The following is a 57,671-nucleotide window of genomic DNA, read 5'->3' on the forward strand; positions in this document are numbered from 1 at the left end:
GACCTCCGGAACCACAATCCGGCGCTCTAACCAACTGAGCTACAATCACCATTTGACCAAAGAGATAAACAATCTCTCAATTGGACTGCAAATATAGCCTATTTATCGGTTCTTGCAAATAAAATTATGAAAAAAAATAAAGGTTTTTATTTACCTTTATTTTTAAATTAAAGAATCTAAATCACTTACACCTACATAATTTCTTGATACAAAACCTTCTCCAGCTTCAGTACCTATTAATCTTCCTAAATCATAAGCTCTATATTTTATAGAATCTGTGAAGTTTTTAGAAGAAATTGGTGTTTGAGGTTCTTGAGAGGTTGGATCAAAAAACTGAGTTTTATAAGCCAAACATGCTTCTAATTTTTTATCAACAAAACCTGTTATATCCACTACAAAACTTGGTTCTAATGGTAACCATTGTATATAATGAAAATGTTTTTTTGGTCGCCAAGCAACTAATCCATTTTCTATTTTTGGTAAACCAGACAAAAATATTGCAGTATTTACCAAATCAGAACCTTTTCCATGATCCGGATGGCGATCACTTGGTGCATTACTTAAAATGACATCTGGTTGATATTTACGAATAACCTCAACTATTTTTAATTGATTTTCTTTATCATTCACAAAAAAACCATCGGCAATTCCTAAGTTTTCTCTTACAGCTAAACCTAAAATATTTTTAGCATTTTCTGCTTCTACTCTTCTTGTTTCATCGGTTCCTCTAGTTCCTAATTCACCTTTTGTTAAATCAAGAATACCTACAATTTTACCATTCTGAATTTCTTTTGCAAGTGTACCACCGCATCCCAATTCAACATCATCTGGATGTGCACCAATTGCTAGAATATCTAATTTCATTTTTATTATTTATTTATCCAATCAACAATTTCTTTTGAATCTGGAGTTACTTTAGATGGATAAGAAGCTTCTAATGTTCCATCTTCATTAATTAAAAATTTTGTGAAATTCCATTTTACTTCATTGTCAGATTTCCCGTTCAATGATTTTTTCGTTAAGAACTTAAAAATTTCATTTTGATTTTTTCCTATTACATCACTTTTTGTCATTAATGGAAATGTAACACCATAATTTAACTTACAAAAACTTGCAATTTCTTCGTTATTATCAAATTCTTGTCCGCCAAAATTATCAGATGGAAATCCTATAATCACAAAATTTTGATCTTTATATTCTTGGTATAATTTTTCTAACGCATCATATTGTGGTGTATATCCACATTTAGAAGCTGTATTTAAAATCAATATTTTTTTCCCTTTTAAATCAGAGAATTTAAAATCATCATCGTTGATGTCTTTAAAAGTATAATCGTAAATAGTTTTCACTTTTTGTGGAGTTTTTGAGTTTTGATGAGTTGTATGTTTTGTTTGAACAGGTTTCTTTGTTTCTTGTGCATTACAAGATAAGAATACTCCAAAAAGTCCAATTAATAAATATTTCATTGCTCATTGTTTTCAACAAATTTAAGCAAACTGAATTATATTTTTGGTTAAAAAAATGATAAGAGAATAATTATAGGATGCCTATTGTATATTTTGAATTGAAATTTATCAATCTCATTACTAAAATCTAATGTCTAACTTTTTTTGGGCAATCACTTCGTGCCGCGCTATACCTTACAATCTTTTTTATTACAGATTTCGAAAATCTCAAACAACAATAAAAAAGGATTTTCAGTACTATCGCTATTGCAATTATCAGTAAAATTGAAAAACACCATTATATCCATTACATTGTTCCATTATTTTTAAAGAAATTTCAAATAATTTTATTTCTTAATTTTTGATACTCTTTTTAGTAGAATACTTTTTTTATGTTTTATCAAAATATAAAACATAATTATCAATATAAAAACTGTACATATAATTATGCTGATGTAATATTTTTCTTTACTTTCTAATCTTTTTATAGTATTATTTAAATTTTCAATTTCCAGTAAAGATTTAAAATCATCTTCTTCTAGTAAATACTCTAAGTCTATTTCAGATTCATTCATTTTAAGAAAATCAACTTGTAATTTTTTTAAAGAATCTAACTCAGTATTATTAATAGAATTTAATTCATTTGTTCTAGTACAAGTATTGGTAGCTGTTCCTATTCTTGTTTTATAACCGTAAACTAAATAAGTTTCATTTAATTTAAAGTAACTTCCACAACCTCCATACATAGATGATTGTGGTGTATAAATTGTGGTATAATATTTTTTATTTTCAGTAAATCGTTGTTTTTTGAATTCTTCTTTAATTTCAAATGTAAATGCAAACACAATATTTGAATTAAAATCATATTTTGTTGAATCAACAGAAACAACTTTACCTACAAAGATTGCATCAGAATTAGAAAAACTTTTTTCGATTGAAGGTATAGTACATGAACAAGCAAAACTATGTGTTGATATAACTAACAAAAAAAATAAAAGATATTTATTCATATAAGTGTTTTTACTAAAATATAACTTTATTAGTAAAAAAATCCTCAGACTCATAAAAATAAAAAACATCATTTTTACTAAAATTATTTAAAACGTTGTTTCACAACCTAAGTATTTCATAATTCTATTTCGCGTTAGGGATTGACGTAGAAATCCTTTTTTTGATTGAATCCTTTTCAACTTGATAATTGAATTTCGACTCGGTCGCTGAGCGAAGTCTAAATACAATAACCAATCAAAAAAAGATTGCAACAGAAAGCCCGCTCGAACGCCAAAAAATAAATTAGTCTTTGTTTATTGAAACTATTATTTTATTTACGAATAACTGCTTTTTTCTTCTTTTTGGGTCTTCTATTCCACCAAAAAATTGCTCCTGTAACTGGTAAAGATGCACATACGAATGAGACAATAAAGGCTAATATTTTGGTTGGATAGCCTAAAATTCCTCCAGTATGTAAATCATAATTCATTCCTGCAATTTTATTACCCAATTGCAGATTTTTACTGGATTTTATATTAGTTAATTCTCCTGAAGATTGATTAAAATAATACCATTCGAAATTACTTGTTTTACCTTTAGATAATCTTACTTGGACATCTTGTTCATCTTCGTCTTTGTCTCGTAATCTTATCGACATCATATCTGCATTTGGATGCTTTTTTAATGAAAATACTAAGGATTCATTTAAGATATTTTGTGGATTTAATTTAATTGTATTTTCTTTTTTATCCTTTCTATTGGTAGGATTATCCACAAGATTGAATAAATTGATTGAAAAATCTTTGAAACTAGGATAAGCAAATATTAATCCTGTGTATGCTATAGTTAATGCGAATAAAAATGTTTGGAATCCTAATACATTATGTAAATCGTAAACTAAGCGTTTCCATTTTACACTGTAATCTATCCAAACAGATTTTTTTATTATTTTTTTCTTTAATTTTTTAGGCCACCACAAAACCAATCCACTAATTGTAAGTAGAATAAAAATAATTGTAGAAACTGATACGATTGTTTTTCCTACAGTTTTTCCCATTAGTAAAGTTTGATGCAATTGCAAAACAACTTGAAAGAATTCGTACTTAGTATTTTCTACATATTGCACTTTACCATTATAAGGATTGATAAAAACTCTTTTATAATAAACCATATTTTCATGGTAAAACATTTTGTTTTTATCTGTTTTTGTTGCTCTAAAAACCCATGTTCTATCCTTTGCTGGATATAAATCTACACGAGAAATTTTTTGTTTTTCTGGTAAATTTTTATTTGCGATTTCTATAAGTTGTGACAAAGGTAATACCTGCATATTTGCAGGTATTACTTTATCTTGAATAATATATCTTTCGGAATATATTGTTGCTTTTAAATCATCATAGAAAACATAAATACAGCCAGTTATACTAACTATAAAAATAATTAATCCGACCGTCAGACCTAACCATTTATGTAACCAAATAATTGATTTTTTTATCATTTTTAGAACTTATAATTTACCATAAAAGTTCCTGTTGTACCGACTCCTCTAACATAATTTGCTGCATTGGCACTATATTGACTTGCAACTGTATAATATGTGGCATTAAAAAGATTGTCTATACCAATAGTAACTCCCCAATTATTGTTGATTTGATAGTTTCCTGAAAGATTGAATAAATTGACAGATGTTACTGGTGCTTCACTTGTTAAATAAACTCCTTTAGCATTTACATCAAAACGATCTCTATTTCCTGTTAAGACCCAGTTTAAAGCTAAATTTAATTTATTACTTGGTGAAAAACGAACATAAGCTGTTGTTTTTGGAGGAGAAATTCGAGCTCCGTTTAAATATTTTTTAGTCCCGTCAGAATTTTCTGATTTACCTTCTACATAGGCATAAGTTGCTCCAGCTTTTAAAGTTCTAGAGATATTAGCATCTAACGTTAATTCGAATCCATAAGTTCTCTCAGGAGCTCTTTGTGGACGAATAACACCATTTCCATTATCTACTAAGTTAACACCATCTTTTGATGTACTAACAAAATAGGCTGCTGTAAAATTGAACATTTTATAACGAGAAGAAAAACCTGCTTCGTAGTTATTTGTTAATATTGGTTTAGTATTCAGATTTGTTAGAGTACTTTCTGTAGCAGAACGCACAACTCTACCTAATTCGTTAATAGAAAAACCTTGTGTAAAACTTACGAATGGATTAAAAATATCATATTTTGAGTATCGTAGTCCTGCATTAAAAGTTGTACTTTTATATGGGAATTTTCCTCCTTGTACATCTATAACTCCTTCTCCATTTGGTCCTGTAGCAAGAGTCGTAAAATCTTTTACTTTTACTTGATCATTTTCATAACGAATACCTCCTTTAAAAACTAAATCTTGAAATAAATCTAATTTTAATTGTGCATAAGGTGCAAAACTTGTCATATTCATTTTCGGAATATAAACACGACCATCAACTAAATCTTGAAAAGTTTGATCTGTTAATAAATCTAATCCATAAGTTACTTCTCCTGGTAAATTTCCTATAGAAAATGGTGTATTAAAATTGAAACGAAGACCTTTTTTATTTGAATTAATTTTTGTTTGACCTGGTCCATACCAAGAAGGAGTATAAGTAACATACCTATTCATTGATTGGAATGATGTTAAATAGAATGAAGCATCAAATTGTGTTTTTCCAAATAATTCATTGTTATTATATCTTACAATAAAATTATGATTATGTGGTGTTCCTGTATGCTCACCTGGATCTTCTGCTCTTACACCAATTGTTGGTGAAACACCGAAAACACCATTTTGACTTATATAATTTGCGTGTTGTGTACTATTATAAAAGTTATACATTAAACTAACAGCTGATTTGTCGTTAATTTGATAATTTAACTTCGTGTAAATATTATTTTGATAAGAATTAGATGTTCCATCAGTTTGTCCCAAAACTAATCCTTTTCCGTCTCTTTCTAAACCAGTGTATTCTATTGAACCACCAACCATATATGAGAATTTCTTAATATTCCCTGAAAGAAATTGAGAGAATCTATATCCTAATGTTCCATTACCATTATAAGGATTAGCTGTTATACCAGCAGAAGTTTGTCCAGATATTGGATTTTTATTAAAGCTTTTCTTGGTAATATAGTTAATGATTCCTCCCCCAGAACCATTTCCATAAATAGATGTTGCACCTTTTATTACTTCAATTCTTTCTATAACACTAGGATCTATGGTTCTAATATCTCTTGAACCATTCATTAACGGAGTCGATTGTGGTATTCCATCTATTAATACTAATACTGTTCTTCCTCTTAATGTTTGACCTGCATTAATTGATTTATTACTGCTAACACTTAATCCTGGAACTAAATTTCCTAATATCTGAGAAAGGTCTCGAGTAAATTCCATTTGTTCTTGAATTTGCTTTTGAGATATTACAGTTACTGAAGATGGGATTTTATTAATATTTTCAGATTTCCTCCCTGCTGTTACAACAACTTCATCAACAGATATAACCTCATCATTTGTTGAAGATGGTATAGAATCTGTGACTTGAGCAAATGCAGAAGTACTAAATATAAGGCTTAAAAATAGGTATGGTTTACTTGAAATTTTAAAAAAATGTTTTTTCATTTTTATTTAGAATAAATAAAAGCAAATATATCTTATTATTCATATACGACAAATAACTAATTAAAAATATTTTAATAAAAAAGTGGAGAAAAATTTCTCCACTTTTTTTATCATTTATAAAATTCTATTTTAATTAATATCCTTCATTCTGTGTAAATACATTTGAAGCATCTATAGCTGCTTGTGGAATAGGATAAACCCTTCTAAAAGGAGAAGTAGTTTGTTTAGCAGTTCTTGCATCTTCGAATTTTCCAAAACGTATTAATTGTTTTCTTCTTACCAATTCCCAATATGTTTCGAAAGCTATTTCTTTTACTAAAGTTGAAGCATCTAGACTAGAAATTGCCAAACCTGGAGCATTATCATATAAAGCTTCCCTTGTTCTACTTGTTCTCAATATATTAATATCCGATAAAGCCGCACTAGTATTACCTTTTCTGAAATATGCTTCTGCTCTAAGTGTATAAATCCCCCCTAAACGAAATAAAGAAATGTTTACATTACTTGTAGAATTATCTCCATTTCCAGGATCAAATTCATATTTAAAAACGCGAGCTCCTCGGTTGATTTGACTTTGAGAAAGTACAGCTTGCATTGGATTATCAAAATTCAATTCTGGTGTAAAATTCACTGCTAAATTTGTATTTTTTTCCATAACCAATGGATGTACTTTTATTCTTCCATCAGTAGTCATATCAAAATTCTTATTTGCTAAAATAGTAGGTCCATATTGAACTCCTTCTTGAATTCCTCTATTAAAGTGAAACCAAGGTTTCCCTGTACCATCAACTAAACTAGTTGCTGGAACACTAACATCTGTACCGTCGTTCATAAACCAAGTTCCATCTTTATATTGATAATGTCTATGAAATCTTGGGTCATCATGATTCCCATCCCAACTATGATAAAATTCTGGTGTTGTACTCGTTGCATTTGTTCCTCTGTTATCAGGTGATGCTTTTTGCGAACGCTCTACAGGCATATAAGCAAAACTATTTGAGCTATTTCTTAATGTAGATATTTTCTGAACAACTGCAAATATTAACTCAGTTCCATCATCATTACTAATATCAAAATTGTGGAAAAAATTAGATTCTAATTTAAAATATCCTGAATTGATTAGTATCGAAGAATATTCAATAACTTTATCCATATCAGTGTTATTTCCATCTAAAGATTTTTCATTAAAATCAAAAGAACTTCCATATCTATTTTTAAATACAGCACGATTCATATACATATCGGCTAATAAAGCATAAGCAGCTTGTTTAGTAAACCTTCCTACATGTGTAGATTGAGTACCAATATCAGCCAACTGAGGAAGTATTGTTTCTACTTCTTTTATTAATTCATCTATTGCAACATCTGCTTTTCTAACAACAATTTTAGCATTAATATCCATTGGATCACGGTAAGGAGCTTGTCCATATAGATCTAATGTATGATAAGTATAAAATGCTAACAGACCTTTTGCTTCTGCTAAAAATAAATCTTTATTAGAATCTGTTCCTGTATTATTAGAAATAGCACTAATAGCAGTCAAAGATTTAGTTATCCCAAAATTAAGATTATCCCAAACTGTTTTTACTTGAGAATTTGAAGCATCCCAAGTAAATTCTGATAATGCTCTCCATTTTCCTCCATCTCCCCAATCACTTCCTCGTGTTGGCAAAATAGCCTCATCGGTAGAATATTCTTGTAATGCAAAAACATTTCCATGATCTACAAAAGTTCCATCCCCCAACTGACCATAAGCTGCAGCTATTGCACTCTGAGGATCTGCAGATTGAGTTTCTGATCCTAAAACCTCATCAACGACTTTTTCTTGTAAATCAGTACAACTTATTATACCCATAGAAAGTAAAATAAAGAAAAGTCTATTTAATTTGAATGATATCAATTTCATGTTAATTAAGTTTTTAAAATTTTACGGTTGCTCCGATCATAAATGTTTTAGCAGAAGGATAAGTTGTATAATCAATTCCTAAAGATTGATTCCCTGATGCAGCTTTTGCTGTATCAATTAATGGATCATATCCGCTATAATTTGTAATTGTAAATAAATTTTGAGCACTTACATATAAGTTTAAGTTTTTAACCCATTTTAATTGCTCTATTCCAAAATTATATCCTAAACGAACGTTGTTTAAACGTAGGAAATCTGATTTTTCAAGGTATAAAGATGATAATTGAGGAAGGTTATCTGTACTAGCTCCTGATGTATAATATTGTCTTAATACATTTCTATCTGAAGCTAAATTATTGATATTCAAATTCAAATTAGTATTATTAACTAAATACCCTCCTGCTTGACCGATAAAAGAGAATGCAAAATCAAGCTTTTTGTATCGCATATAACTATTAATACCATAAGTAAGTTTTGGTAAAGGTCCTTCAAATATTTGTCTATCTTCATTTCCTATCGTTCCATTTCCATCTTTATCTTCATAGATGTATTTTCCATTTGCATCTATTCCAAGATATTTTAACATATAAAACGATCCAGCTTGGTATCCATTTTTATAAATATTTGCATATACACCTGACATTCCTGGACCTGATATTTCTCCAGAAAATATTTCAGAAACAGGTAAACCTTTTACTTTATTAGATAAAGTAGCTGCATTTACATCTACTGTCCATGTAAAATCTGAATTTGAAATAATTTGAGAACCTAACGTTAACTCAAATCCTTTATTCTCAATTTTCCCTTTTACATTTTGCCAAACAGTACTTGTTGGACTTAATGGAGCAGATGGTATATTTAAAATAGGATCAAGTGTTGTTTTATTATAATATTCTAATGAACCATATAATTTACTATTCCATAAATTAAAATCAACACCGAAATTGGTTTGTTCAACAACCTCCCACTTCAAATTAGGATTTGCAGTTCTATTAACAGTAACTCCGTTGATCACATCATTCTGATTGAATAGATAATATCCAGAAGCAGATGAAAGAGAATAACTTGCTTGAGTAATTTTATTTGCTACTTCTTGATTACCTGTTTGTCCCCAACTCGCTCTTAATTTTAATTCGTTAACAACTGAAGAACCTTTTAAAAAGTTTTCTTCACTAATTGCCCATCCTGCTGCTACAGAAGGAAAATATCCATATTTATTATTTTCTCCAAATCTAGTGGAACCATCTGCACGTAATGATGCTGTAAACAAGTAACGTTTATTATAGTTGTAATTTACACGACCAAAATAAGATTGTAATTCATTTTCTTGTGCATATCCAGGACTTGGAATAAATGGATCTCCAGAATAACCAGGATTATGTTCAGGAGCGACTCCACTTCCTTTAGCTGCTATATTTTTCAATCCAAAATAAGTTCCAGAAAACTCAAATTTTTGATAAGAAAAACCTGCTAACAAACTAATATTATGTTTATTAAATGTACGATCGTATGTTAAATAATGCTCTAATAATGTACTTAAAGACTCTAAATTACTTTGAGTATACATCCCTGTTGGTGTTCTATCTGTAATATTCGGATACATTGTTGTATTTCTTTCCGAAGTAGATTTATCTACACCATAATTTAATTTATAATTTAAACCTGGTAAAATTCGTAATGTAGCTTCTACATTTCCTAAAACCCTAAATGTATTTGTATGATCATTATACATACTTAATAAATACATTGGATTGTAATGTGCATTCATGTTAAAGTTTGTATACTCTCCATCTTTATCAAAAACAGTTCGAGTAGGATTTGCCATTAATGCATGTATCACCAATTGACCATCTGAACCAGCATTAGAACCATTAGGTAATCCTGTTTCTTTAATATCACTTGCTGTTAAATTAAATTTAACCTTTAATCGTTGATCATCTAAAAAAGATTCTTCAGCATTAAGACGAGCAGTTGTTCTTTTGAAATTACTTGTTTCTATAATTCCATCCTGATCCATATGAGATAAAGATGCATAATAATTTCCTGTAGTTGTTTTCTTAGAAAAAGAAAATGAATGATTTTGAGAAACTGCTGTTCTATATAAAACATCTTGCCAATCTGTATTACCTCCATGATCATAAGAAGGTGCTACAACTTTTTTATATTCATTAGCTTTCATAAGATCTAACTTTTTAATCACTGTTGATACTCCAAGATATGTATCATAAGTAAAAATAGCATCTCCTTTTTTTCCTTGCTTAGTTGTAATAAGTACTACACCATTTGATCCTCTTGCTCCATAAATTGCTGCTGCCGAAGCATCTTTAAGAACTGTGATTGACTCTATATCACTTGTATTCAAAAAGTTTAAAGGATTTTTAGCACTAGAACTTCCCAAACCTACATTTGGACCTCCTGAACTTACATTTTCATTACTTAAAGGAACTCCATCTACAACAAATAAAGGTGTACTACCACTACGTATAGAACCTATTCCACGAATAGAAACATTCATTCCTGCACCTGGTTCTCCACTTGTCTGTACAACACGAACACCTGCAACTTTTCCTTGAATCAAATTGTCTACAGAAATATTCATTCCTTCTTTAAATTGATCAGATTTTAATTGACTAACTGAACCTGTTAAATCAGATTTTTTTTGAGAACCATATCCAACTAAAGTTACTTCTTGTAAATCCAAAGAATCTAGCTTTGGTTCTAATTCAATTGTAATTGAAGTATCTAAAATTTCTGTTGATTGAATTTCATATTTATCAGCTAAAATAGACAATGTTTGTCCTATTTGTGCTGAAATAGAGAAATTTCCTAACGCATCTGTAACTGCAGTTTCTCCAGTTTCTACAACTGTTACTTTAGCTCCTTCGACAGCTTTTCCTTCTTGATTTACTACATTTCCTTTAATTGTTTCATTCTCTACAGAAGAAACTGTGTAATGTGTAATCGACCTCTCTGCATGAGCTTGACTTGCTACTAAAAATATCATAGCAAGTGGAATTAGCTTTTTTAGCTTAAAAAGATTAAATTTGTGATACATATCATTAAGTAAAGTAATTGTATGACGTTTACATTGCTTAATAAAAAGACCGCTATTGTTGCCGCAATAGTGGTTTTTTATTTCACACGTCGTTAATTATTGTTTTATCGGGATACAAAGTAAACTAAAAAGTGTAACGTTTAAGCTTAAAACTATTTTAACAAAATATTACTTTAAAATTAATAAAATGTAAACGTTTATTTTATTGAAAAATAAAAAGTTATTCATTTTCAATTAATTAAATATCATACCTCTTTTAGTTTGTTTACATAAGCATAAAAAAGACTTAACATAATCTAAAAATGATTAAAAAAAAGAGATTTTATTTTTGCCATTAAAAAGATTTCAATAATGAAAAACATATTTTTCTTAGGTTTATACTTAGCTTCATTCAATTTTTCTTTTGCTCAAAAAAATAATTTAGGTCAATTAAAAATAAATGAAATTCAAGTAATTGGCTCTCACAACTCTTATAAAAAAGCTATTTTACCAGAAGTATATAGTTATTTGTCTAAAAAAGATACAATGAATCTTCTTCCTAGAATTCAGTATGAACATATTCCTATTCCAGAACAATTAAATTTAGGTTTAAGAAATTTAGAAATTGACGTTTATGCTGATAGTAAAGGAGGAAAATATGCTCATCCAAAAATTCTTGATTTAGTAAAAACTACAGAAACTTTTGACTTAGATGGAAAAATGAAAAAACCAGGTTATAAAATGATTCATATTACTGATATTGATTATCAAACTTGGTATTATACTTTAGAAGATTGCTTAAAAGATTTAAAAAAATGGTCTGATAACCATCCTGAACACGATCCAATTTTTATAACACTAGAACCAAAAGATGGTAATAAAAATGAATTTGGAACAGAACCTGAGCATTATACAACTCAACTTTTTGATGAGTTAGATAATGAGTTAAAAAAATATTTAGGAAAAAATAAAATTATTACACCTGATGAGGTTAGAGGAAAATACAAAACATTAAATGAAGCTGTAATAAATAAAAATTGGCCCAAAGTAAACGATGTTAAAGGCAAATTTATTTTTTTACTAGATAATAATGGAAAAAATAGAGATTTATATGCCCAAAATCATCCTTCACTAAAAGGAAGAATGATTTTTACCAATTCAACTCCTGGAACACCAGAATCTGCTATTCTATTTATGAACGAACCAATAGAAAATCAAACAAAAATAAAAGAACTTGTAAAACAAGGCTACATTGTAAGAACAAGAGCAGATGCAGATACAATGGAAGCTCGTTCTGAAGATTATTCAAGATTTGAAAAAGCAAAAAATAGTGGAGCTCAAATTATAACAACAGACTATTACCATCCAAGTAAACTATTTAAATCTACTTATAAAATTAGTTTTGATAATGATACTTATGAAAGAAAAAATCCTATAATAAAATAAGTAGATTTTTTATAAAAAAGCCATCATATTGATAGCTTTTTTTATATTTATAATCGACGAATTGACTTTGATTTCAAATCAATTTCGAAATGATCAGAAGGTTCACCATTTGATAAAAAGGATAAAATTTTAAATAAACTTTTTAACTGTGTAATAAATAAATCACTGCTTGTATTTTGTACAAATAGCTCTTCCAAAATTTTATAATTATCTAATCTATTTTTAGGAATATCTTTCTTCGCAAATTCATCTGCTGATTGAAATTTATATAAATCTAAAATCAAATCCTCAAAATTCCATTTTCTAAATTCTTTCAAATCAAAATTATTAGCATTACTTTGCTCATTAAGTGATAATAACAATAAATCTTCTCCATTTAAATACTGTGCTTTATCAATAAAATCTTTAGGCCAATCATTAGGAATCATTCGTAAACGAACCAACTCTTTTAAATGAAATAACATAAAATCATGATAGGATTTAGGTTTTAAAATTTCCTTATTCCAACTAATATGCCCTTTTTCTTTTTCTAAAATAGAATACTCTTTTTCATACAGCGGGAATAATTCATCAAAACGAGGCACATCATTCAATACCTCTGTATTTACTTCCATTTTATCATCAGATTTTATAGTAAGAATTTTATAAGCAGGAATATAAGCTGCTAAGGATGGAACTTGTACATTTACTAAAAAGTTATCTCCTATTTTTCTTGTTCCTGTATCATTAATATGCATATGCCCAGCAAAATGAACTTCAAGTCCAGCTTCAGCAAATACTTTAGCTACACTTTCGTCTGGAATTCTTTCTAATTGCCATTTTTTATCTCCTAATAACTTTTTAATTTCATTTGTTGCACCATCATTAAAATCAATCATAGGATAATGAGTAAAAGCAACTAATGTTTTATGTTTTTGTTTTGCTTGTTTTACAATATTCTTTACCCAATCAATCAAATGTTTTTTATTGGTTAAAACATTATTATAACCAATACTTGCTCCTTTATAATTTGAAGAATTATCAGTTCTTTCATTCATTTTTTTAGGAATATATGTATTTCCATCAATTGCCAATAACCACACACCGTTGGTAGGTTCTACAACATAACTCAAATCAGGAACAGAAAAACCTTTTTCCACTTCGTACATCCTTTTAGAATAAGCTGCATTATTCAAGGCTTGCTCATAAGTATACTTTTCATTATTTTCAATAAAAGGAGTACTCCAAAATAAATCTTCTTTTTTAGGATAAAAACCAAAATCTTTCAGTTCATTCAAAATCTCTAAATAACCAGATTCAGCAATATCTTTAGTGATTATCTTATGATTAGTTTTTCCTATACTATCCTTGCTATAAATACCGATTGCCTTACCATCATCTCCAAGAAAATCATCCTTTCCTCCATCTTTTCTATACGGACCAACAGGATCATGATTTCCTGTAGTTAAATAAAAATTTATACCATATTTATCATGATAATTGGATAATATTTTATGAAGTCCTCTTAAATTATACGTTTGTCCATCATCAGAAAAATCTCCTGGCATTGCTACAATTTTTATATCTTTTTTAGCAATATCATCCAATGCTTTTATAAAAGCAAAATAGTTTTCATTAAAAATCCTTGTAGAATGTAACTGAGAATCCATTGTTCTCAGAATTGTATTTTTACCCGTTTTTGTATTTAAAATCCCCTTAAAATGATTGTCACTAAAATTCCCATATAAATCTTGAAAATGAACATCTGATAAAAATGCAATTTTTATATCTTTCTGTTGTCCTTTAACTATAGAAAGTAAAAAAAACAACGTATAAAAAATTCTCTTCATTATTTTAAAAACAATAAAGCTAACTAACAAACAATGAAATAAGTTTAAGTTAAACTTAAATTATCATCAAAGAATAATTAAGACATGTATTAATTTTTTAATAAAAAAACTTCTTTAATTTTAAAAATTGATTTTCAAATAAATAATAAGATAAAATACTACTAATTATTGTAGTAATTAAGGATAATAAAAATATTAAACTAAAATTAGACGAAAATTTAACGATTAAATTAATCAATATAGTATGAAATAGATACATTGCATAAGTGTATTTACCTAATCGACTAAAAATATTATTCTTATTAATTAATAAAGGATGTTTTTTACAAAGCGTAAGAGATATTAATAGACTAGTTATACTTCCTACAAGTAAAGGTTCAAAAATTACTGAATCTATTTTTAAAGAAGGGATCAAAAAATATAATAAAATACAAAATAAAGCTATTATATTTTTAATATATCTTGGTATTTTTCCTAACTCATTAATTACATTTTCCTTATAAACTAATATGTAAGATAAAATTCCTCCAAACGAAAAATATAAAATATTTGTATTTAAATCAATATCATTAATCATATAATTTTTATATATAAACCTAAAAATTAATGAGATAATTATAGACAAAAGAAAAAAAAGTGGAATTCTTTTACTTGATAGAAAATAAAAAACTACCCCCCAAACAATATAAAAATGTTCTTCTATACATAATGACCACATAACCCTTAGTGGTGATACATTTGCAAAACTATTATTTATCATCATTTGATAATTTTCTAAAAACAATAATGGATAAAACCAATTTGGTTCGTATCCATCATTACTAGAATCTAATGATAAAAAATTTAGAATATATGGTGTCAAAAATGCAAAAAGAATCATCAAATAATATAATGGCCAAATTCTTAAAATTCGACGAAAAAAAAAGTTTTTCAAATTTATTTTATGTTTCTCCTCCTTTTCAATTATTAAGATATAAGAAATTAGAAAACCACTTAGAATAAAAAATATTTGCACTCCAATAGCACCACTACGCATAAAAAAATCTAAAATTTCACTTTGATATCTAGGTAAATGTTGTAAAAAAACAGTAAAAAAAGCAAAAAAACGTATTGCATCAAATGTGTTAAAATATTTCATCCTTTATAAAGATTAACTAAATTACTTATAACATATTAATCCTATAAAAATTGTAAATAATTATATGTAAAACATATAATATATTATAAGATTTAATTAAATTTATTTTGTAATTAAAACAATATGAAATACATATTTTACATCTGTTTTGTTTTAGCCTCAATAATTAATGCACAAACTATTCAACTAAACATTTCTGATTATTCAAATAACTTACCGATAAATGATGCTGATATTTATTTTGCTAAGTCAACTAAAAATTTTGTGTCTGATGATAATGGAAAAGCTATGATTGATTTATCAAATATTGATAAATCTGACGAAATTATCATCTCAAAAAAAGATTATCAAGATGCTAAAATTAATGTTAACAAAATAAATTCTGAATCAATAAAAATAAAACTAGAAAAAGTTGGAAATATTGAATTACAAGAAGCTTTTATTAGCAACCTGAAAGCTGAAGATATTCTAAAAAAAGTTATTGAAAATTATGACAATAATTTTAAAGTTGAAAAATATTATTTTTTAGTTAATCTTCAACAAAAATCTTATATTGATAGCAGTTATTTAGATTTAATTGATGTTGATTTACAATTAAAATTTACGAAAGGTAAAATCTTAATAAAATCTAATGGAAGAATAAATAAAAAACATATTGCTGATTCTCCTCCTGTTACTATAGACTTCAATTCATCAGATTATCTACGTCATTTATACCTTTATGATGGTTTAAAAACAATGCATGAGAATCTTCTAAAAAAACAATATAATAATACTAAAGTAATATTTACTAAATACGCTGACAAGCCAATGTTTGAAGTATACTTAGATAAAAATAAAGATGAAAAAAATTATTTATTAATAGATAAAGAAACTTTTTCGGTTATTCAATATACTCTTAATATTCGTAATGAAATTAAAACAAATACTGAAAAACCTTTAAAAAGAGATGGTATAATATCTTTTAAATATAGACCTTATATGGAAGGTTGGGTACTCAAAGAATCTGACGTAAATTTTCTAATGAGTTTATTTGATGAAAAATCTAATAAAGAAATTAAAATTGATTTAGATTATAAAATAACAGCTTTTGATTTTAGTACAACAGCTTTTCCAGAATTTAAAAAAACAATAAATATAAAATCTGATATAAGAAAAAATTTCAACTAATTAAACAGCTGTAACTTTTGTTTTTTTTATACATCTTTCCATTAAAAATAAATATAATAAAAACCAATAATGAATAAACTATTTTATATTATTACTTTATTATCAATCTCAACAAACGCTCAGTTAATAAATATTAAAATATCAGATTTATCAAATAATTCACCAATAGATGATGCAGATATTTATTTTGCTAAGTCAACTAAAAATTTTGTATCTGATGATAATGGAAAAGCTATGATTGATTTATCAAATATTGATAAATCTGACGAAATTATCATCTCAAAAAAAGATTATCAAGATGCTAAAATTAATGTTAACAAAATAAATTCTGAATCAATAAAAATAAAACTAGAAAAAGTTGGAAATATTGAATTACAAGAAGCTTTTATTAGCAACCTGAAAGCTGAAGATATTCTAAAAAAAGTGATTAAAAATTATGACAAAAATTTCAAAGTTGATGAATATTATTTTTTAGTTGATATACAACAAAAAATAAATGAAAATTACGTAAATGAAGATTATATCGACGTTAATCTGCAATTTAAATTTGATAAAAATGATTTAAAAAATAAAATCTACAGGAAAAATAAATAAGAAATATAAAAAAGGTCAAAAAATAAAAGTTAATATAAACACATTTGATTATTTAAAAAATATATATCTTTTTGATGGTTTAAAGGAAATGTATGAAAATACTTCAAATAAAAGATACATAAGTACAAAAGTCGTTAATAGTAAATATGCCGAAAAGCCAATGTTTGAAGTTTATTTAAATAAAACCAATGAACGACAAATCTATTTACTAGTTGATAAATCTACTTTTTCTATAGTGGAATTCAAGTCAAATTTGATAAAAAATAAAAATCTAAATTTAGATATTAAAGAAAGTAATATTTCTATAAAATTTAGACCACACAAAGATAATTGGATTCTTAAAGAATCATCCATTTACATGGAAACTTCTTTTATCAATAGTTCGGCTAATATAAGTTTTGATTATATAATAAAGACATATGATTTTGGTGCAAAACCTTTTCCTGAATTTAAAAAAGATGTTAAAGAGAATGAAGATATTCGAAAAATTTTTTAATACAAAAAAGGAGTTTCATCTATAAAACTCCTCTTTTTTTATTTTCAATTTTTCTAAAACTAAGTTTATTATCTTATCAAAATTTGTATTAATTCCTCCTAAACAATATACATCAAATGTTATAGTACTATTCGAATTACCCATTTTTAATATTGTTTGATAACCATCTAAACAGCCCAAATTATTAAAAATATCTTTAGAATTTAATTCTAAAATTTTAGTTTCAATAATTTTAAAATCCTCAACAGATAAATAAACTATTTTTTGAAAATCTTTATTTGATTTTAAATTCATTTTTATTGAAACAAATACTTTATCTTTTTTTTGACTTACAGCTTTTGGATAAAATATAGATTCAGGATGCTCAAAATTTATTTCCGTATTTCCATATAATTTAGAAGATAAATTTTCTATACTCAACCAAGTAATCTTTGTTTGTCCAAAAATTATTATAGAAAATAAGAAGAAAACTAAATTTAGTCTCATATTTCTGATAAAAATTTTAATGTATCTATGTTATCAGCGTAATCTGTTAATAAAGGAGTTTGTGTATGACCAAAAGCAACATAATTAGGATTATCTTTTAGTTCATTACCTACAACACATTGTATTTGGTCTTCATTTTCTTGTAAGAAAGTTTTTACATCATTTATATCTGAATAAATTTCATAATTAATTACAGCTATTGGCGAATGTAAATTTTCGTCTTTCTTTAATAAAACAAAATTATTGTCTAAGAATTCATCTTTCCCAAGTAGATAAATAGCACGGTTATAATCATAATTGTTCGCGTATTTTGGATGATTTATCACTTTTGTTCCCCAATCAAGAACATTCTCGAAAAAAGAAGGAACTAATTCTTCCGATTTAAAATAAATCTTGGTAATATTTCTACATCCTAAACCAAAATATCTAAATACATCTTCTCCTAAACTCTTTAACTCTTGCTCTGTTTCTGTTCCATTAATAACAGCTACAGATGTTCTATTTTTACGAATAATGTTAGGTACTTTAGAAAAATATTGTTCAAAATAACGTGCTGTATTGTTACTTCCTGTTGCTATTACTGCATCAAAATTCTCTAAACGATTTACAGTTTTTATAATTTCTTTGAATTTTTCATCTACAGAATGAAGATATTTTATGATAAATAACATTAGTTTATCATCTTTAGAAGATGTTTTTACTAAAGCATTATTCCCAGATAAAACAACAGAAAGTAAATCATGAAAACCAACCAAAGGAAGATTCCCTGCCATTATAATTCCTACATTTTCATTTGCTTCTTTAAAATTATAAGGATTAATCCAAGAAGATAAAAGTTGCGTATTTAAAGCTTTTGACCAATTTTCTAAAGCATAAAATATATTGTCTTTTGTAAACCAATTATTATAAGCTTCCGCATCGTTTAATGCAAAATTAATATCTTCTTCTAACGAAGAAAATTTTGACTTTAATTCTTCTGAAAGTGGAATTGTCTTATTTGTAATAAAATCAAATAATTGTCCTAATTCATTAAATGCAGAAATCCTTTGTTCGATTGTCATAATTCTTAAAAATAAAATGTAATTTTGCAGTTACAAATGTAGGAAATAAAAAACAGATACAATGGCTATAATTATTACAGACGAATGTATAAATTGTGGAGCATGTGAGCCAGAATGTCCAAATAATGCAATCTATGAGGCTGCTGTTGATTGGAAATATTCTGAAGGAACTTCTCTTACAGGAACCGTTGTTAACGTAGATGGTGTTACTTATGATGCTGATGCGGTACAAGATCCTATTAACGATGAAGTTTATTACATTGTTCCTGACAAATGTACAGAATGTAAAGGGTTTCATGAAGAACCACAATGTGCGGCAGTTTGCCCTGTGGACTGTTGTGTACCTGATGATAACCACGTAGAAAGCGAAGAACGCCTTTTAAGTAAAAAAGCGTTTTTGCATTTAGAGTAAAATCGTCATAACTTTACATATAAGAAACCTCGACTAAGTCGAGGTTTTTTTTGTTATATGAGATATTGATCTAACAAAAACTTTCTATTATTTATGCAATAGTAATTTAATAGTAAATCCTTTTTCATCAGAAAAAGATTGCAAAGTAAAGCTTGATATGTCGTAATTACCTAAGAAAATATAACTTCTTTTCTAATCACATTTTAATTCGATTCTAATCAATTCTAATGCTTAAACGATAATTAGTCTTCTATTTTTATATAAATGATTTAACTAAAATTAAAACCATGAAAATCTTATTAAATTTCGCATTTAATGACAATAAAATACTAAACTTTTTAATTAAGAAAAAAACAATAAAAAAAACATTTAGAATATTGACTTATAGCACAATATTTGAAGATTATTTTATTAAAAACACTAATCATGAAAACAAATTATACTCTCCTAAAAATCAGATCTTAATTTATTTTAATCCATAAAATCAAGTCGATTTGATTTGATTATACTTATCGTTTAATCCATACTATTTTTCTAAGATATTAAAAACCAATTAGAAATTTTAAAGTTATCTAAAATATATTTTTTGATGAATAATATGGTTGTAAAAAAATTATTGAATTAAAAATATTAAATAAACACATGGCTTCAATAAAAGCAAGCGAACATGGTAAAAAACTTCTTCGCTATATTACGAAAGATAGAAAAGATTTAACAAATATTTATCTCTATGCAATATTTAATGGTATTGTTTACCTAAGTATTCCTCTTGGTATACAATCCATAATTAGTTATGTAATGGGAGCTACAATGGTAACTTCTATTTATATCCTAATTTGTTTTGTTGTTATAGGAACATTTTTAGTTGGATATTTCAAACTAAAAGTTTTGGAAATTATAGAAAAAATTCAACAAAAAATATATGTTGAGTTTTCTATGGCTTTTGCTGAAAAATTACCGAAAGTAGATTTATTTAGTACAAGAAAGTATTATTTACCAGAACTTGTAAATCGTTTTTTTGATATACAAAATCTTCAAAAAGGTATTTCAAAAATACTTTTAGAAATACCAACAGCACTTATTCAAATTTTATTCGGTATTTTACTTCTATCCTTTTATCATCCTTTATTTTTAGTTTTTGGAGGATTAGTTATACTTTCTGTTGGAGGAATTTTTTACTACACAATGGAAAGTGGTATAAAATCTAGTTTGGATGAAAGTGATAAAAAATATGATACTGCTTCTTGGTTAGAAGATGTTGCTGATTCTGTAAAAACTTTTAAAATGCACTCGGAAAAAGGCATACATTTGATAGGAACAGATAATAGAGTCTTAGAATACATAAAACACAGAACTACACATTTCAAGGTATTGGTATTACAATACAAAACAATTGTTGCCTTTAATGTTATTATAACTTTTACAATGTTGGCCATTGGAACTTACCTTATGGTAAATCAACAACTAAATATTGGAGCTTTTATAGCTACAGAAATTGTTTTATTAACGATCATGGCTGCAGTAGAAAAATTAATTGTTAGTTTAGAAAGTTATTATGATTTAATTGCTGCTTATGCAAAGTTAACTAAGGTAACTGAACTAAAAGAAGAAAAAGATGGTGAAATAAAATTATTAGAAAACAATAAAGGTATAAGTATTGAATTTCAAAATGTTAATTTTTCGTTTAACGAAACTCCAAATGTTTTATCAAATATAAATTTTAAGTTAAATGAAAATACTATATCTGTAGTAACAGGAGAAATGGGAAGTGGAAAATCTCTTTTACTTAATATCCTTGCAGGATTTTATGACCCCAGTTCAGGTAGTATTTTATTCGATAAAATCCCTTTAAAAAACTTGAATAAAGAATATTTCAGAAATCATGTTGGATTATATCTAGAAACTACCAAGGTGATAAAAGGAACTGTACAAGAAAATATACTTTTAGGAAATACACAAAGCAACACAGAAAGTATATTGATGTTATCAGAAAAATTAGGAATAGATAATATATCTAGTAGATTCAGTCAAGGTTTTTCAACTGAAATTAGTGAAACAGACTCAGAATTATCTTTTAATACTAAAAAGAAAATACTTATACTTCGTTCTCTTTTAGGAGATAAAAAATTACTTCTTTTAGAAAACCCTCTTGCTGGAATGTCTGATAAATTTAAAGAACATCTAATTCATTATTTAAATGATCTTAAGCAACATACAACTATTGTTATTGTTTCGCCAGACAAAAATCTTATTGCTCATGCTGATCAGCATATTCATCTAGAAAAAGGAAGTCTAAGAGTAATGCCATAAAAAGAATAAAATGAAATTACAATCATACGATAAAATATATCAAATTCATAAAAAATCAAAAGTAAAAAGATGGTTTCTTTTTATTTTTGTTGCAGCTATTATAACTTTATTTCTTCCTTGGACGCAAAATATAAAAGTAAGAGGAAATGTATCTGCATTATATCAATATCAAAGACCACAACAACTTAATTCACCTATTCCTGGAAGAATAATAAAATGGAATGTGAAAAATGGAGATTATGTTTCTAAAGGAGATACATTATTACAACTTTCTGAAATTAAGGAAGATTATATGGATCCTTTGTTAGTACAGCGTACAGAAGAACAAGTACAAGCTAAAAAAGGAGTTAGAAATTTTTATGAAGCAAAAGCAGAAACTGCAAAAAGTCAGTTAAATGCATTAAATGCTGGTCGTGATTTAAAACTAAATCAAATTAAAATAAAAATAAGTCAATTAAACAATAAACTCGCTGGTGAGCAAGCAGAATTAACAGCTGCAACAAACGAATTACAGCTTTCTGAAGACCAATATGCGAGACAAAAAAAAATGTACGATGATGGATTAGTTTCTCTTACTCAATTTCAACAACGCAGTATTTCTTATCAAAATTCTATTGCTAAAAAAACTGCATATGAAAATAAAGTTGCCCAAACTCAGCAGGAAATTATAAACACAAGAATTGAACAAAATTCTGTCATACAAGACTACAATGAAAAATTAAGTAAAATTGAAGGTGAACGTTTCCAAAGTATGGGCCAAATAGAAGGAAGTGATGGTGATATTGCAAAATTAGAAAATCAAGTTGCGAATTATAAGGCTAGACAAGGTTTATATTTTATCATAGCTTCGCAAGATGGTCAGATAGTTCAACTAAATAAAGCTGGAATTGGTGAAGTTTTAAAAGATGGAGAAAATATAGGAACTATTGTTCCTACTGGTGTTGATTATGCTGTTGAAATTTATATAAAACCGGTAGATCTACCGTTAGTAAAAGAAGGACAAAGAGTTATGTTTATTTTTGATGGTTTCCCTGCTATTGTATTCTCTGGTTGGCCAGATTCTAGTTATGGTACATTCTCTGGTAAAGTAGTTGCAGTAGAAAGTAACATAAGTCCTAATGGTCTTTTTAGAGCTTTGGTTGTAGAAAATAAAAATGAAAAAAGATGGCCTACAAAAATGAAAATGGGAACTGGAGCTGAGGGAATTGCTATATTAAATGATGTTCCTGTATGGTATGAATTATGGAGAAACATCAATGGATTCCCTCCTGATTACTATGAAGTTACAACAACTAAAACAACTAAAGATGGTAAAGGTAAATAGAATAATTTTTATTTTTTTCTTGCTATTTTTTCAATTTTGTTTTGGTCAAGATTCTTTAAAAATTTCTGCTAATGAGTTTATTTCTGTTGTAAAAAACTATCATCCATTAGCCATAAAATATCAAATACAAAATAAAATTGCTTCTTCGGAAATCACAAAAGCAAGAGGAAATTTTGATCCAACTTTAGCTGCTAAAATTGGAGAAAAAAATATAGATGGAACAAGATATTATGAACAAAAAAATATAGAACTAGGTATTCCTACTTGGTATGGAATAGATATACATGGTGGATATAATCATCTTAATGGAGATAAAATAAATACTAGTGAAACCAAAGGTGGGCTTTATCAATTTGGTGTTACTATTCCATTAGCTAAAAATCTTCTTTATGATAAAAGAAGAGCAATGCTTGAGCAAGCAAAATATGCTCAAAAAATGACTGAAGCAGAACAAAAAGTTCTAACGAATGAATTGCTTCTTGATGCAGAAAATAGTTATTGGGAATGGGTACAAAATTATGAAGTATATAAATTAAAAACTGAAATTGTCGAAATAAATAAGGAACGATTATCTTTTACAAAAAAGACATTTGAATATGGAGAAAAAGCTGCAATTGATACAATTGAAGCTTTATCTCAATTACAAGGTTTTGAATTACAACAACGCGATGCCTTCCTTAATTTTGTAAAAAGTACACAACAATTACAACTATATCTATGGAAAGATAATCAAGAAATCTATGAATTAACAGAAATGATTTATCCAGCTGATAATTTAGAAGAAAATATAGCTTTTACAGATTATGAATTTTTGATTAATGATGTTCAATCTCAAGAAATGGACACTCATTTTTCTATATTATATTACAACCAAAAACAATATATACTAGAAAGTGAAAAACGTTTGAAATGGCAAAGTTTTTTACCTAAGATTGATTTTACATATAATTTTTATAATAAAGAAAATTACTCTGCTGATTATTTACCTTTTTTTGATAATAATTTTCAATATGGAATTAAATTAGAAATTCCCATTTTTCTGAGAGAAGCAAGAGCAAATTACGAAATAGCAAAATTAAAATTAAATCAAAATAATTTAGATACTAAAATGAAAAGTAGAGAATTAGATACTAAAATAGAAACCTATAAAAACGAAATTCTTAACTATCATTCACAAATAGATTTATCTCAGAATAATTTAAAAAATTATGAACGACTTTTATCTGCAGAAGAAATAAAGTATGCTAATGGAGAAAGTTCTCTTTTCTTAATTAATTCCAGAGAAAATAAAGTCATTGATGCACAAGAAAAATTTATTTCGATTCGAACAAAATTTGTAAAAAGCTTCAATAAATTAAAATGGATGAAAGAAAATTTCTTAGTACCGAATTAATTATTATTTTTTTTAATTAGTATAAAATAAAAAACTCGACAATATGTCGAGTTTTTTATTTTATACATTTTAGTCAATAAATCCTAGAAAGGAATTTGAGCATTAACTTCTTTAATTGCATCTACACTAGATTTAAATTTTTCTTTCTCAGAATCTGTTAAATCTAATTCAATAATTTTTTCCCATCCGTTTTTACCAATAACACAAGGAACACCAACTACAACGTCATTTGTATCGTATTCTCCTTCTAGTAAAACAGCACAAGGAATCAATTTCTTTTTATCATGTAAAATCGCATCAACCATATAAGCTGCAGATGCACCTGGAGCATACCAAGCAGATGTTCCTAATAATTTTGTAAGAGTTGCACCGCCTACCATAGTCTCACTAACTACCTCATCAATTTCTTGTTGAGTTAAAAAATCTTGTATTGGTAATCCTTTATACTTAGAATAATTCGGTAAAGGAATCATTGTAGTATCACCATGTCCTCCTATAACAATAGCATCTAATTCACTAATTGGTAAATTTGATTTTTTGCTTAAGAAATATTTAAAACGAGATGAATCTAAAAGATTTCCCATTCCAATAACTCTATTTTTTGGAAGATTAGATAATTTCAATGCTGCATAAGTTATTGTATCTAAAGGATTAGTTACAATAATTAAAACTGCATTTGGAGAATGTTCTAAAGTACTTTTGATAACAGTTTCTACAATTTTAACATTCGTAGAAATCAACTCTTCTCTAGTCATTCCTGGTTTTCTAGGTATACCAGAAGTCACAACAACTACATCACTATTTTCAGTTTGTTTATAGTCATTTGTAGAACCTTTAACTACAGTATCAAACCCAATTGCATGAGCACTTTGCATAATATCCATGGCTTTCCCTTCGGCATAACCTTCGTTGATATCTAACAAAACAACTTCATCTGCGATTTGTTGATAAGCCAAAACTTGAGCACATGTTGCACCTACATTTCCAGCACCTATAATTGAAACTTTCATAATAAAAATTTTAAGATTGGTTTAACAATATTTATTTAAACATCGATTTTTGCATAATGAGCATTCTTCTCAATAAATTCTCTACGTGGTGGAACGTCATCTCCCATCAACATAGAAAATACACGATCTGCTTCTGTTGCATTATCTATTGTTACTTTTCTTAATGTTCTATGCTCTGGGTTAAGAGTAGTATCCCATAATTGTTCAGCATTCATTTCCCCAAGACCTTTGTATCGTTGGATAGTCACCCCTTTTCCAGATCCATCTGTAGAAAATTCTGCTGTTAAACGTTCACGGTCTTTATCATCCCAAGCATATTCAGCTTTAGCACCTTTTTTAACTAAATATAATGGTGGAGTTGCAATATAAACGTGTCCTTGTTCTATCAACTCTTTCATATAACGGAAAAAGAATGTAAGTATCAATGTTGAAATGTGAGAACCATCAACATCGGCATCGGTCATAATTACAACTTTATGGTAACGTAACTTAGTAAGATTTAAAGCTTTTGAATCTTCTTCAGTTCCTATTGTTACTCCTAAAGCAGTATATATATTTTTAATTTCTTCGTTATCTAACACTTTATGTGCCATTGCTTTCTCTACATTCAAGATTTTACCTCGTAATGGTAATATTGCTTGAAAATGGCGATCACGTCCTTGTTTAGCTGTACCTCCGGCAGAATCTCCCTCGACAAGGAATAATTCTGATTCTTCTGGTTTACGAGAAGAACAATCGGCTAGTTTACCTGGTAAACCACTTCCACCCATTGGGTTTTTACGTTGTACCATCTCTCTAGCCTTCTTAGCTGCTTGACGAGCTTTAGCTGCTAAAATTACTTTATCTACAATTAATTTTGCTTCTGCAGGATTTTCTTCTAAGAAATTAGTTAACATTTCTGCTACTATTTTATCAACAGCAGGAGAAACTTCAGAGTTTCCTAATTTAGTTTTTGTTTGACCTTCAAACTGAGGCTCCATAACTTTTACAGAAATTACAGCTGTTAATCCCTCACGGAAATCATCACCAACAATCTCTACTTTTTCTTTTGCAAGATTAAAGTTTTCCTCAGCGTATTTTTTAAGTGTACGAGTCAAAGCACGACGGAAACCAGATAAATGAGTTCCTCCTTCGTGTGTATTTATATTATTTACGTAAGAATGTACATTTTCTGTGTAAGAAGTATTATATCTCATCGCAACCTCAACTGGAATTCCTTCACGTTCTCCTTCCATAAAGATTACTTTATCCATAATAGCTTCTCGATTTCCATCAACAAACTCAACAAACTCTTTTAAACCTTCATCAGAATGAAAAAGTTCTGTAATGAAATTACCATCAGCATCTTTTTCTCTTTCATCTGTCAAAGTAATATTAATCCCTTTATTTAAGAAAGATAACTCTCTTAAACGATTCGCTAAAGTTTGGTAATTATATGTTTGTACTTCCTGAAAAATCGTATCATCTGGAGTAAAAGTAACTATTGTTCCATTTTTCTCCGTTTCACCTACTTCTTTTACATCGAATAAAGGTTTTCCTTTTGCATATTCTTGAATGTATTTTTTACCATTCTTATATACTTCTGCTGTTAAATGGTTAGAAAGTGCATTAACACATGAAACACCAACCCCGTGTAAACCTCCAGAAACTTTATAAGTATCTTTATCAAATTTACCACCAGCACCAATTTTAGTCATTACAACCTCAAGAGCAGATTTTCCTTCTTTTTTATGAAGATCAACAGGGATTCCTCGCCCATTATCTTCTACACGAATTGAGTTTCCTTCTAAAATTGTAACTTTAATTGTATCACAATATCCTGCTAAAGCTTCATCGATAGAGTTATCTACTACTTCATAAACCAAGTGGTGTAATCCTCTAACTCCTACATCTCCGATATACATCGAAGGACGTAGACGAACATGCTCCATTCCTTCTAATGCCTGGATATTATCCGCTGTATATGTGTTATTACTCATAATATGTCTCTAACTTTTTAAAACAAACAAATATAATGAATTCTAGTGAAATTTCCTCTTATTTTTGAATAAAAGAGCCTTAAATTAAATGGTTAAAAAAACATTAACAAAATAAAAATGAACTATATTTATTCGTAAATTAATTAACCAAAAAAATGAATGTAAAAGACGTTATACTCAATGAGGAAATTATTCGTTTCGATGAGTTACTTATTAGTTCTTGGAATTATTTTTTAAAAATTCTTCCATCCATTGCTTTGTCAATAATTGTTGGACTAATTGGTATTTTAATTATTCGATATTCTAGTAAAATAGCATTTAAAATTATTGATAAAAAATCTTCTGATCCGTTAGTTAGCGATTTCCTTGTCAAGATAATTAGTCTTGTCTTATTTATCTTACTTATAATTATCTGCTTAACTATATTAGGTTGGGGACAAATTACAGCTGATATTCTAACTGGAGCTGGAATTGGAACATTTGTTTTAGGATTTGCTTTAAAAGATATTGGAGAAAATTTTTTATCTGGTATTTCAATGGCGTTTAGTCGACCTTTTGAAATTGGTGATATTATAGAAATTAATGATATAAAAGGTCAAGTAGTTTCTATGTCATTGCGAGAAACGATTATAAAAGGTTTAGATGGACGAAATGTTTTTATTCCTAATGGAACAATGGTGACAGAAGCTTTACAAAATTACACAGTAGATCATATTATTAGAGATGAATTTGAAATAGGATTAGATTACAATGATGATATTCAAAATATAATTCTACTTATCGAAGGAATTTTAAAAGAATTTGATCAGGTTTTAACTGATCCGGAACCACTTATTTTTATTGAAGAATTATCGGCAAGTACAGTGAATATAAAAATTGAATATTGGATTAGTATAAAAAATAATATTGATACTGATAAAAAATTACGAAGCAACATTATGCTAAAAACTTTTCAAACAATATTAGAAAAAGGCTATAAATTACCTAATAATATTTTGGAAGTAAAAATTACAGAAAATCAAAAAGCGAAATCTTAAGATTTCGCTTTTTGATTATATATCTTTCTTCTCTAGATAAACGACTTTTTTTGTCTCAAAAAAATCTTCATCAAAAAAGTTTTGTATATCGAATAATACCGCCTTTGGAAAGTCGGCTAATTCCTCCGATAAATCTCCTCCTTTAAGATATAATAATCCGTTTGGAAAAGGATTTATAGATTCTTTTTTGAATTTACCTCTTATCCAACCAGCGAATCTTGGCATGGCAGTTACAGCTCTAGAAACTACGAAATCGTATTTATCTTTTATTTCTTCTGCTCGTTTTTGTTCTGCTTTTACATTCGTTAAACCAAGTCCATCTGCAACTCCTTGTACAACTTTTATTTTTTTACCGATAGAATCTACCAAATGAAAATTAACATTAGGAAACAATATTGCCAAAGGAATACCTGGTAATCCTCCTCCAGTACCAACATCTAAAACATCGGAATTATCAGCAAATTCCATTACTTTCGCAATAGCTAAAGAATGTAATATATGATTTACATAAATTTCGTCAATATCTTTACGAGAGACAACATTGATTTGATCATTCCATTCTTTATACAAATCACCAACTTTAGAAAATTGTTCTATTTGTTTTTCTGATAAATTAGGAAAGTATTTTAAAATTATATCAATCATTAAATTAAATTATTTCTGAAACACGAGCACAAATATAATCCAATAACTTTGTATCGTCTTCTGTAAATGGATTTATTGTATGAGAATCAATATCTATTTGACCAATATTTTCTCCATCTTTAAAAATTGGAACTACAATTTCTGCTTTAGTTTCTATAGAACAAGCTAAATAATTATCTTGCGCATAAACATCCGGTACAACAAACGTTTCATTAGATTCTGCTACTTGGCCACAAATTCCTTTTCCGTAAGGAATAATTATATGATCTGTTTCTGCACCAACATATGGTCCAAGTTTTAACTCATTTTTATCTCCATTCTTGAAATAAAAACCTACCCAATTGTAATAAGCTATCTCATCGCTTAACAATTGACAAATTTTCTGAAGTTTATCTTCTGTTGAAAAATTACCATCAATAATTACATCAACTCTTTTATTTAATTCTTGCATTACTGTCTATATAAAAAACAAATTTATTGATTAATCATTACTTAATCAAAAACATGATGTTTTTGATTTATATTTGTTATATATTTTTTAATAAAAATGAAAGAATTTAAACCCCTATTCCTATTTCTTGCACGTTTTTTAGGAACTTATATTTTATTAAGTTTTTTTTATAAACTTTATTTAGATCAATATCTTCCTTTGAAAAATCCTGATCCTTTTACAAAGTTTACTTCAGATACAACTGCATTACTTCTTAATAAAGTCGGATTCGTATCTTATTCTAATATTGCTATTAATCAACCTTGGATGCGTTTGGTCATTAATGGTCAAGTTGCCTCTATAGTTAATGAAGGTTGTAATGCTATTTCTATTGCTATTATTTTTGTTTCATTTATTATTGCTTTTTATACCAAAGTAAAAGAAACATTTTTATTTATTTTTATTGGATTATTATTAATATTTATAATGAATATTTCTAGAATCGCTATGCTTAATTATATCTTTAGATTTCATTATGAAAAATACGGTAAAATTGCTCATGATTACTTTTTCCCTTCTATTATATATGGATCTATCGTTATTCTTTGGATTGTTTGGATTAAATTTTTTGTAACTAAAAAAAATATCAAAAATGCCTAATAAATATTTACGTTTTGGAGTAACAGTTCTCTTAATATTTGGTTTAATTTTAGTAAGAAAATTTGAAAACACATTGTTCTACGACCCTTTTATTTCTTATTTCCAGGGATTTAACTTTAAAAAATTTCCTGCAATTAATTTTACTGAATTAAACATTAGTATTATTTTTAGATATCTCATCAATTCTATTTTAACAATATTGATAGTAACATTTCTTTTTTGGAAAAAAATCTATATTAAATTCACTGTAATTGTTTTAATATTAGCTTTAATTATCTTGTTACCTATCTATAATTATCAAATAACAACTAAATTATCATCAGGTCAATTAACTTTTTTTTACATACGTAGATTTCTGATACAACCAATGTTCTTTTTAATATTAATCCCTTGTTTTTATTATCAAGAAATACAAAATAAAAAACGATTGTAGATTTCTCTACAATCGTTTTTTATTTTATTAATATTTAGCCTTATAAACCTGATGAATCTTCTCTGTTCAAAGCTTGCTCTTTAGCAAATAATTCTTGAGCTTTTTGCTCAGCTATTTTTTGTTTTTGTTCTTCTACTATTTTATTATTTTCTGCTTTAACTGCTTTAACTTTATAAAGCCATCCTAAGAAACCTCCTAAAATAAATCCAATTCCAGTACCTCCAGTTATCCCGACTAAAAATTCTTTATCAAAAAATAAACCTGAAAAATCTAAATTTGTAAAATAGAAAATTACAGCACTAATTGCTAGTAATAAAAATCCAATGATTGTAGTATAAGTCATAGTTGTTAGTTTTATTATTAAAATAAATCATGGTTAATACGCTGACGTACGGCTTCATATAAAATAGCTCCACAAGCAACAGAGACATTTAATGATGCTGTTTGTCCAGTCATAGGCAATTTAATAATTTTATCCGAGATTTTCAAAATAGAATCAGAAACTCCATCTTCTTCACTTCCCATAACTATAGCTGCAGGTACCGAAAAATCAGCATCATAGATAAATTCAGCCGACTTTTCTGAAGCACTAAAAACTGATATCCCAGCCGATTGTAAATATTTAATAACATTTATTAAATTTCCTTCTTTACAAACTGGTATATTATATAATGCTCCTGTTGATGTTTTTATAGCATCAGCATTTACAGAAGCCGAACCTTTTGCTGGAATTATTATTGCATCTACACCAACACATTCTGCTGTACGTGCAATTGCTCCAAAATTTCTTACATCAGAAACTCTATCTAATATTAAAAGAAAGGGTGTTTTTCCTTTTTCCCAAATTTGAGGTAATACATTTTCAATAGAATCAAATTCTATTGGAGAAATAAATGCATAAACTCCTTGATGATTTTTCCCTGTGAAACGGTTTAATTTTTCTAATGGAACATAACTTACAGGAATTTCATATTCAGTAACCAATTTTCTTAGTTCCGAAAAGATTTCTCCTTGTAAACCTTTTTGAATAAAAATTTTATCGATTGTTTTCCCTGCTTCAATCGCTTCTATTACTGGTCTTAAACCAAATATTCCTGCTTCGTTTTTCATAATGCAAAGATAATATTTTTATTTATAGCCCACTAAATCATTTTATATAATAACATTAAGTATTAAAAATAATCTTTTTAGGGCAATCACTTCGTGCCACGCTTTCCATTACAATCTTTTATAAACAAACAATTTATTTATAAAAGGATTTCCATTGCAATCGTTATTGCAAAAGAAGAGAAAATAGAAAAGAGATAAAAAATTCTAAAAATACTTAGAACTAAAATTTACTTAAAAGATTCAAATATTTATTGAAGATGTAAAAAACTTCATATTCATATTGAAAAAATATTTTTCACGAAACTGATTAGCCAGTAATAGCAATCGTATAAAGTTACTTTTACTAGATACTTTAACATAACAATTCGCAAAAAAATAACTTGAAAGATTATGAATTAATCTAAAAAAATAATAATTATTTTTTTATTCTGTCTTTTAATTGTTGTATATAAATTGGAATACTTAAATAAAGCATACTACCTAATATAATTAGCGTAATTAATGATATTAAGTTAATTTTTAAATGTATAATCTTTGAAACAAAAACAATAATTAAAACAATATTAAAAAATGTTCTAAAGTAGAAATGTTGAGTTATTTTTCTTCCTAAATCAGATTTTCCATAAGAGACAAGAAACATAAAAATAACTAAAATAGACAGAATAAGACTAATTTTCATTCTAAAAAAAATCACTAAATTTGAGGTTTTAAATATACTATCAAAATGCAACAATATCACGATTTATGTAAAAAAGTATTAACAGAAGGTTCTTTTAAAGAAGATAGAACTGGAACTGGAACTAAAAGTATTTTTGGATACCAAATGCGTTTTGATTTATCTAAAGGTTTTCCTCTAGTTACTACAAAAAAACTACATTTAAAATCCATCATTTACGAACTATTATGGTTTTTAAAAGGTGATACCAATATTAATTACCTTACAGAGAACGGTGTAAGAATTTGGAATGAATGGGCTGATGAAAATGGAAATTTAGGACCAGTTTATGGACACCAATGGCGTTCTTGGGGAAAACAAAATGGTGAAACTATTGACCAAATAAAAGTTGCAATAGATCAGATTAAAAATAATCCTGATTCTCGTAGAATTATTGTTTCTGCATGGAATGTTGGTGAATTAGATCAGATGGCATTAGCGCCTTGTCATGCCTTTTTTCAATTTTATGTAAATGATGGTAAGTTATCTTTACAATTGTATCAAAGAAGTGCTGATATTTTCTTAGGTGTTCCATTTAATATAGCTTCTTATGCTTTGTTACAAATGATGGTGGCACAAGTTTGTGATTTACAAGTAGGAGATTTTGTTCATACTTTTGGTGATGCACATATCTATAAAAATCATTTTGAGCAAGTAGAATTGCAATTGACAAGAGAACCTTTCCCTCTTCCTACAATGAAAATTAATCCTGATGTTAAAAATATCTTTGATTTTAAGTTTGAAGATTTTGAATTGATTAATTACGAAGCACATCCACATATAAAAGGTGATGTAGCTATTTAAGTTTTTCACATAAATTTAAAATTAATTATATTTAATTAACAGTCTTTCGATTACATATTTTTTAAATTTGGTAATAACCAAAAATATTACATTATGAAAACGAATAGACTTTCACCCGCGTTAGAAAAAGCTTTAAACGATCAAATCACTCTTGAAGCTTATTCTTCTCAAGTATATTTAATGTTATCTTGTTGGGCAGATGAAAATTATTTAGATGGAGTATCTAAATTTATGATGAAACATTCTGCTGAAGAAAGATTACATATGGCAAAAATTATTGAATATGTTCAAGAACGTGGAGGTGTTGTTGAAATAGAAGCTATAGATAAACCTTCTGACAAACCTGCAAACATTTACGAATGTTTTGAAGCTGTTTATAAACAAGAAGTTTTAAATACTGATGCTATATATAAAATTGTAAAATTAAGTTTTGATGACCAAGATTGGGCTACATGGAATTTCTTACATTGGTTAGTAGCAGAACAAAGAGAAGAAGAAAAATTAGCATTAGAATTATTAGAAAAAGCAAAATTAGCTGGTGGAGCAAAAATGACAGATACGGCCAAATTTGAATTAAATAAATTAATTGCTAATACAAGTCAATCCTTTCCTACTGCAGATGAGATTGATCCACTTGCATAAATTACAATAAATTATATAAAAAGAGGAGTTGATTCAAATTAACTCCTCTTTTTATATACTCATTATCAAAAAAACATTAATAACTTAAAACAGAATCTACTTTTTGTAGACTTTTTTTGTAACTTTTCATAAAATTTTACAACAAATAAAATTAAAAACATATTCCAAGATGAAGAAAAGAATTCTTTGGCTTTCATCAGCCTTTATTATATCAAGCTTTGCTCATGCTCAAGTCATGACTTCTCCTCCTAGTTACTCAGAAAATCAAAAAAATCCTTTAGATATTTATCGTGCCGAAGCTGAACGAATTAATAACCTTGTACATACAAAATTAGATTTAAAATTTGATTACAATAAAGAACAAGTTTTAGGTGAAGAATGGGTTACTTTAAAACCTCATTTCTATGCAACTTCTAATGTAGTATTAGATGCTAAAGCAATGATTATTCATGAAGTTGCATTGGTTAATGGAAATTCAAAAAAGAAACTTAACTATAAATATGATGATTTACAATTAAACATTGATTTAGGTAAAGAATATAAAAAAGATCAAGAATATACACTTTATATCAAATATACAGCTCGTCCGAATGAAGTAAAACAAGAAGGAAGTGCAGCTATTAATGATGCAAAAGGTGTTTATTTTATAAATCCAAGAGGAGAACAAGCAAATTATCCTACACAAATATGGACACAGGGAGAAACAGAATCTTCTTCTTGTTGGTTCCCTACAATAGATAAAACAAATCAAAAAACATCAGAAGAAATTACATTAACTTATCCTGATAAATATGTTTCTTTATCAAATGGTTTACTAAAATCTACAAAGAAAAATTCTGATGGTACAAAAACTGATTATTGGAAATTTGATAAAAAACATGCACCATACTTATTCTTTTTCGGAATTGGAGATTATGCAATAATCAAAGATAAATGGAAAAATATTGATGTAGATTACTATGTTGAACCAGAATATAAAGATGTTGCAAAACAAATTTTTGGTAATACTCCTGAAATGATTGAATTTTTCTCAGATAAATTAGGGTATGCTTACCCATGGGAAAAATATTCTCAGATGACAGCTCGCGAATATGTATCTGGAGCGATGGAAAACACAACTGCTTCTCTTTTCCATGATGGAGTTCAACAAAAAGCAGGACAATTAGTTGATGAAAATACAGCTGAATATGTTATTGCTCACGAATTATTTCATCATTGGTTTGGTGATTTAGTAACTGCAGAAAGCTGGGGAAATCTTACAGTAAATGAATCCTTTGCTAATTACTCTGAATATTTATGGTTTGAACATAAATATGGAAAGGAAAAAGCTGACGAACATAGATATGATGAAATGTTTGGTTATAAACATGGTGATGGACCAACAAAAAACTTAGTCCGTGTTCATTACAATTCTCGCGAAGATATGTTTGATGGTGTTTCTTATAACAAAGGAGGATTAATTCTTCATATGTTAAGAAATTTCTTAGGTGATGAAGCTTTTTTCAAAGGATTATCTAAATATTTAAAAGATAATGAATATGGAAAAGCTGAAGCTGCTCAATTACGTTTAGCGTTAGAAGAAGTTTCTGGAAGAGATCTTAATTGGTTCTTTAACCAATGGTATTTTGATAATGGACATCCAAAATTAACAACTGTTTCTGAATATAATCCTACGACTAAAAAAGTAAAAATTACAGTAAAACAAGATCCTGCTAAATTATTTGAATTCCCATTTGCTATCGATATTGTAGAAAATGGAAAAACTACTCGTCACCAAGTTTGGGTTGCAAAACAAACTGATAATATTTTTGAATTCGATGCATCTAAAAAACCTGATGTTGTAATTCCTAATGCTGATCAAGTTTTATTAGCTGATATTGATGATAAAAAACCTGTTGAAGAGTTTATTGCACAGTATAAAGCTGGAAAAGGTAATTACACAACACGTGTTTTAGCTATAAACGCTATGGCAGACGCACAAGCTACAAATCCAAAGGCTGTTGATGCTTTGATTGAAGCTTTAAATGATCCTTATGATGGTTTACGTATTTATACAATTAATAAATTAGATTTAGAATCTAAAACTATAGTTGATAAAGCTGAAAAAAAATTAAAACAACTTGCTGCTAATGATCCTAAAACATTAGTTCAAGCTGCAGCTCTGAATGCTTTAAATCAAGCAAATATTTATGATGAGGCTATTTTCGAAAAAGCTTCTAAAAGTCCATCATTCTCAGTTCAAGGTGCTGCTTTAACAGGAATTTTAAAAAAGAACCCTACTAAAATTGATGAACTTACTAGAAACGTAGATGATTTAGTTATAAAAAACTCTCCTGATTTGGTTGCTGCATTAGCTCCTACATGGATTAAAAATAATCAACTTGATAAAGCTCCTTTATTAGCTGAACAAGCAGCATTATATGAATTTGTTAAATTTCAAGATCCAGAAAAAGGAAAAGTTGCAGAACAGGCTTTTAATTGGATAATGACAACAGATTCCCCTGATGCTACAGCAAAAGTTGCTAAAATATTATCTCAATATTATTCTTATTTAAAAGAGCAAAATCCACAAGCTGGAATTGCACTTAAGAATACAGCAGAAAAAGGACTTCAATTAAAAAGTGACTTTGCAAAAACTAAAAAAATGCCAACAATAGTTAAGCAAATTGAACAGTTACAAACTGCATTAAGTAAAATGAAATAGTCTAATAAAATTCATTATATTTGTTAAGCTATCCTCTATGGGGATAGCTTTTTTTACCTTATAACGTATGATAAATATAGTAGTAGCAAAAGCAAGTAACAATGTGATTGGAGCAAAAAATGATTTAATTTGGCATTTACCAAATGATTTAAAACATTTTAAAAATTTAACTTCTGGTCATCCAATTATTATGGGAAGAAAAACGTACGAATCACTTGGAAGACCATTACCAAATCGTACAAATATTGTTGTAACAAGAGATTCTAATTGGACTGCTGATGGAATAGTAAAAGTAAATTCTCTTGAGAAAGCAATAAATACTGCCCTAAAAATTGATGATGAAATATACATTATTGGTGGAGGGAATATTTATAAACAAGCAATGGAGTTTACAGATATTTTATATATCACAGAAGTTCATCATGAATTTGATGGTGACACTTATTTCCCTGAAATAGATACAGATGATTGGGAAGAGGTTGAAAAAGAAAATTTCAAGAAAGATAAAAAACATCCTTTTGCGTATTCATTTGTTACTTATAAAAAAGTAAAAGAAACTAAATAATTATAATAGATTATAACATCTACTATATAAAACATTAATGGTTATGAAAATTATTAAAAGTAATTTATTTCGTCATCGTCAATGCAAGTATGGTAATTTTAAATTACAACCTGATAAAGATTGGAGTATATCTTATTCTTTTATTGATTTTGAATCTGGTTTATTAATTGTTAGCACAAATGACGACAATGAAAACCACTGGGAGAATCTTGGTTATAATGGTAGGCGAATTCCATCAAAAAAATATGTTATAGATTTAGATAATCTAAAAATACTTTCTCCTAAAGAATGGAGCAAATTTTTTAATTATGAATCTAAAATTAGTTATAGTTCAGATAATAAATTTAAATTAACAACACAAAGAATACATCATAAAGAAGATAATATAGATACTATTCAAGAAAAATTAGAATTTATAGAATCTGGTCATATTTCTACATCAGAAAGTTTTGCTTTTTCTGATCAAAAAAGAGAAAATTTACTACAGCAAACTATTAGAATGATTGAAGAAAATCAAGAGAAAAAAAAACGATTAGAAAGTAAATTAACTTTAAATGAATTCTATCTCAAAGAATTAAATTCATTAAATGAAAAAGATATTATTTTTAATTATATAAATAATGACTCTTGTTATCAATTAAGCTTTATCGCTAATGAATTTATTTTATCTAAAGTAATATTGACAACAGAAAAAAATGAATACAATCAATACGATTTTAAGTTTTACAAAGAATTTAAAAATATAGAAGATTTTTGGAATTATTTTTCAGAAACTAACAGTTGGTTTATTGATTATTCCATTTTATCTCTTTCAAATAATAAACCTCATCTTTTAGCCAAATTTATAATTCCTTTTTTCAATCAACTGAGAAAAAATCATCAGTTCACTTTTGAAGATTATCATAAAATTAATCAATGGCAAAATCTTATCTGGAATGATGAATATAGAGCTACAGAAAATAAACAATGGTGTTCTCTTTGTAAAAAAGAGATAGATTATTTTCCTCGTTATCCTAAATATATTTGTAAAGAATGTTCATCAAAAGATAAGTTTGATATAAATGGGAATCTTGTCGAATTTTCTAATTTAGGAATATCAGGAGGATTAAAAATTACTCGTTATATAAATCAAACAATCGAAGAAGATGATTCTCAATTTATGTGTGATTGTACTATTGAAAATAAACTTTTTTTTGTGCATGAAGCAAGATTTGGTGGAATTGTCATTCAATTAAAAAACTAAATAAAAAATGAAAAAGATTCTCGCTATTTTATTATTCTTCTTAATCGGATTTAATGTAAATGCTCAATCCAATCATACAGTTGAAATGAAATTTGAAGAAATTTTAAATCATTCCAATGTTAAAGGATCAATTCTAATTTTAGATTATCAAAATAATCAATATTATTCTAATAATTTTAATTGGGCTAATACTGGATTTATACCTGCATCAACATTCAAAATACCAAATTCTATTATTGGATTAGAATTAAATATTTTGAAAGACGAAAACACAATCTTTAAGTGGAATGGAGAAAAAAGAGCAATGTCTATTTGGGAAAAAGATTTAACTTTAAAAGAAGCTTTCAGTCTTTCTTGTGTTCCTTGTTACCAAGAATTAGCTCTAAAAATAGGATATGATAGAATGTCAAAATATTTAAAAAAACTGAATTATAATCATATGGTTTTTGATAAAAAAACAATTAATAATTTTTGGCTAACTGGTGGTTCTAAAATATCACAAATGGAACAAATAGATTTTTTAAAAAGACTGTATTTTTCTAAACTACCAATAAAGAAAAAAACACATGATATTCTAAAAAATATAATGATTAGAGAGCAAAATAATGAATATATACTAAGTGGAAAAACTGGTTGGGGAATTAGTGAAGATGAAAATATTGGTTGGTATATTGGTTATTTAGAAAAAGATAAAAACGTTTACTTTTTTGCTTTAAATATCAATTCAACAACAAACACAAATATGGATAATTTTGCTCAAATAAGAATTGAAGCTATAAAAGAAAGTTTTAAAATTTTAGATATTCTTCAAAAATAAAAAAGAGAGTGTTTTCTTAAAACACTCTCTTTTTTAATTATATCATTACTTTTTTATAAAATTAAATATTTGATTAGCTTCTACAGAACCTTTTTTTACTGTAACAAATTTTTTATCCTTATCAAATAAATAAAATGTAGGAATAGAAGTTGGTTGAAAAATAGGTGCAAATTCATAATTAGAATCATATAATAATTCTACATTTTTATTATCTAAAAATTTTGGAGCATGTTCTTTTAGGAATGGAATTACATCCTTTGCTTCGTATTCAGAAACTAAAATAATCTGTACATTTTTTAAATATTCATCATAATTATTATTAAAATGATTTAAAGCCAATTGACAATGAATACAAGTTGGAGAAAATAAAGCAATCAATGTTTGTTTACCTTTTTTTATTTCTTTAGAGTCAAATACTCCGTCAGATTGCATTTTAACAAATGAAAATTCAGGAATTGTTTTTAAAGAACCATTGTTTTCTTGAGCAAAAACTATAAAAGAAAACAAAACTAAAACGAATGTTGTAAATATTTTTTTCATTATATATTGATAATTTCAATGGAGTGAAGTTAATGTATTTATTTAAATTTATTACTTCATTTGATATAAAAGGTGAGTAAAATCACATAAGGTTAATTTTATTTATTCTAAATAAAATGTTAATATTGCACAATATTTATTTAGAATAATTAAAAAAAAATTAACACATGAAGTTAAATAAATTCTTACTAGCTACCCTTTTTGTAGGAACTTCTTTTTACTTAAATGCACAAAAAAAAGATAGTACAGACTATACATTAGATCAAGTAGTAATTACTGGAAGTGGTTATGAACAAAAAATAAAAGATGCTCCTGCAACGATATCTGTAATTACACAAAAAGAAATAAAAATGAAAGCGTACCGTGACATTACGGATGCTTTACAAGACGTACCTGGTGTATTTATTACTGGAGGAGGAAGTACAAGTGATTTTTCTATTAGGGGTACAGACTCCTCTCATACAATGGTTTTAATTGATGGGAAAAGAGTAAATTCTAGAGAAACAAGACCTAATTCAGACGGTCCTGGAATAGAACAAGGCTGGATGCCGCCAATCGAAGAAATTGAACGTATAGAAGTAATTAAAGGACCTATGTCTTCATTATATGGTTCAGATGCAATGGGCGGTGTTATTAATATCATTACTAAAAAAAGTACAAATCAATGGAGAGGTACCTTAGGAACAAATGGTACTGTACAAACACATAGTGCAGCCGGAAATACATATCAAATCAACGGTTATACATCTGGCTCAATTGTTAAAGATTTATTAAAATTAAAAATCGGTGCAAACTATTCTAAACGTGAAGAAGACAAATTTATGTTTGGATTCACAGAACGTATAATAAAGAGTGTCGATGCCCAATTAGATTTTACACCTACAAAAAAAGATGTATTTAGTTTTGCATTTAACCATAATAGACAAGAAAGAAACCAAACACCTGGAAAAACTTTAGCTGCAAATGGTAAAGCAACAAACACTCATTATGATCGAAATGCATTTACACTTTCTCATGCTGGTGATTATAATAATTTTCATACAAAATCATATTTACAGTACGATAAGACACAAAATCCTACAAGAAGCATGGATTATTCTACTATAGTTGCAAATACAATAAATAACTTCAATATAAAACAACATACTATTACTTTTGGTGGTGAGTATCGTTATGAAAATCTTGAAGACAAAGGAAATCAACTTGCTGTAGATGGTGTTGTATTAGATAAATTAACTCGTTGGAATTTCTCACTTTTTGCAGAAGCAAATTGGAAAATCTTCGAAAAATTAAATTTAGTTACTGGTGCTCGTTATGACAACGATGAAAATTACGGAAGCAACTTTACTCCAAGAGCTTACTTAGTATATGATTTAACTAAAAACTTTACTGTAAAAGGTGGTATTTCATCTGGATATAAAGCGCCAGCACTTAGAGCAGTTGCTCCTGGTTGGGGACAAGCTACAGGTGGAACTAACGGAAATGCTATGATTATTGGAAATCCTAATTTAAAACCTGAAAAAAGTATTAATTTTGAGGCAACAGCAATGTTCGAAGATGACTCTAAAAAATTCAATATTAGTGCAACAGCTTTCTTAACTAATTTTAAAGAAAAATTAGTTGAAATAAGACTTTGTGATAAAGACATTCCAGATAATACTTGTGATCGATTTCAACCAATATATGGAGAAGTATATGATTTTGTTTCTCAAAGAAATAATATTGATAAAGCTAGAATGAAGGGTGTAGAAGTTAGTACTTCTGTAAAAATATTACCTCAATTAAATCTTAAAGCAAACTATACTTATACAGAAACATTATCACTATCCCACTCAATGCCTGATCTTTATAAGAAAAACTTAACAAGATTACCAAAAAACATGGCTAATGCAACATTATCTTGGGATACTAGTAAAACGTTACAGTTATGGTCTAGATGGAATTATAGAGGAAAAACAACAGGAGGAATTATTAGAAATTCATATAATCCAGTTCCAATTCCAGAATATAATTTATTTGATTTAGGAAGTGTATTTAACTTTACAAAATCATTACAAATGACTTTTGGAGTTTATAATATTTTTGATAAAAAAATTATAAACGATACTACATTAGGAACTAATAATTATGGATTTAGAATTGATGGATTACGCTACCAAGTAGGAGCTACATTCAAATTCTAATTGATACTTTTAGAAATAAATAAATCCGTTGTTATAATTAACAACGGATTTTATTTTTATGAGAAGATTTTTAAATAATTAGATTATAATTTAAATATAACCTGTCCAGCCATATTGAATGGATCAATTTGATTGATATATCCTCCTCTATAATATGAATTATAACCAACTTTATCAGTTATATTGTTAATAAATATACGGAAATCAAAACGTTTTAATGAATATCCAACCTGAGCATTCAACGTTGTATATTCTGGCATTAAAAATGGTTTTACTCCAGGAGTTGTATTATGAATAATTGTTTTTTGAGTATACTCATTTACAGGTCGTGATCCTACATAATATACCCCTGCTGATAATGATAATCCATCAATAAAAGAATTAGTATTTTGAAATCTATATTGTACCCATGCATTTGCTGTATTTCTTGGTGCATTCATAGGACGAGATCCATTTACATAGGCAGGAGAATCTTCATATTTTGCATCTAAATATGCATACCCTAATAATATTTGAACATTTGGTAAAGGACGTCCAGAAATATCAACTTCGACACCAGTTCTTTTTAAATCTCCAGCTAAGCCATAAAACCCTGAATTATTACCTGCACTATTTAAAATCTGATAAGAAAGATTCTCATTTTTCATATCAAAGTATGTAACATTTGCTCGTAAACGATCATTAAACCAATCTGTTTTAATACCAAATTCTATTTGTTTTGTTCTTGATGTTCCTACGGTCCCTCCTCCTTCTAAAGGATTTGTCGAACTTCTTAAACTTGAAGTTGTTGTATATGATCCGAAAAGATTAATATTCTTTACAGGAGATATCATTAATCCAATCATTGGATCAAGAACATCTTTAGAATCACTTCCTGAGAAAGACCATCTTAAAGCTCCGACTACTTTTACATAATCAGTAATATTTAATTGATGTTGTGTCATAAATCCATAGTAGTATCCTTCATCTATTGGAGTATATGTAGACATATTCATTTGACTCCAATCAAAATTAGATGGTACTGTATTATCAATATTACCTAATACATTATCTATTTGTCTATCTGCTAATGCAACTGTTGCAGAACTTCTAGCATCAACTCTATATTTTGTATAATCATAACCAGCTTGCCAATTCCATTTAAAGATTCCAGATTTTTACCCATAACGTCAATCTGTACAGTAGAATTTCTATCATCTCTAGTAGATCTACTCATACTTCTACTACGCTTTAAATAATTAACTGTACCATTTTCCCTTATTAAACCTAACGCTGTGCCTTGTTGATCCCTATCATTATATGAAGCATAATATGCAGCTCTTACACTAATTTTATCTGTTAATTCTCTTGTTGCTCTAAAAGAGTAGGTAATAGCTTCACTTTTATCAAAATCAGTATTAAAGCCTAAAAATCGATGTCCCATATTAACAATAGCTTGTGTATCATCTGCTGCTAAATTAACTGTTCCTCTATCTGGAACACCATCAAAATTTAAGTAATCCATTTCAGCTATAATCTCAGTCTTATCATCAGGACGCCAAGCTAATGATGGCTGTATATAAAATCTTTTATTTTTCACAACATCTCTATAACTATCTCCTTGTTGATAAGCTCCATTTAAACGAAAAGCAAGACTTTTATCATTTGTTAATACATGTTGTACATCAAAAGTTGTTCTTACTTGATTCCAAGAACCAACTCTTAAGCCAACATTAGCTGCATTAATAAATCTAGGTGTTTTTGTAACTAAATTTATAACTCCACCAGCAGAACCTAATCCACTACCTACTCCTTGCGTAATAGCTGATGATCCTTTTATTACTTGTATTGATTCTACACCTTGCATATCTGCAATTCCACTAGCAGTTCTAAAATCAGAATCTTGACGAACACCATTTCTTAAAATAGGGACACCTCTAAATCCTCTAATAGACATTGATTCCCTATTTCCTCCATAAGATCCAAACAATGTTACTCCTGGTACATTTCGAACGGCATCTGTAATTGTTAAAGCTCCTTGATCTTGTATTAATTTATCTGATATTATAGAAATAGATTGAATTTGATTTTGAGAAGAAATTGGAAATCGTGTAATTGATTCTAATCCCCTCTGTTGGCGATTTCTATCACCAAAAATCTCAACCTGATCTAGATCATTTATTGAATCATTGGTATTTTTCTTAGTTTCTTGTGCGTAGATGGAAGAAAAACTAAGAATTGATAAAATTGAAAGTAGAAATGAATTCTTTCTCATAATTCTTTGTATTAAGATATTTTAACACAAAAATAAAATTTAATTATTCTAAATAAAAGTAAAGTGACAAGTATCATTTTATTCATTTAACTAATATTGAACTAATTAAATAAAAATAGCGATCATCTTTGATCGCTATTTTTTTATATAATATTTTAATTAATTTTAACTAAATATATTCCATTTAACACCAAGTTGAAATTTAAAATCTTTGTAAGGGACATTTGGTGCTGCAAAATAATCTGGTTTACTAGAAAATGAAGCATTAAAATGTTCTCCACGGATATAAAACCTCATATTTCTTACTTTAAAATTTATAAAAAGATCCATAATAGGGTATCCCCCTATTTGTTGAGTACTACTTGGATCTTGTAAAGCAAATTCATTTAATACAGGGATAAATCTCTGTCCATTATATTTTGTAAAATAAGTAAAATTAATACCTGCTTGTAATTGAGCATTTTTACTATAAATTTCTCCTTGCCAATATAATGTTTCTCTTATCAATAAATCTGGTAAAGGCATATAATCTTCATTTTTAGCAACTTTCTGATATTGAATAGTTGATACTAAATTTATATTACCAAATCGTAAATGATTTTCTCCTTTTAATTTAAAATATTTAATATCTTGATCTAATTGCTTATATGTTAAATCAGAATCCAAATAAACATAATTATTTATATTATATAAAGATCCTTCAAGTGAAGTATTAATTTTTTCTAAATTTAATTTTGCAAATATATTTTGTGTATCAATTGTTTTAAATTGATTAGCATAATTAAATTTAGCAAAGAAACTCTGATTATAAATTGAATTTAAAGAAGGTATTTTTGCTTGAGAAAGTGCACCTACAGAAAGAGTATAGCCTTTTACTGGAGTAAAATCTAATACAGCATTAATATCATATACGCTATTATAATTCTGACTTTCTAAATACTCCACATTTCCACGAAGTTTTAATCTCTCATTCCAATCAAAATCAACTTTACTTACAAAACCAAAAAGATTTTCTTTAATCTCTCTCGGGTTATTAATATCATATAAAACTGTTCCATCAGTATTTTGAGCTGTTGCTACTAAAGGTAATTCAGAAAAAACACTTAAATTTTGAAATTTAACTCCAGCTTCTATTTGTACACGATCTGTCCACTGAAAACCAGCTGTTGTTACATTCGAAAAATCTGTAGCATTCTTTAAATTATTTGTGCCGACTCCTGAAACTAGAGAAGTTGAATATAAACTTGCATTTGGAGATGAATCTTGATATCTAAACTTTTGCTTTTCATAAGTTACTGTGTTTTTCAAAATTACAGGATTATAGTAAGTTGAATCTTTCAGATTCAATCTTTTTAAAATTCCATAAGAAGCATTCACTTGAATTCTACGTGCATTAAATTCAGATTTAGCTGTTTGAGAATTTACATCAATATTACTAACATTAGTTAGTCTACGTTCTTTCTGTAAAATAAAATCATCTATATCTGTAATTCCTCCATTCTCGTTATTTTTCAAATTTTGAGCAGCATAATGCCACCATAATTTAAATCGTTCTGATTTTGTTTTATAATTAGATGAAAAAACAAATGTATTATTTTGTGCTTTATCATTTTTATAACGACCTTCAGAAATTAAACCTCTATAATGAAACGTATAATTAAATTGTTTATTAATGTTATGAGAAAATGTTGAAGAAAGAAAACTTCCTTGCTTTACTCCGTTTTCATAAACAAATTCTGTATATGGGTTTTTTACATCATAATATTTAATATCATCAGCTGTATAATAATTATATTTTTTCCCTGTAGGAAGCATGCTTGTAGAAAAAGGAGAATCTGTATGCTCTAAATCTACTACTACACCACCAACGTTTGGAAAGAATATTTTACCAAAAGCATCTTTCTTAATAAAATTCTGATTGTAAAAATTTTTAATACTCAATGTTGTATCAATAACCTCAGGTTTTTGATTATTTGTCCAGTATTTAAAATCGTCAATTTTTGTTTTAAAATATGTTACAGAATCATTTGTTGATGATCCTTTTAGCGGTCTTAAAATTTTTATAGAATCATTTTCTTGTGCTTGCGCAAATGCATTTCCTAATAAAAATAAACCAATGATTGTTTTTTTCATCCTATAGAATAAATCGTTACAAAAGTAAACTAAAATTGAGATATACAAAAAAACCCACCTATTTCTAAGTGGGTTAAAAATATTATAAATCTTTCTTAAAAAGAATATGTTGTTCCCTCTGATCCATCTTTTAGTTGAATACCTAAATCACTTAATTGATCACGAATTTGATCAGATAAAGCCCAATTTTTATCAACTCTTGCCTGATTACGCATTTCGATAAGCATTTTTACAACACCATCTAATTTATCAGAGCTCTCATTGATATCTTCTGTATCTAAACCTAAAACTTCGCGAACAAAGCCATTCATCAAAGTTTTTAATTTATCTAAGTCTTCAACATTAATATTTTCAAAACTATCTTTGATAGAGTTTATCATTTTTACAGCATCAAATAAATGAGCGATTAAAATAGGTGTATTAAAATCGTCATCCATTGCAGCATATAATTTTGCTTCAAGCTCAGTTATATTAACTGTTGATGTCTTCTTAGGAGTTATATTTTCTAATGTTTTTAATGATTCAACCAAACGATTGTATCCTTTCTCTGAGGCTAACATTGCATCATTAGAAATATCTAGAACACTTCTGTAATGTGCTTGTAAGAAACAAAAACGTACAACACTAGGATGAAAAGCTTTCTCAAAGAAATCATTATTCCCTGTTACTAATTGCATTGGTAAAATATAATTCCCTGTTGATTTACTCATTCTTTGCCCATTCATGGTAAGCATATTCGCATGCATCCAATATTTTACAGGATCATGACCATTACAACCTTTAGCTTGAGCAATCTCACATTCGTGATGAGGAAATTTAAGATCCATTCCTCCTCCATGAATATCAAAGAAATCTCCAAGATATTTTGTACTCATTACAGTACATTCTAAATGCCAACCAGGAAAACCTTCTCCCCAAGGAGATGACCAACGCATGATATGAGCTGGTGAAGCATTTTTCCATAATGCAAAATCTACAGGATTTTTTTTCTCTCCTTGACCATCTAAATCTCTAGTATTATTGATCAATTCTTCGATATTACGGTTACTTAATTCACCATAATTTAATCCTTTTTTATTGTAGGCTTCTACATCAAAATAGACAGATCCATTAACTTCGTAAGCAAAACCTAATTCAATTAATTTTTCTGCTAGTGCTATTTGCTCTAATATGTGTCCTGTTGCAGTAGGCTCTATAGTTGGAGGAAGTAGATTAAACTTTTCTAAAACCTTATGAAAATCAACCGTATATTTTTGAACGATTTCCATTGGTTCTAATTTTTCTAATTTTGATTGTTTTACAAAACGATCATTTTCTACATTTCCATCATCTGTTAAATGACCTGCATCAGTAATATTACGAACATATCGAACCTTGTATCCTAAAAATTTAAGATAACGATAAATCATATCAAAAGACATAAAGGTTCTCACATTCCCTAAATGTACATTACTATACACTGTAGGACCGCAAACATACATTCCAACATTATCTTGATTAATTGGTTCGAATATTTCTTTTTGCCCTGACAGGGAATTATGTACTTTTAATTGATTTTCTTTTACCATTTTATAGGATTTATTTACTTATTCTTTTTTAAACGTTGAAAGGAGTTTTCATTCCAATGTACGAAATAAATTCTTTTCTTAATTGCTCGTTATCTTTAAATACACCTCCGTATTCAGCTGTAACAGTACTCGATTCGATATCTTTTATACCACGAGAGTTTACACATAAATGTTTTGCATCAATAATACATGCTACATCTTCTGTACCTAAAGCCTCTTGCATTGCTTTTACAACTTGCATTGTTAAACGCTCTTGTACTTGAGGTCTTTTAGCAAAATATTCAACAATACGATTCATTTTAGATAATCCAATTACTTTTCCTTTTGAAATGTAACCAACATGAGCTCTTCCAACAATTGGTAAAAAATGATGTTCACAAGTAGAGTAAACAACAATATCTTTCTCAACCAACATTTGGTTATAATTATATTTATTTTCGAAAGTAGACATACCTGGCTTACGCTCTGGTAGTAATCCTCCAAAAATTTCTTTCACAAACATTTTTGCTACTCGTTTTGGAGTTCCTTTTAAACTATCATCTGTTAAATCTAAACCTAAAGTTTCCATGATATTACGGAAATCCGCTTCTATCTTTTCTATCTTTTCTTCTGGTGACAAATCAAACGCATCTGTTCTTAGAGGAGTTTCTAAACTAGATGAGAAATGTTCGTCTCCTATTTCATCATGAAGATCTTTATCACACATTATATAAAAATTTATGCAAATTTATAAAAGATAGCGATATAAAACCTTATCTATTATCAATTATTACACATATTACGATTTGTATTATTTATATTTATTCTTAAAAGGAAAAAATATAATTATAAAAATAAAATAAACATGTTTAAATTCAACCTAAAATCATTTACAATAGCATTTATCATTTTTGTTATTGAAGTCATTATTGCTATTTACATTCATGATAAAATTATTCGTCCTTTTGTAGGAGATATTTTAGTTGTTATTTTTATTTACTATTTCATAAAAGCATTTCTCAAAATAAAGCCAATATACATTGCTATTTTTACTCTAATCTTTTCTTTTGTTGTAGAAATATTACAATATTTTAATTTTGTTAATATAATAGGTCTAGGACATAATAAAGCTGCTCGAATAATTATTGGAACTTCATTTTCTTGGATCGATTTATTATGTTACCTAATCGGATTTTTATGTTTATTCTTATTAGATAAAAAATTACAATTAAACTGTAAAAAAACTTTCTAACTCTTCTAAAGTCTGTGTTGATGTTTCGATATCTTTTACCAACTCTCCTTTGTTAAGAGCTATAATTCGAGTAGAAATTTCTACTGTATGGTTAATATCGTGACTAGAAATAAGAATTGTTTTTTCTCTATTTAAAGTTAAATCTTTTATCAAATTCTTTAATCTAATTTGTGTTGATGGATCAAGATTAGCGAATGGTTCGTCAAGGATAATAATTTTTGGATCACCTATTAACGTTGCTATAATACCAACCTTTTTTTGATTTCCTTTCGAAAAATCCCTTAAATATTTTTTCTTTCCTAGAATTTCACCATTGAAAAAATCGCTATATTGAGTAATAAATTGATCTATGCTTGCTCTATTTTGACCACGTAAATCTCCTATGAAATAAAAATACTCTTCTGGAGTAAGATAATTAATCAAAAAACTCTCATCAAGAAAAGCTGTTGTAAACTTTTTCCAATCTTCACTTCTGTTCACTTGAATATCATTCAATGTAATATTTCCTGTTGTAGGAGGAATTAAGTCAAGCATTAAACTAAACAACGTTGTTTTTCCTGCTCCATTATTTCCTACTAATCCTACACTTTCTCCTTTACTTATTTTTAAATGATCTATATGTATAACTTTTGTTACTCCGTATTGTTTTGATATATTATTTATTTGAATCATTTCTTAGTTTTAATAGTTAGATATTGTCTTCTTTAAAGCCATATAATGCTTGATATTTTCTTAATTGATAAGATTTTATTATTGATTTATAAAAATAATTTTTCATAAAAAATCCAATAATTCCAATAATTGCTAAAACAGAAATAGCAATAGTAAAAGAAAAAATAAGTTTAAAGATAAACCAAATAAGACAAGGTGCTAAAACAAGAGGTATTGCAAGTAAATATTGTGCAGCTCCTGTACCTTGATAGTTCATAAATTGACTTTTACCTAAATCTATTCTCTTTCTATTGTTTGCTCCAAATCGAAGAATTAAAGGAACATTTATTCCTATATTATAAATAGCACAAGCGATATTTAATAATAAAATATCGTAACCAAAATAAGCATAAAAAGAGGTTAGTACTGTCATTATACCTATAGAAAAATACATTAATGTAGCTTTTGATTTTAAATATAGTTTCATAGGTATATTTTGTGTCATCATTAGAGGATAATATGAGCTATCCCAAGCAGGAATAAACTGACCAAAATTAATAGCGAAAATACCTGTCATAAAAACACCTACAAAAGCTAACATTGCAGAATCTTTAAAATTATCATTTTGGTAAAATATCAAACCATAAAAAGCAAAAAACAAACACATATATAATGTAGATTTTGGACGTTTATTTCTCCAAATTAATTTTAAATCTAACTGCATAAATGGTGCAACTTCTCCAAAACGATGAACCCAAGAAAAATTATTCTCACTATAAGATTGTGAATCTGTTTTTAAATAATTATCTAGATAAAAATTTGACATTAAATTTTTCTTATTGACACTATAAAGAACAATTAAAATACCAATAGAAATTAAACACAAAAAAGGATAATACAAAATGAGATTAAATAGTTTGCCAAATAGATCAGTAATAGAAAAAACAGCAAGATATTCTAAACCTGAAAAAACAGCTATAAGAACTAAAAATGCTACAAATAATCTAGTATTATCCATTATTTTTTTCTGAAATAATATATTCAAAAAATTCATAATTAACCCTATAGAGTACATATTAATCAACCAACCAATTAAACCTATTGTAGTAAAATCATTTGTTTTAAAATTTAAAAACACAAATGGAGTTATTAACAAAGGTGTTAATAAGTTAAAAAACGAAAATATACTTTTACATAATATAAAATCAACAATAGCAGATCGTTTTATGTTCTGTATTAATAAAGGTTTTATATTAAGCACAGGAATTTTTTGCATCATGAATCTAATAACAAAGTCGAAAATAAACCATATGAATATGAACTTATTAACAATAAACATTGGTTTACTATCTGGAAATTGTTTTTGTAAAATTGGATGTAATGTTATTCCTAAAATAAACATCATTACAGCTAAATAAATCCCGAATACTCCTAAAAATATTTTTATTGACAAATCCCTTTCCAAGGAAGCTGATCGAATAAAAGATTTAATTTCTAAGCCAATAATTTTCGCAAACATAATAGTGTATTTATTATATAAGTAACTGTTTATATGGATTTGTTACAAAAATTATATCTGTTTTAATCAAAAAAAACTTTCCATTGCAATAGCGATTGGAATGGGAATCCTTTTATAAAAAACGAAAATTATATTTTTATAAATATAGTTTTTATAAAAGATTGGAAAGAAAAGTGCGACCGTAGGGATTGCCCAAAAAATCTGTTTTTAAATAAAAAATAAGTAAATTAGAGAAATATTTTTTACATGAAAATAGCAGAACTTTTAGAATCTACTTCAGAGAAAAAATTACTACAAGCATCAAAACTTCCTGTAAGAGAACTAGAAGAAGTAAAAAAAAATCATTTCATTGCTTTTGTTGATGATGGTAATGAAAGTTACGATGTTTCAATTGTTATAAAACATAATACAATTGTAGAAGATGTTTGTGATTGTAATGATAGTACTAAAAGTTTTTGTTTACACAAACTTGCTATAATAAAACAAATAGAATGTAATAAAAAATTTACTCCATCTACTAAAAAAGGAAAAAGACTAAAAAAAATAAATGAGACCGATGTTTTGATTAATCAAATAGATCCTGATGATTTAAAAATTTGGTTGAGTAATTATCTTAAAACAAATAAGGAAACTGAACGTCATTTTTTACTTGATTTTTCGAAAAAAGAAATTCAATTTACAGTTGACGAAGTAGAAAATATAATAAAAGATAGCATAAAATCTGTTATAGGAAATAAACGAGGTAAAGTTGCTATTTCTGAAGTAAAAAAGATTATTGATTTGTTAGAAAAGTCTTTATCTCCAATTGTTGATTATATTGAGCAAAATATACTTTCTACAGAAATTGTACTACCTATAACTTTAAAAATTTGTGATTTACTTTTAGAATTTCATCATAAAAGTAAAACGACAAGTGTTAGAATAGAAAATTTTATAAAGAATGTAATTGATAAATATGCTTTTTTCGTAAACAAAATAGAAGTTAAGCAACAATGGGAAAAAATAAGTTTGAAACATTGGGAAGATTTATTTATTAATATTGGAAATTATATTTCAATAAACCATATAAAACTTTGTTTTGAAATTTATTTAATTTCTTCTATTGAGAGAAAAAAAATAATTGCTGATTATGTTCTTAATAAATTAAAGTCAATCGAGAAAAATGAATTGAAGTATAATCAAGAAATTAATAATTATTTACTCACTATAATAATAGAAAATAATTTATTGAAAGAAACTATTGATTACTTTACGCCTATTTACTATAATAATGAATACAATGAAAAATTATTGAATGTATTAAAAATTATAGATGAAGAAAAAACAATTATTTACTGCAAAAAAATAATAGAATATAATAGAAACGAAAAATACAATTTACCTTTTTATAAAATATTAATTGAAATTTACGAAAAGCAAAACAACACAATTAAATTGACTGAATTAAAAAGAAAATTATTGCGTTTATTTCCACATTACGAAAACTAAAAGATTTCAACAATAGAGAATCTTACTATTTTTTTCTATATACATTATTTCAATTATAATAATTAGCAAACTACTTGATACTTCTTTTTAACATACATCAAGAAAAAATATTATAAATAAGTTTATTTTTGATAATATAAAAATCATAAAAAAGAAAACAGATGGAATTCATAAAAACAGATAACGGTAAAAAAGGAGCTTTTTCTGCAATTGATGGGGATAAAAAAGCTGGAGAAATGACTTATACTTGGGCTGGTGATAATAAAATTATTATAGACCATACAGAAGTTGATGAAGCCTACGGTGGACAAGGAATAGGAAAAAAGATTTTAGTAAATATATTAGATTGGGTAAGAAAAGATAATATAAAAGTAATTCCATTGTGCCCTTTTGCAAAAGCACAATTCGAAAAGAATGAGGATTTTAGAGATGTTTTAGCTTAAGAAATTATTACTATTAAAACCTTCAACAAACTATAAGTTTATTAAATTAAATATTATTTATAGAAATATTTTCTGAAAATTACATAAACTATAGAAATAAAATCATTTTATTTGTTGGATTTCAAAGTTATATACAATAATTTTTGGAAAAATGGTTAAATGCCCATAACTTTGGTAGACTAATAAAAGTATATCAAAAATAAACCTTTCATCCTGATAATGAGAGGTTTTTATTATTATAAATGATTGAATTAAAGAATATATCTAAAACATTTCGAACTTCGAAAAAGAAAACTACTGCCCTTAATAATGTATCTTTAAAAATTGATCAAGGAAAAATTTTTGGAATCATTGGTAAATCTGGTGCAGGAAAAAGTACGCTTATTCGTTGTGTAAATTTGTTGGAAAAACCGGACCAAGGTGAAGTTTGGGTAGATAATATTAATCTACTTGAATTAAGCGAATCAAAATTAACAATGGAAAGACGAAAAATCGGTATGATTTTTCAACATTTCAATTTATTATCTTCTAGAACTGTTGAAGATAACATTGCTTTACCTTTAGAATTAATTGGTACGCCAAAATCAGAAATAAAAGATCGTATTAATGAGCTTTTGCATTTGGTAGGAATTAGTGAAAAGGCGAAAGAATATCCTGCAAATTTATCTGGAGGACAAAAGCAACGTGTTGCAATTGCACGTGCATTAGCAAGTAAACCTGCACTATTATTATGTGATGAGGCTACAAGCGCACTGGATCCAGCAACGACGAAATCGATATTAAAACTTCTGAAAGAAATTAATCAAAAACTAAACATTACAATACTTCTTATTACTCATGAAATGGAGGTTATAAATAGTATTTGTGATGAAGTCGGGGTTATTGATAATGCTATGTTAGTAGAACATGGAACAGTTGAAGAAATTTTTACAAATCCTAAAGAAGAAATAACTAAAGAATTTATTTCGGAATCTTTAGATTTAAGCTTGCCTCCTTTCTTCCAAAAAAATATTACAGAAGAAAAAAGTAATCACCAATATTCTATTTATAAATTAATTTTCACTAATCAACCTCAGTATAATACTGTGATTGAAGATGCAAAAAAATTATATGATACAGATATCGAAATCATTAATTCTAGAATAGAATATGCTGGTTCTATAAATTATGGTACATTTTTTATTAAAGTAAATACAGAAAAAAACACGACTTTAATAGAAAATTATTTCAACGAACAAAGGTTTAACATTCAAAAAATAGGCTATGTCAGAAACAATCATTAATCTTTTAATCAAAGGTACATGGGAAACGATTGTAATGACATTTGTTTCAGGATTTTTTGGATTCCTTATTGGTTTACCTGTTGGTATTTTACTTTTTCTAACACGAAAAGATCAGTTGTTGGAAAATAAATTTATTCACCAAGTTGTATCATTCTTTGTAAATATTTTCCGATCAATACCATTTATCATTCTTATTGTTTGGATGATACCATTTACACGAGCTATTGTTGGTACATCTATTGGAGTTTCGGCAGCTTTAGTTCCTCTTAGTGTTGGTGCAGCTCCATTTATTGCTAGGTTAGTAGAAAATAGTCTTTTAGAAGTTCCTTATGGTTTAATAGAAGCTGCTAGATCTATGGGAGCTAAACCAATGCAAATCGTACAGAAGATATTATTACCAGAAGCATTACCATCAATCATAAATACAGCAACTATAACACTTATTACTTTAGTAGGTTATTCTGCTATGGGAGGTGCTGTTGGTGCTGGTGGTTTAGGCCAAATTGGTTACCAATATGGTTATGTTGGTTACGATACTGTTGTTATGAATACTGTACTCGTTCTACTAATAATTCTTGTATTCATCATACAATTTGTTGGCGATTATCTATCAAAAAAATTCAACCATAAATAATAAAATATGAAAAAATTAAATGTAACATTTATTCTCGCTCTTGTCTCTACCTTTATTTTATTTTCGTGTGGTGGAAAGAAAAGAGAAGAAGCTGCTAATACTATAAAAGTTGGTATTACGGCAGGACCTGAGCAAGAATTAGCAGAAGTAGCTAAAAAAGTAGCTAAAGAGAAATATAATCTCGATGTAGAATTGGTTTCATTCAATGAATACATTATGCCAAACGAATCATTAAACCAAGGAGATATTGACGTTAATGTTTATCAACACAAACCATTTATGGATGAACAAATAAAACAACGTGGATACAAACTAGCAATCATAGGTAAAACATTTGTTTTCCCAATTGTTGCTTATTCTAAAAAAATAAAATCAATTAACGAATTAAAAGACGGTAGTACAATTGCTATTCCTAATGATCCTACAAACGGAGGACGTTCTTTATTACTATTAGAAAAACAAGGTTTAATAAAATTAAAACCAAATGTTGGGCTATTACCGAAAATAACAGACATTGTAGAAAATCCTAAAAAGCTAGACATTATAGAGATTGATGGAGCACAATTACCTCGTGTATTAGATGATGCAAAGGTTACATTAGCAATTATTAATAATAACTTTGCTGTACAATCTGGTTTAGACAAAGACAAAGAAGGTATTTTCTCTGAAGATAAAGATTCTCCTTATGTTAACCTTGTAGTATCAAGAGAAGATAATAAAAATGATGAAAAAGTAAAACAATTTACAGAAGCTTACCAATCAGACGAAGTTGCTAAAAAAGCAGAAGAAATCTTTAAAGGTGGTGCTGTAAAAGGTTGGTAAAATTGTATTACCACACTTTCTAAATATTTCAATCCGAAGAAAAATAAATTTCTTCGGATTTTTTTTATTTCAAAAATCAACTTATATATCTTATTTAGGCCGTTCCCTCCGGTCGTGCTATCCATTACAATCTTTTATAAAAACTAAAAAAATCAGTTTTTATAAAAGGATTTTCATTACTATCACTAACGCAATTATATTCCTAGTTAACAAATATGTTACTTACTTTAGAAAGCAAATCAAAAGTAATAGACAATTACAATCACTGTATTAAAAAAAGAAACACCTTGCAAAGAGAAACTTTTATTATTAGATCCTGTAAATGAATGTTATCTTCCTTTAAATAAAATTAAAAAATAAAATTTGTTTATCTTTTTTTATAAATTTAATATTATTTTATAAATGCGTTCCAAAATAAAAACACAAGTATGATAAAACAAACTCTTCTAATTGTTTTTTTTGTCTTTTTAGCAATTAATTCATTTGCTCAATCCATTTTAAATGACACAATTAAAATGGTTATAAATAAACAAAATACAATATATATAAAAACTGTTTTCAACGAAAAAGATACATTAAATTTGAATTTTGATACAGGTACAAGTGAATTAGTTTTAACTCATGAGACAATAAAAAATAAATTAAAATCAACCATACAACTTTTTAATACATTTTATCCTCTAAAAATTGGAAAGCAAGTTTATAAAACAAAAATATATGATGCCGAACTATCTGGACATGATACTGACGGAAGATTTGGTTGGGATTTTTTTGATAACAATGTAGTTGAATTAAATTATGATAAAAACATAATGGTTATTAGTTCAAAAGTTCCTGAATATGTGCTAAATGATAGTACTTATACAAAACTTGTAATTAATTATTTTGATAATGTTTTTTCAGTAGAAAGCAAACTTATACAAAATGGAATTGAAGCTAAATACTCATTTCTATTTGATACTGGCTATCAAAGAACAGCTATGCTTGATAATGACTTGATGAAAGAAAATAATTTTCCTTTTGATAAAATGAAAGAAATAAAAAAAGTAATTATGAGAGGCGGACAAGGAAATAAAATTCCAGTAATTACATCTAATCTAGACTGTCTTAAAGTTGGGAATTATAATTTAAAAAATGTTCCTATTCAACAATTAACTATTAATAAACCAATGAAAGGAATTAATATACATATACTTGGTAACGAAGTTTTAAAAAGATTCAATACTTTTTTAGATTTTAAAAACAATATTGTTTACTTAAAACCAAATAAATTATACAATGAAGAATATATTGATAAAATCAATATATAATTATATTAAAGTTTAAATACATATTATGAAAACAACAAAATACATCATCACTAACTTTATTTTTTTATTTCTTATTTCATTCTCTTTTCAGAATAAAATAAATACAAACCAAAATAATATTATCGAAATAAATAAAGATGAT

At 27.3% G+C, this 57,671-nt stretch carries 52 protein-coding genes (1 of these 52 running past the window's edge); 26 read left to right on the plus strand and 26 right to left on the minus strand.

The genetic code is table 11. The annotated features are described in order from the left end of the window. Positions 1–162 precede the first annotated feature (162 nt). The 7 genes from bshB1 to RT575_RS14000 form a co-directional block, all read right to left on the minus strand. Entirely contained in the window at positions 163–864 is a 702-nt protein-coding gene (gene bshB1 / locus RT575_RS13970; RefSeq protein ID WP_313386052.1) for a bacillithiol biosynthesis deacetylase BshB1, read from the minus strand. A gap of 5 nt (positions 865–869) precedes the next feature. Further along, positions 870–1,466: a glutathione peroxidase gene (locus RT575_RS13975; RefSeq protein ID WP_313581666.1), complete on the minus strand. Its 597-nt coding sequence runs from the start codon at positions 1,464–1,466 to the stop codon at positions 870–872. Positions 1,467–1,792: 326 nt separating this feature from the next. Further along, positions 1,793–2,455, minus strand: a complete 663-nt coding sequence (locus tag RT575_RS13980) for a hypothetical protein (RefSeq protein WP_313581668.1) — start codon at positions 2,453–2,455, stop codon at positions 1,793–1,795. A 311-nt stretch (positions 2,456–2,766) separates the two neighbouring features. Next, positions 2,767–3,933: a PepSY-associated TM helix domain-containing protein gene (locus RT575_RS13985; RefSeq protein WP_313581670.1), complete on the minus strand. Its 1,167-nt coding sequence runs from the start codon at positions 3,931–3,933 to the stop codon at positions 2,767–2,769. 2 nt (positions 3,934–3,935) lie between these two features. Continuing rightward, complete coding sequence (locus RT575_RS13990) at positions 3,936–6,077, minus strand: TonB-dependent receptor (RefSeq protein ID WP_313581672.1); 2,142 nt, start codon at positions 6,075–6,077, stop codon at positions 3,936–3,938. 133 nt (positions 6,078–6,210) lie between these two features. Beyond that, positions 6,211–7,983 carry a RagB/SusD family nutrient uptake outer membrane protein gene (locus RT575_RS13995; protein ID WP_313581674.1) on the minus strand — a complete coding sequence of 591 codons (1,773 nt, stop codon included), beginning with the start codon at positions 7,981–7,983 and terminating at the stop codon, positions 6,211–6,213. Positions 7,984–7,996: 13 nt separating this feature from the next. Then, positions 7,997–11,038, minus strand: coding sequence for a SusC/RagA family TonB-linked outer membrane protein (locus tag RT575_RS14000; RefSeq protein ID WP_409515959.1), 3,042 nt, complete (start codon positions 11,036–11,038; stop codon positions 7,997–7,999). Positions 11,039–11,389: 351 nt separating this feature from the next. Here RT575_RS14000 and RT575_RS14005 point away from each other — a divergent pair, with 351 nt between their 5' ends. Next, the gene (locus RT575_RS14005) at positions 11,390–12,463 is read left to right on the plus strand and encodes a phosphatidylinositol-specific phospholipase C1-like protein (protein ID WP_313581678.1); all 1,074 of its coding nucleotides are present in this window, start codon (positions 11,390–11,392) and stop codon (positions 12,461–12,463) included. A 47-nt stretch (positions 12,464–12,510) separates the two neighbouring features. Here RT575_RS14005 and RT575_RS14010 read toward each other — a convergent pair whose 3' ends face one another. Then, entirely contained in the window at positions 12,511–14,292 is a 1,782-nt protein-coding gene (locus RT575_RS14010; protein ID WP_313581680.1) for a metallophosphoesterase, read from the minus strand. A gap of 97 nt (positions 14,293–14,389) precedes the next feature. Continuing rightward, positions 14,390–15,430 (minus strand): acyltransferase, encoded by a 1,041-nt coding sequence (locus RT575_RS14015; RefSeq protein ID WP_313581682.1) that lies wholly within the window; start codon positions 15,428–15,430, stop codon positions 14,390–14,392. A 123-nt stretch (positions 15,431–15,553) separates the two neighbouring features. Between RT575_RS14015 and RT575_RS14020 the strand changes: the two genes are divergently transcribed. The 3 genes from RT575_RS14020 to RT575_RS14030 all read left to right on the plus strand — a co-directional run bounded on the left by RT575_RS14020 (position 15,554) and on the right by RT575_RS14030 (position 17,690). Beyond that, complete coding sequence (locus RT575_RS14020; RefSeq protein ID WP_313581684.1) at positions 15,554–16,600, plus strand: hypothetical protein; 1,047 nt, start codon at positions 15,554–15,556, stop codon at positions 16,598–16,600. Between the two features lie 69 nt (positions 16,601–16,669). Beyond that, positions 16,670–17,194 carry a hypothetical protein gene (locus tag RT575_RS14025; RefSeq protein ID WP_313581686.1) on the plus strand — a complete coding sequence of 175 codons (525 nt, stop codon included), beginning with the start codon at positions 16,670–16,672 and terminating at the stop codon, positions 17,192–17,194. 88 nt (positions 17,195–17,282) lie between these two features. After that, the gene (locus RT575_RS14030; protein ID WP_313581688.1) at positions 17,283–17,690 is read left to right on the plus strand and encodes a hypothetical protein; all 408 of its coding nucleotides are present in this window, start codon (positions 17,283–17,285) and stop codon (positions 17,688–17,690) included. A gap of 15 nt (positions 17,691–17,705) precedes the next feature. On the opposite strand, the gene RT575_RS14035 is transcribed toward RT575_RS14030, so the two are convergent. Together RT575_RS14035 and RT575_RS14040 are read right to left on the minus strand one after the other, a co-directional pair. Next, positions 17,706–18,176, minus strand: coding sequence for a hypothetical protein (locus tag RT575_RS14035; protein WP_313581690.1), 471 nt, complete (start codon positions 18,174–18,176; stop codon positions 17,706–17,708). Then, on the minus strand, positions 18,173–19,237 hold the full coding sequence (locus RT575_RS14040; protein ID WP_313581692.1) for an acyl-CoA reductase: 1,065 nt from the start codon (positions 19,235–19,237) through the stop codon (positions 18,173–18,175). Before RT575_RS14040 ends, RT575_RS14035 begins: the two co-directional genes overlap by 4 nt. A gap of 61 nt (positions 19,238–19,298) precedes the next feature. Here RT575_RS14040 and RT575_RS14045 point away from each other — a divergent pair, with 61 nt between their 5' ends. From RT575_RS14045 to RT575_RS14060, 4 genes are all read left to right on the plus strand, one after another. Then, positions 19,299–19,649, plus strand: a complete 351-nt coding sequence (locus RT575_RS14045; RefSeq protein WP_313373543.1) for a 4Fe-4S dicluster domain-containing protein — start codon at positions 19,299–19,301, stop codon at positions 19,647–19,649. Between the two features lie 642 nt (positions 19,650–20,291). Beyond that, the gene (locus RT575_RS14050) at positions 20,292–21,959 is read left to right on the plus strand and encodes a peptidase domain-containing ABC transporter (RefSeq protein ID WP_313581694.1); all 1,668 of its coding nucleotides are present in this window, start codon (positions 20,292–20,294) and stop codon (positions 21,957–21,959) included. A 10-nt stretch (positions 21,960–21,969) separates the two neighbouring features. Next, entirely contained in the window at positions 21,970–23,283 is a 1,314-nt protein-coding gene (locus RT575_RS14055) for an HlyD family efflux transporter periplasmic adaptor subunit (RefSeq protein ID WP_313581696.1), read from the plus strand. Beyond that, positions 23,267–24,676: a TolC family protein gene (locus RT575_RS14060; protein WP_313386068.1), complete on the plus strand. Its 1,410-nt coding sequence runs from the start codon at positions 23,267–23,269 to the stop codon at positions 24,674–24,676. Before RT575_RS14055 ends, RT575_RS14060 begins: the two co-directional genes overlap by 17 nt. 83 nt (positions 24,677–24,759) lie before the next feature. On the opposite strand, the gene mdh is transcribed toward RT575_RS14060, so the two are convergent. Further along, complete coding sequence (gene mdh, locus RT575_RS14065; RefSeq protein WP_313386069.1) at positions 24,760–25,686, minus strand: malate dehydrogenase; 927 nt, start codon at positions 25,684–25,686, stop codon at positions 24,760–24,762. Between the two features lie 35 nt (positions 25,687–25,721). Then, positions 25,722–27,665, minus strand: a complete 1,944-nt coding sequence (gene gyrB / locus RT575_RS14070; protein WP_313581698.1) for a DNA topoisomerase (ATP-hydrolyzing) subunit B — start codon at positions 27,663–27,665, stop codon at positions 25,722–25,724. Between the two features lie 155 nt (positions 27,666–27,820). Here gyrB and RT575_RS14075 point away from each other — a divergent pair, with 155 nt between their 5' ends. Continuing rightward, complete coding sequence (locus tag RT575_RS14075) at positions 27,821–28,702, plus strand: mechanosensitive ion channel family protein (protein ID WP_313581700.1); 882 nt, start codon at positions 27,821–27,823, stop codon at positions 28,700–28,702. A 15-nt stretch (positions 28,703–28,717) separates the two neighbouring features. On the opposite strand, the gene rsmG is transcribed toward RT575_RS14075, so the two are convergent. Continuing rightward, the gene (gene rsmG / locus RT575_RS14080) at positions 28,718–29,344 is read right to left on the minus strand and encodes a 16S rRNA (guanine(527)-N(7))-methyltransferase RsmG (protein ID WP_313386221.1); all 627 of its coding nucleotides are present in this window, start codon (positions 29,342–29,344) and stop codon (positions 28,718–28,720) included. A 7-nt stretch (positions 29,345–29,351) separates the two neighbouring features. Beyond that, the gene (locus RT575_RS14085) at positions 29,352–29,798 is read right to left on the minus strand and encodes a GAF domain-containing protein (RefSeq protein ID WP_313386072.1); all 447 of its coding nucleotides are present in this window, start codon (positions 29,796–29,798) and stop codon (positions 29,352–29,354) included. A 96-nt stretch (positions 29,799–29,894) separates the two neighbouring features. Between RT575_RS14085 and xrtF the strand changes: the two genes are divergently transcribed. Both xrtF and RT575_RS15610 read left to right on the plus strand, forming a co-directional pair. After that, positions 29,895–30,437 (plus strand): exosortase family protein XrtF, encoded by a 543-nt coding sequence (gene xrtF, locus RT575_RS14090; protein WP_313386073.1) that lies wholly within the window; start codon positions 29,895–29,897, stop codon positions 30,435–30,437. Continuing rightward, positions 30,430–30,870 carry an exosortase F system-associated membrane protein gene (locus tag RT575_RS15610; RefSeq protein ID WP_409515960.1) on the plus strand — a complete coding sequence of 147 codons (441 nt, stop codon included), beginning with the start codon at positions 30,430–30,432 and terminating at the stop codon, positions 30,868–30,870. The genes xrtF and RT575_RS15610 overlap by 8 nt, the downstream gene beginning before the upstream one ends. A 40-nt stretch (positions 30,871–30,910) precedes the next feature. On the opposite strand, the gene RT575_RS14095 is transcribed toward RT575_RS15610, so the two are convergent. From RT575_RS14095 to RT575_RS14105, 3 genes are all read right to left on the minus strand, one after another. Next, positions 30,911–31,213, minus strand: coding sequence for a hypothetical protein (locus tag RT575_RS14095; RefSeq protein WP_313386074.1), 303 nt, complete (start codon positions 31,211–31,213; stop codon positions 30,911–30,913). 17 nt (positions 31,214–31,230) lie between these two features. Further along, the gene (gene rlmB / locus RT575_RS14100; RefSeq protein WP_313373527.1) at positions 31,231–31,980 is read right to left on the minus strand and encodes a 23S rRNA (guanosine(2251)-2'-O)-methyltransferase RlmB; all 750 of its coding nucleotides are present in this window, start codon (positions 31,978–31,980) and stop codon (positions 31,231–31,233) included. 415 nt (positions 31,981–32,395) lie between these two features. After that, entirely contained in the window at positions 32,396–32,659 is a 264-nt protein-coding gene (locus RT575_RS14105; protein WP_313581703.1) for a hypothetical protein, read from the minus strand. A 45-nt stretch (positions 32,660–32,704) separates the two neighbouring features. Here RT575_RS14105 and RT575_RS14110 point away from each other — a divergent pair, with 45 nt between their 5' ends. The 6 genes from RT575_RS14110 (at position 32,705) to blaOXA (ending at position 39,470) form a co-directional block, all read left to right on the plus strand. After that, positions 32,705–33,499: a thymidylate synthase gene (locus tag RT575_RS14110; protein ID WP_313581704.1), complete on the plus strand. Its 795-nt coding sequence runs from the start codon at positions 32,705–32,707 to the stop codon at positions 33,497–33,499. Between the two features lie 93 nt (positions 33,500–33,592). Further along, entirely contained in the window at positions 33,593–34,141 is a 549-nt protein-coding gene (locus RT575_RS14115; RefSeq protein ID WP_313386076.1) for a ferritin, read from the plus strand. Between the two features lie 169 nt (positions 34,142–34,310). Beyond that, the gene (locus tag RT575_RS14120) at positions 34,311–36,845 is read left to right on the plus strand and encodes a M1 family metallopeptidase (protein ID WP_313581706.1); all 2,535 of its coding nucleotides are present in this window, start codon (positions 34,311–34,313) and stop codon (positions 36,843–36,845) included. Positions 36,846–36,912: 67 nt separating this feature from the next. Further along, positions 36,913–37,410 (plus strand): dihydrofolate reductase, encoded by a 498-nt coding sequence (locus RT575_RS14125; RefSeq protein ID WP_313581708.1) that lies wholly within the window; start codon positions 36,913–36,915, stop codon positions 37,408–37,410. A 43-nt stretch (positions 37,411–37,453) separates the two neighbouring features. Further along, the gene (locus RT575_RS14130; protein WP_313581710.1) at positions 37,454–38,653 is read left to right on the plus strand and encodes a DC1 domain-containing protein; all 1,200 of its coding nucleotides are present in this window, start codon (positions 37,454–37,456) and stop codon (positions 38,651–38,653) included. A 7-nt stretch (positions 38,654–38,660) separates the two neighbouring features. Continuing rightward, positions 38,661–39,470 carry a class D beta-lactamase gene (gene blaOXA / locus RT575_RS14135; protein ID WP_313581712.1) on the plus strand — a complete coding sequence of 270 codons (810 nt, stop codon included), beginning with the start codon at positions 38,661–38,663 and terminating at the stop codon, positions 39,468–39,470. 45 nt (positions 39,471–39,515) lie between these two features. Here the strand turns inward: blaOXA and RT575_RS14140 are convergent, their stop codons facing one another. After that, complete coding sequence (locus RT575_RS14140) at positions 39,516–40,010, minus strand: TlpA disulfide reductase family protein (RefSeq protein ID WP_313386081.1); 495 nt, start codon at positions 40,008–40,010, stop codon at positions 39,516–39,518. Positions 40,011–40,177: 167 nt separating this feature from the next. On the opposite strand from RT575_RS14140, the gene RT575_RS14145 reads away from it, so the two are divergent. After that, entirely contained in the window at positions 40,178–42,193 is a 2,016-nt protein-coding gene (locus RT575_RS14145) for a TonB-dependent receptor domain-containing protein (RefSeq protein ID WP_313581714.1), read from the plus strand. Positions 42,194–42,276: 83 nt separating this feature from the next. Here RT575_RS14145 and RT575_RS14150 read toward each other — a convergent pair whose 3' ends face one another. From RT575_RS14150 to folE, 5 genes are all read right to left on the minus strand, one after another. Then, entirely contained in the window at positions 42,277–43,341 is a 1,065-nt protein-coding gene (locus tag RT575_RS14150; protein WP_313581747.1) for a TonB-dependent receptor domain-containing protein, read from the minus strand. Beyond that, positions 43,260–44,447: a TonB-dependent receptor plug domain-containing protein gene (locus tag RT575_RS14155; RefSeq protein ID WP_313581716.1), complete on the minus strand. Its 1,188-nt coding sequence runs from the start codon at positions 44,445–44,447 to the stop codon at positions 43,260–43,262. Before RT575_RS14155 ends, RT575_RS14150 begins: the two co-directional genes overlap by 82 nt. 165 nt (positions 44,448–44,612) lie before the next feature. Further along, positions 44,613–46,580: a putative porin gene (locus tag RT575_RS14160; RefSeq protein ID WP_313581717.1), complete on the minus strand. Its 1,968-nt coding sequence runs from the start codon at positions 46,578–46,580 to the stop codon at positions 44,613–44,615. A 95-nt stretch (positions 46,581–46,675) separates the two neighbouring features. Beyond that, positions 46,676–48,148 carry a cysteine--tRNA ligase gene (gene cysS, locus RT575_RS14165; protein WP_313386085.1) on the minus strand — a complete coding sequence of 491 codons (1,473 nt, stop codon included), beginning with the start codon at positions 48,146–48,148 and terminating at the stop codon, positions 46,676–46,678. 28 nt (positions 48,149–48,176) lie between these two features. Continuing rightward, positions 48,177–48,854, minus strand: coding sequence for a GTP cyclohydrolase I FolE (gene folE / locus RT575_RS14170; protein WP_313373511.1), 678 nt, complete (start codon positions 48,852–48,854; stop codon positions 48,177–48,179). A 138-nt stretch (positions 48,855–48,992) separates the two neighbouring features. Between folE and RT575_RS14175 the strand changes: the two genes are divergently transcribed. Further along, positions 48,993–49,379: a DUF2809 domain-containing protein gene (locus tag RT575_RS14175; RefSeq protein ID WP_313386086.1), complete on the plus strand. Its 387-nt coding sequence runs from the start codon at positions 48,993–48,995 to the stop codon at positions 49,377–49,379. Here RT575_RS14175 and RT575_RS14180 read toward each other — a convergent pair. Both RT575_RS14180 and RT575_RS14185 read right to left on the minus strand, forming a co-directional pair. After that, on the minus strand, positions 49,356–50,051 hold the full coding sequence (locus tag RT575_RS14180; protein ID WP_313581720.1) for an ABC transporter ATP-binding protein: 696 nt from the start codon (positions 50,049–50,051) through the stop codon (positions 49,356–49,358). The genes RT575_RS14175 and RT575_RS14180 overlap by 24 nt on opposite strands. A gap of 16 nt (positions 50,052–50,067) precedes the next feature. Then, entirely contained in the window at positions 50,068–51,549 is a 1,482-nt protein-coding gene (locus RT575_RS14185) for a DUF5687 family protein (protein WP_313581722.1), read from the minus strand. Positions 51,550–51,795: 246 nt separating this feature from the next. On the opposite strand from RT575_RS14185, the gene RT575_RS14190 reads away from it, so the two are divergent. The 7 genes from RT575_RS14190 to RT575_RS14220 form a co-directional block, all read left to right on the plus strand. Next, on the plus strand, positions 51,796–53,037 hold the full coding sequence (locus tag RT575_RS14190; RefSeq protein WP_313581724.1) for a hypothetical protein: 1,242 nt from the start codon (positions 51,796–51,798) through the stop codon (positions 53,035–53,037). 161 nt (positions 53,038–53,198) lie between these two features. After that, positions 53,199–53,480, plus strand: coding sequence for a GNAT family N-acetyltransferase (locus tag RT575_RS14195; RefSeq protein WP_313581726.1), 282 nt, complete (start codon positions 53,199–53,201; stop codon positions 53,478–53,480). A 242-nt stretch (positions 53,481–53,722) separates the two neighbouring features. Further along, positions 53,723–54,763, plus strand: coding sequence for a methionine ABC transporter ATP-binding protein (locus RT575_RS14200; protein WP_313581728.1), 1,041 nt, complete (start codon positions 53,723–53,725; stop codon positions 54,761–54,763). Further along, complete coding sequence (gene metI / locus RT575_RS14205) at positions 54,744–55,397, plus strand: methionine ABC transporter permease MetI (protein ID WP_313581730.1); 654 nt, start codon at positions 54,744–54,746, stop codon at positions 55,395–55,397. Before RT575_RS14200 ends, metI begins: the two co-directional genes overlap by 20 nt. Positions 55,398–55,403: 6 nt before the next feature. After that, complete coding sequence (metQ, locus tag RT575_RS14210; protein WP_313581732.1) at positions 55,404–56,219, plus strand: methionine ABC transporter substrate-binding lipoprotein MetQ; 816 nt, start codon at positions 55,404–55,406, stop codon at positions 56,217–56,219. A gap of 428 nt (positions 56,220–56,647) precedes the next feature. Next, positions 56,648–57,529, plus strand: a complete 882-nt coding sequence (locus tag RT575_RS14215; RefSeq protein ID WP_313581733.1) for an aspartyl protease family protein — start codon at positions 56,648–56,650, stop codon at positions 57,527–57,529. A 25-nt stretch (positions 57,530–57,554) separates the two neighbouring features. Continuing rightward, positions 57,555–57,671 carry the 5' portion of a hypothetical protein gene (locus RT575_RS14220; protein ID WP_313581735.1) on the plus strand. Its footprint extends 414 nt past the window's final position, so the window shows 117 of its 531 coding nt (coding positions 1–117); it begins with the start codon at positions 57,555–57,557; its stop codon lies off the right edge, out of view.

The organism is Chishuiella sp., from assembly GCF_032109125.1.
Lineage (GTDB): Bacteria > Bacteroidota > Bacteroidia > Flavobacteriales > Weeksellaceae > Empedobacter.

What these genes read in the sequence shown, in the direction of transcription:
- bshB1 (WP_313386052.1), bottom strand. Translation starts at nt 864, where the DNA reads ATGAAATTAGATATTCTAGCAATTGGTGCACATCCAGATGATGTTGAA.
- RT575_RS13975 (WP_313581666.1), bottom strand. Translation starts at nt 1,466, where the DNA reads ATGAAATATTTATTAATTGGACTTTTTGGAGTATTCTTATCTTGTAAT.
- RT575_RS13980 (WP_313581668.1), bottom strand. Translation starts at nt 2,455, where the DNA reads ATGAATAAATATCTTTTATTTTTTTTGTTAGTTATATCAACACATAGT.
- RT575_RS13985 (WP_313581670.1), bottom strand. Translation starts at nt 3,933, where the DNA reads ATGATAAAAAAATCAATTATTTGGTTACATAAATGGTTAGGTCTGACG.
- RT575_RS13990 (WP_313581672.1), bottom strand. Translation starts at nt 6,077, where the DNA reads ATGAAAAAACATTTTTTTAAAATTTCAAGTAAACCATACCTATTTTTA.
- RT575_RS13995 (WP_313581674.1), bottom strand. Translation starts at nt 7,983, where the DNA reads ATGAAATTGATATCATTCAAATTAAATAGACTTTTCTTTATTTTACTT.
- RT575_RS14000 (WP_409515959.1), bottom strand. Translation starts at nt 11,038, where the DNA reads ATGTATCACAAATTTAATCTTTTTAAGCTAAAAAAGCTAATTCCACTT.
- RT575_RS14005 (WP_313581678.1), top strand. Translation starts at nt 11,390, where the DNA reads ATGAAAAACATATTTTTCTTAGGTTTATACTTAGCTTCATTCAATTTT.
- RT575_RS14010 (WP_313581680.1), bottom strand. Translation starts at nt 14,292, where the DNA reads ATGAAGAGAATTTTTTATACGTTGTTTTTTTTACTTTCTATAGTTAAA.
- RT575_RS14015 (WP_313581682.1), bottom strand. Translation starts at nt 15,430, where the DNA reads ATGAAATATTTTAACACATTTGATGCAATACGTTTTTTTGCTTTTTTT.
- RT575_RS14020 (WP_313581684.1), top strand. Translation starts at nt 15,554, where the DNA reads ATGAAATACATATTTTACATCTGTTTTGTTTTAGCCTCAATAATTAAT.
- RT575_RS14025 (WP_313581686.1), top strand. Translation starts at nt 16,670, where the DNA reads ATGAATAAACTATTTTATATTATTACTTTATTATCAATCTCAACAAAC.
- RT575_RS14030 (WP_313581688.1), top strand. Translation starts at nt 17,283, where the DNA reads ATGTATGAAAATACTTCAAATAAAAGATACATAAGTACAAAAGTCGTT.
- RT575_RS14035 (WP_313581690.1), bottom strand. Translation starts at nt 18,176, where the DNA reads ATGAGACTAAATTTAGTTTTCTTCTTATTTTCTATAATAATTTTTGGA.
- RT575_RS14040 (WP_313581692.1), bottom strand. Translation starts at nt 19,237, where the DNA reads ATGACAATCGAACAAAGGATTTCTGCATTTAATGAATTAGGACAATTA.
- RT575_RS14045 (WP_313373543.1), top strand. Translation starts at nt 19,299, where the DNA reads ATGGCTATAATTATTACAGACGAATGTATAAATTGTGGAGCATGTGAG.
- RT575_RS14050 (WP_313581694.1), top strand. Translation starts at nt 20,292, where the DNA reads ATGGCTTCAATAAAAGCAAGCGAACATGGTAAAAAACTTCTTCGCTAT.
- RT575_RS14055 (WP_313581696.1), top strand. Translation starts at nt 21,970, where the DNA reads ATGAAATTACAATCATACGATAAAATATATCAAATTCATAAAAAATCA.
- RT575_RS14060 (WP_313386068.1), top strand. Translation starts at nt 23,267, where the DNA reads ATGGTAAAGGTAAATAGAATAATTTTTATTTTTTTCTTGCTATTTTTT.
- mdh (WP_313386069.1), bottom strand. Translation starts at nt 25,686, where the DNA reads ATGAAAGTTTCAATTATAGGTGCTGGAAATGTAGGTGCAACATGTGCT.
- gyrB (WP_313581698.1), bottom strand. Translation starts at nt 27,665, where the DNA reads ATGAGTAATAACACATATACAGCGGATAATATCCAGGCATTAGAAGGA.
- RT575_RS14075 (WP_313581700.1), top strand. Translation starts at nt 27,821, where the DNA reads ATGAATGTAAAAGACGTTATACTCAATGAGGAAATTATTCGTTTCGAT.
- RT575_RS14085 (WP_313386072.1), bottom strand. Translation starts at nt 29,798, where the DNA reads ATGCAAGAATTAAATAAAAGAGTTGATGTAATTATTGATGGTAATTTT.
- xrtF (WP_313386073.1), top strand. Translation starts at nt 29,895, where the DNA reads ATGAAAGAATTTAAACCCCTATTCCTATTTCTTGCACGTTTTTTAGGA.
- RT575_RS15610 (WP_409515960.1), top strand. Translation starts at nt 30,430, where the DNA reads ATGCCTAATAAATATTTACGTTTTGGAGTAACAGTTCTCTTAATATTT.
- RT575_RS14095 (WP_313386074.1), bottom strand. Translation starts at nt 31,213, where the DNA reads ATGACTTATACTACAATCATTGGATTTTTATTACTAGCAATTAGTGCT.
- rlmB (WP_313373527.1), bottom strand. Translation starts at nt 31,980, where the DNA reads ATGAAAAACGAAGCAGGAATATTTGGTTTAAGACCAGTAATAGAAGCG.
- RT575_RS14105 (WP_313581703.1), bottom strand. Translation starts at nt 32,659, where the DNA reads ATGAAAATTAGTCTTATTCTGTCTATTTTAGTTATTTTTATGTTTCTT.
- RT575_RS14110 (WP_313581704.1), top strand. Translation starts at nt 32,705, where the DNA reads ATGCAACAATATCACGATTTATGTAAAAAAGTATTAACAGAAGGTTCT.
- RT575_RS14115 (WP_313386076.1), top strand. Translation starts at nt 33,593, where the DNA reads ATGAAAACGAATAGACTTTCACCCGCGTTAGAAAAAGCTTTAAACGAT.
- RT575_RS14120 (WP_313581706.1), top strand. Translation starts at nt 34,311, where the DNA reads ATGAAGAAAAGAATTCTTTGGCTTTCATCAGCCTTTATTATATCAAGC.
- RT575_RS14125 (WP_313581708.1), top strand. Translation starts at nt 36,913, where the DNA reads ATGATAAATATAGTAGTAGCAAAAGCAAGTAACAATGTGATTGGAGCA.
- RT575_RS14130 (WP_313581710.1), top strand. Translation starts at nt 37,454, where the DNA reads ATGAAAATTATTAAAAGTAATTTATTTCGTCATCGTCAATGCAAGTAT.
- blaOXA (WP_313581712.1), top strand. Translation starts at nt 38,661, where the DNA reads ATGAAAAAGATTCTCGCTATTTTATTATTCTTCTTAATCGGATTTAAT.
- RT575_RS14140 (WP_313386081.1), bottom strand. Translation starts at nt 40,010, where the DNA reads ATGAAAAAAATATTTACAACATTCGTTTTAGTTTTGTTTTCTTTTATA.
- RT575_RS14145 (WP_313581714.1), top strand. Translation starts at nt 40,178, where the DNA reads ATGAAGTTAAATAAATTCTTACTAGCTACCCTTTTTGTAGGAACTTCT.
- RT575_RS14155 (WP_313581716.1), bottom strand. Translation starts at nt 44,447, where the DNA reads ATGAGAAAGAATTCATTTCTACTTTCAATTTTATCAATTCTTAGTTTT.
- RT575_RS14160 (WP_313581717.1), bottom strand. Translation starts at nt 46,580, where the DNA reads ATGAAAAAAACAATCATTGGTTTATTTTTATTAGGAAATGCATTTGCG.
- cysS (WP_313386085.1), bottom strand. Translation starts at nt 48,148, where the DNA reads ATGGTAAAAGAAAATCAATTAAAAGTACATAATTCCCTGTCAGGGCAA.
- folE (WP_313373511.1), bottom strand. Translation starts at nt 48,854, where the DNA reads ATGTGTGATAAAGATCTTCATGATGAAATAGGAGACGAACATTTCTCA.
- RT575_RS14175 (WP_313386086.1), top strand. Translation starts at nt 48,993, where the DNA reads ATGTTTAAATTCAACCTAAAATCATTTACAATAGCATTTATCATTTTT.
- RT575_RS14180 (WP_313581720.1), bottom strand. Translation starts at nt 50,051, where the DNA reads ATGATTCAAATAAATAATATATCAAAACAATACGGAGTAACAAAAGTT.
- RT575_RS14185 (WP_313581722.1), bottom strand. Translation starts at nt 51,549, where the DNA reads ATGTTTGCGAAAATTATTGGCTTAGAAATTAAATCTTTTATTCGATCA.
- RT575_RS14190 (WP_313581724.1), top strand. Translation starts at nt 51,796, where the DNA reads ATGAAAATAGCAGAACTTTTAGAATCTACTTCAGAGAAAAAATTACTA.
- RT575_RS14195 (WP_313581726.1), top strand. Translation starts at nt 53,199, where the DNA reads ATGGAATTCATAAAAACAGATAACGGTAAAAAAGGAGCTTTTTCTGCA.
- RT575_RS14200 (WP_313581728.1), top strand. Translation starts at nt 53,723, where the DNA reads ATGATTGAATTAAAGAATATATCTAAAACATTTCGAACTTCGAAAAAG.
- metI (WP_313581730.1), top strand. Translation starts at nt 54,744, where the DNA reads ATGTCAGAAACAATCATTAATCTTTTAATCAAAGGTACATGGGAAACG.
- metQ (WP_313581732.1), top strand. Translation starts at nt 55,404, where the DNA reads ATGAAAAAATTAAATGTAACATTTATTCTCGCTCTTGTCTCTACCTTT.
- RT575_RS14215 (WP_313581733.1), top strand. Translation starts at nt 56,648, where the DNA reads ATGATAAAACAAACTCTTCTAATTGTTTTTTTTGTCTTTTTAGCAATT.